Annotated in this window: 56 protein-coding genes (2 of these 56 running past the window's edge); 36 read left to right on the plus strand and 20 right to left on the minus strand. The window is 66.8% G+C overall.

Annotation, left to right across the window (positions count from 1 at the left end):
• On the minus strand, positions 1-263 hold the 5' end (the start) of the coding sequence (locus tag ACFWPH_RS15710) for a TetR/AcrR family transcriptional regulator (protein WP_378751470.1). It extends 415 nt beyond the left edge of the window; 263 of the gene's 678 nt are visible here — the first part of the coding sequence; the start codon lies at positions 261-263; its stop codon lies beyond the left edge, outside the window.
• 136 nt (positions 264-399) lie between these two features.
• On the opposite strand from ACFWPH_RS15710, the gene ACFWPH_RS15715 reads away from it, so the two are divergent.
• A complete protein-coding gene (locus ACFWPH_RS15715; protein WP_378751472.1) occupies positions 400-918 on the plus strand; it encodes a hypothetical protein in 519 nt (172 codons plus the stop codon).
• A gap of 56 nt (positions 919-974) precedes the next feature.
• On the opposite strand, the gene ACFWPH_RS15720 is transcribed toward ACFWPH_RS15715, so the two are convergent.
• Entirely contained in the window at positions 975-1844 is an 870-nt protein-coding gene (locus ACFWPH_RS15720; RefSeq protein ID WP_378751474.1) for a formate/nitrite transporter family protein, read from the minus strand.
• Between the two features lie 250 nt (positions 1845-2094).
• Here ACFWPH_RS15720 and cynS point away from each other — a divergent pair, with 250 nt between their 5' ends.
• The 3 genes from cynS to ACFWPH_RS15735 all read left to right on the plus strand — a co-directional run bounded on the left by cynS (position 2095) and on the right by ACFWPH_RS15735 (position 3419).
• Positions 2095-2544: a cyanase gene (gene cynS, locus ACFWPH_RS15725; protein WP_378751477.1), complete on the plus strand. Its 450-nt coding sequence runs from the start codon at positions 2095-2097 to the stop codon at positions 2542-2544.
• A 72-nt stretch (positions 2545-2616) separates the two neighbouring features.
• Positions 2617-2949: an ArsR/SmtB family transcription factor gene (locus tag ACFWPH_RS15730; RefSeq protein WP_378751479.1), complete on the plus strand. Its 333-nt coding sequence runs from the start codon at positions 2617-2619 to the stop codon at positions 2947-2949.
• On the plus strand, positions 2946-3419 hold the full coding sequence (locus ACFWPH_RS15735; RefSeq protein ID WP_280414291.1) for an SRPBCC family protein: 474 nt from the start codon (positions 2946-2948) through the stop codon (positions 3417-3419). Before ACFWPH_RS15730 ends, ACFWPH_RS15735 begins: the two co-directional genes overlap by 4 nt.
• Positions 3420-3506: 87 nt before the next feature.
• On the opposite strand, the gene ACFWPH_RS15740 is transcribed toward ACFWPH_RS15735, so the two are convergent.
• The gene (locus ACFWPH_RS15740) at positions 3507-4517 is read right to left on the minus strand and encodes an aldo/keto reductase (RefSeq protein ID WP_378751481.1); all 1011 of its coding nucleotides are present in this window, start codon (positions 4515-4517) and stop codon (positions 3507-3509) included.
• Positions 4518-4618: 101 nt separating this feature from the next.
• Between ACFWPH_RS15740 and ACFWPH_RS15745 the strand changes: the two genes are divergently transcribed.
• Complete coding sequence (locus ACFWPH_RS15745; RefSeq protein WP_378751483.1) at positions 4619-5533, plus strand: helix-turn-helix transcriptional regulator; 915 nt, start codon at positions 4619-4621, stop codon at positions 5531-5533.
• On the opposite strand, the gene ACFWPH_RS15750 is transcribed toward ACFWPH_RS15745, so the two are convergent.
• The 4 genes from ACFWPH_RS15750 to ACFWPH_RS15765 all read right to left on the minus strand — a co-directional run bounded on the left by ACFWPH_RS15750 (position 5494) and on the right by ACFWPH_RS15765 (position 8376).
• Positions 5494-6510, minus strand: a complete 1017-nt coding sequence (locus ACFWPH_RS15750; RefSeq protein WP_378751485.1) for an aldo/keto reductase — start codon at positions 6508-6510, stop codon at positions 5494-5496. The two genes, ACFWPH_RS15745 and ACFWPH_RS15750, sit on opposite strands and share 40 nt — an antisense overlap.
• 14 nt (positions 6511-6524) lie before the next feature.
• Positions 6525-6965: a MerR family transcriptional regulator gene (locus ACFWPH_RS15755; RefSeq protein ID WP_378751487.1), complete on the minus strand. Its 441-nt coding sequence runs from the start codon at positions 6963-6965 to the stop codon at positions 6525-6527.
• Between the two features lie 129 nt (positions 6966-7094).
• Positions 7095-8075, minus strand: a complete 981-nt coding sequence (locus ACFWPH_RS15760) for a pirin family protein (RefSeq protein ID WP_378751490.1) — start codon at positions 8073-8075, stop codon at positions 7095-7097.
• Positions 8068-8376 (minus strand): GNAT family N-acetyltransferase, encoded by a 309-nt coding sequence (locus ACFWPH_RS15765; RefSeq protein WP_280414296.1) that lies wholly within the window; start codon positions 8374-8376, stop codon positions 8068-8070. The genes ACFWPH_RS15760 and ACFWPH_RS15765 overlap by 8 nt, the downstream gene beginning before the upstream one ends.
• Positions 8377-8539: 163 nt before the next feature.
• Between ACFWPH_RS15765 and ACFWPH_RS15770 the strand changes: the two genes are divergently transcribed.
• Positions 8540-8740 carry a hypothetical protein gene (locus tag ACFWPH_RS15770; RefSeq protein WP_378751492.1) on the plus strand — a complete coding sequence of 67 codons (201 nt, stop codon included), beginning with the start codon at positions 8540-8542 and terminating at the stop codon, positions 8738-8740.
• A 14-nt stretch (positions 8741-8754) separates the two neighbouring features.
• Here ACFWPH_RS15770 and ACFWPH_RS15775 read toward each other — a convergent pair whose 3' ends face one another.
• Positions 8755-9246, minus strand: a complete 492-nt coding sequence (locus ACFWPH_RS15775) for a SixA phosphatase family protein (protein ID WP_378751494.1) — start codon at positions 9244-9246, stop codon at positions 8755-8757.
• Positions 9247-9420: 174 nt separating this feature from the next.
• On the opposite strand from ACFWPH_RS15775, the gene ACFWPH_RS15780 reads away from it, so the two are divergent.
• Positions 9421-11097, plus strand: a complete 1677-nt coding sequence (locus ACFWPH_RS15780) for a 4Fe-4S binding protein (protein ID WP_378751496.1) — start codon at positions 9421-9423, stop codon at positions 11095-11097.
• A 451-nt stretch (positions 11098-11548) separates the two neighbouring features.
• Here ACFWPH_RS15780 and ACFWPH_RS15785 read toward each other — a convergent pair whose 3' ends face one another.
• The gene (locus tag ACFWPH_RS15785) at positions 11549-12316 is read right to left on the minus strand and encodes an acyl-[acyl-carrier-protein] thioesterase (RefSeq protein WP_378751498.1); all 768 of its coding nucleotides are present in this window, start codon (positions 12314-12316) and stop codon (positions 11549-11551) included.
• Between the two features lie 308 nt (positions 12317-12624).
• Here ACFWPH_RS15785 and ACFWPH_RS15790 point away from each other — a divergent pair, with 308 nt between their 5' ends.
• The 10 genes from ACFWPH_RS15790 to ACFWPH_RS15835 all read left to right on the plus strand — a co-directional run bounded on the left by ACFWPH_RS15790 (position 12625) and on the right by ACFWPH_RS15835 (position 22490).
• Complete coding sequence (locus ACFWPH_RS15790; protein ID WP_378751500.1) at positions 12625-13599, plus strand: NADPH:quinone oxidoreductase family protein; 975 nt, start codon at positions 12625-12627, stop codon at positions 13597-13599.
• Positions 13600-13678: 79 nt separating this feature from the next.
• Entirely contained in the window at positions 13679-14209 is a 531-nt protein-coding gene (locus ACFWPH_RS15795) for a DUF3558 domain-containing protein (RefSeq protein WP_378751502.1), read from the plus strand.
• Positions 14210-14213: 4 nt separating this feature from the next.
• Complete coding sequence (locus tag ACFWPH_RS15800) at positions 14214-14774, plus strand: DUF3558 domain-containing protein (RefSeq protein ID WP_378751504.1); 561 nt, start codon at positions 14214-14216, stop codon at positions 14772-14774.
• 262 nt (positions 14775-15036) lie between these two features.
• Complete coding sequence (gene rpsL / locus ACFWPH_RS15805; protein WP_014353064.1) at positions 15037-15411, plus strand: 30S ribosomal protein S12; 375 nt, start codon at positions 15037-15039, stop codon at positions 15409-15411.
• Position 15412: 1 nt separating this feature from the next.
• Entirely contained in the window at positions 15413-15883 is a 471-nt protein-coding gene (gene rpsG, locus ACFWPH_RS15810) for a 30S ribosomal protein S7 (RefSeq protein ID WP_062978101.1), read from the plus strand.
• Between the two features lie 129 nt (positions 15884-16012).
• Entirely contained in the window at positions 16013-18115 is a 2103-nt protein-coding gene (fusA, locus tag ACFWPH_RS15815; RefSeq protein ID WP_378751506.1) for an elongation factor G, read from the plus strand.
• A gap of 136 nt (positions 18116-18251) precedes the next feature.
• On the plus strand, positions 18252-19442 hold the full coding sequence (gene tuf, locus ACFWPH_RS15820; RefSeq protein ID WP_378751508.1) for an elongation factor Tu: 1191 nt from the start codon (positions 18252-18254) through the stop codon (positions 19440-19442).
• Positions 19443-19614: 172 nt separating this feature from the next.
• Entirely contained in the window at positions 19615-20115 is a 501-nt protein-coding gene (locus tag ACFWPH_RS15825) for an LppP/LprE family lipoprotein (RefSeq protein ID WP_378751510.1), read from the plus strand.
• Between the two features lie 79 nt (positions 20116-20194).
• On the plus strand, positions 20195-20992 hold the full coding sequence (locus ACFWPH_RS15830; protein WP_378751512.1) for a glycerophosphodiester phosphodiesterase: 798 nt from the start codon (positions 20195-20197) through the stop codon (positions 20990-20992).
• 409 nt (positions 20993-21401) lie between these two features.
• Entirely contained in the window at positions 21402-22490 is a 1089-nt protein-coding gene (locus tag ACFWPH_RS15835; protein ID WP_378751514.1) for a hypothetical protein, read from the plus strand.
• A 41-nt stretch (positions 22491-22531) separates the two neighbouring features.
• Here ACFWPH_RS15835 and ACFWPH_RS15840 read toward each other — a convergent pair whose 3' ends face one another.
• Positions 22532-23887, minus strand: coding sequence for an MFS transporter (locus ACFWPH_RS15840; RefSeq protein ID WP_378751516.1), 1356 nt, complete (start codon positions 23885-23887; stop codon positions 22532-22534).
• 54 nt (positions 23888-23941) lie between these two features.
• Between ACFWPH_RS15840 and ACFWPH_RS15845 the strand changes: the two genes are divergently transcribed.
• Positions 23942-24937 (plus strand): GlxA family transcriptional regulator, encoded by a 996-nt coding sequence (locus ACFWPH_RS15845; protein WP_378751518.1) that lies wholly within the window; start codon positions 23942-23944, stop codon positions 24935-24937.
• A 200-nt stretch (positions 24938-25137) separates the two neighbouring features.
• Here the strand turns inward: ACFWPH_RS15845 and ACFWPH_RS15850 are convergent, their stop codons facing one another.
• On the minus strand, positions 25138-26394 hold the full coding sequence (locus ACFWPH_RS15850; protein WP_378751520.1) for an FAD-dependent oxidoreductase: 1257 nt from the start codon (positions 26392-26394) through the stop codon (positions 25138-25140).
• A gap of 68 nt (positions 26395-26462) precedes the next feature.
• Here ACFWPH_RS15850 and ACFWPH_RS15855 point away from each other — a divergent pair, with 68 nt between their 5' ends.
• A complete protein-coding gene (locus tag ACFWPH_RS15855) occupies positions 26463-27530 on the plus strand; it encodes a helix-turn-helix transcriptional regulator (RefSeq protein ID WP_378751522.1) in 1068 nt (355 codons plus the stop codon).
• A 132-nt stretch (positions 27531-27662) separates the two neighbouring features.
• Here the strand turns inward: ACFWPH_RS15855 and ACFWPH_RS15860 are convergent, their stop codons facing one another.
• Together ACFWPH_RS15860 and ACFWPH_RS15865 are read right to left on the minus strand one after the other, a co-directional pair.
• The gene (locus ACFWPH_RS15860) at positions 27663-29792 is read right to left on the minus strand and encodes a hypothetical protein (protein WP_378751524.1); all 2130 of its coding nucleotides are present in this window, start codon (positions 29790-29792) and stop codon (positions 27663-27665) included.
• Positions 29793-30347: 555 nt separating this feature from the next.
• Positions 30348-30704 carry an SPW repeat protein gene (locus ACFWPH_RS15865; RefSeq protein WP_062978123.1) on the minus strand — a complete coding sequence of 119 codons (357 nt, stop codon included), beginning with the start codon at positions 30702-30704 and terminating at the stop codon, positions 30348-30350.
• 221 nt (positions 30705-30925) lie between these two features.
• Between ACFWPH_RS15865 and ACFWPH_RS15870 the strand changes: the two genes are divergently transcribed.
• Together ACFWPH_RS15870 and ACFWPH_RS15875 are read left to right on the plus strand one after the other, a co-directional pair.
• On the plus strand, positions 30926-32125 hold the full coding sequence (locus ACFWPH_RS15870; RefSeq protein ID WP_378751527.1) for an NAD(P)/FAD-dependent oxidoreductase: 1200 nt from the start codon (positions 30926-30928) through the stop codon (positions 32123-32125).
• A gap of 10 nt (positions 32126-32135) precedes the next feature.
• Positions 32136-32894 carry a glutamate racemase gene (locus ACFWPH_RS15875; RefSeq protein WP_378751528.1) on the plus strand — a complete coding sequence of 253 codons (759 nt, stop codon included), beginning with the start codon at positions 32136-32138 and terminating at the stop codon, positions 32892-32894.
• Positions 32895-33212: 318 nt separating this feature from the next.
• Here the strand turns inward: ACFWPH_RS15875 and ACFWPH_RS15880 are convergent, their stop codons facing one another.
• Entirely contained in the window at positions 33213-34268 is a 1056-nt protein-coding gene (locus ACFWPH_RS15880; RefSeq protein WP_378751529.1) for a 2Fe-2S iron-sulfur cluster-binding protein, read from the minus strand.
• A gap of 67 nt (positions 34269-34335) precedes the next feature.
• Positions 34336-34986, minus strand: coding sequence for a mycofactocin system transcriptional regulator MftR2 (gene mftR2, locus ACFWPH_RS15885; RefSeq protein ID WP_231508756.1), 651 nt, complete (start codon positions 34984-34986; stop codon positions 34336-34338).
• Between the two features lie 275 nt (positions 34987-35261).
• Here mftR2 and mftA point away from each other — a divergent pair, with 275 nt between their 5' ends.
• The 4 genes from mftA to mftG all read left to right on the plus strand — a co-directional run bounded on the left by mftA (position 35262) and on the right by mftG (position 40002).
• A complete protein-coding gene (mftA, locus tag ACFWPH_RS15890) occupies positions 35262-35411 on the plus strand; it encodes a mycofactocin precursor MftA (protein WP_063916007.1) in 150 nt (49 codons plus the stop codon).
• Positions 35412-35422: 11 nt separating this feature from the next.
• On the plus strand, positions 35423-36928 hold the full coding sequence (gene mftC, locus ACFWPH_RS15895; protein WP_378751777.1) for a mycofactocin radical SAM maturase: 1506 nt from the start codon (positions 35423-35425) through the stop codon (positions 36926-36928).
• Positions 36929-37123: 195 nt separating this feature from the next.
• Positions 37124-38524 (plus strand): mycofactocin biosynthesis glycosyltransferase MftF, encoded by a 1401-nt coding sequence (gene mftF / locus ACFWPH_RS15900; RefSeq protein ID WP_378751532.1) that lies wholly within the window; start codon positions 37124-37126, stop codon positions 38522-38524.
• Entirely contained in the window at positions 38473-40002 is a 1530-nt protein-coding gene (mftG, locus tag ACFWPH_RS15905; RefSeq protein ID WP_378751534.1) for a mycofactocin system GMC family oxidoreductase MftG, read from the plus strand. Before mftF ends, mftG begins: the two co-directional genes overlap by 52 nt.
• A 596-nt stretch (positions 40003-40598) precedes the next feature.
• Here the strand turns inward: mftG and ACFWPH_RS15910 are convergent.
• From ACFWPH_RS15910 to ACFWPH_RS15925, 4 genes are all read right to left on the minus strand, one after another.
• Positions 40599-41441 carry a carbohydrate ABC transporter permease gene (locus ACFWPH_RS15910; RefSeq protein WP_378751536.1) on the minus strand — a complete coding sequence of 281 codons (843 nt, stop codon included), beginning with the start codon at positions 41439-41441 and terminating at the stop codon, positions 40599-40601.
• Positions 41441-42394 (minus strand): carbohydrate ABC transporter permease, encoded by a 954-nt coding sequence (locus ACFWPH_RS15915; RefSeq protein ID WP_378751538.1) that lies wholly within the window; start codon positions 42392-42394, stop codon positions 41441-41443. The genes ACFWPH_RS15910 and ACFWPH_RS15915 overlap by 1 nt, the downstream gene beginning before the upstream one ends.
• Positions 42391-43713, minus strand: coding sequence for an ABC transporter substrate-binding protein (locus ACFWPH_RS15920; RefSeq protein WP_378751540.1), 1323 nt, complete (start codon positions 43711-43713; stop codon positions 42391-42393). The genes ACFWPH_RS15915 and ACFWPH_RS15920 overlap by 4 nt, the downstream gene beginning before the upstream one ends.
• Positions 43714-44146: 433 nt before the next feature.
• Entirely contained in the window at positions 44147-45079 is a 933-nt protein-coding gene (locus ACFWPH_RS15925; protein ID WP_378751542.1) for an oxygenase MpaB family protein, read from the minus strand.
• 275 nt (positions 45080-45354) lie between these two features.
• Between ACFWPH_RS15925 and ACFWPH_RS15930 the strand changes: the two genes are divergently transcribed.
• Genes ACFWPH_RS15930 through ACFWPH_RS15980 form a run of 11 tightly spaced genes read left to right on the plus strand, consistent with a single transcriptional unit; the run spans position 45355 to position 55309 of the window.
• Positions 45355-45579 carry a hypothetical protein gene (locus ACFWPH_RS15930; protein ID WP_062978138.1) on the plus strand — a complete coding sequence of 75 codons (225 nt, stop codon included), beginning with the start codon at positions 45355-45357 and terminating at the stop codon, positions 45577-45579.
• Positions 45579-45794, plus strand: a complete 216-nt coding sequence (locus ACFWPH_RS15935) for a hypothetical protein (protein ID WP_378751545.1) — start codon at positions 45579-45581, stop codon at positions 45792-45794. The genes ACFWPH_RS15930 and ACFWPH_RS15935 overlap by 1 nt, the downstream gene beginning before the upstream one ends.
• Positions 45788-46648: an MlaE family ABC transporter permease gene (locus ACFWPH_RS15940; RefSeq protein WP_378751547.1), complete on the plus strand. Its 861-nt coding sequence runs from the start codon at positions 45788-45790 to the stop codon at positions 46646-46648. The genes ACFWPH_RS15935 and ACFWPH_RS15940 overlap by 7 nt, the downstream gene beginning before the upstream one ends.
• A 1-nt stretch (position 46649) precedes the next feature.
• Positions 46650-47513, plus strand: coding sequence for an ABC transporter permease (locus ACFWPH_RS15945; protein WP_378751549.1), 864 nt, complete (start codon positions 46650-46652; stop codon positions 47511-47513).
• A gap of 7 nt (positions 47514-47520) precedes the next feature.
• Positions 47521-48987, plus strand: a complete 1467-nt coding sequence (locus ACFWPH_RS15950) for an MCE family protein (RefSeq protein WP_378751551.1) — start codon at positions 47521-47523, stop codon at positions 48985-48987.
• A complete protein-coding gene (locus ACFWPH_RS15955; protein ID WP_378751553.1) occupies positions 48987-50009 on the plus strand; it encodes an MCE family protein in 1023 nt (340 codons plus the stop codon). Before ACFWPH_RS15950 ends, ACFWPH_RS15955 begins: the two co-directional genes overlap by 1 nt.
• Complete coding sequence (locus ACFWPH_RS15960) at positions 50009-51019, plus strand: MCE family protein (protein WP_378751555.1); 1011 nt, start codon at positions 50009-50011, stop codon at positions 51017-51019. Before ACFWPH_RS15955 ends, ACFWPH_RS15960 begins: the two co-directional genes overlap by 1 nt.
• Positions 51016-52116: an MCE family protein gene (locus ACFWPH_RS15965; RefSeq protein ID WP_378751557.1), complete on the plus strand. Its 1101-nt coding sequence runs from the start codon at positions 51016-51018 to the stop codon at positions 52114-52116. The genes ACFWPH_RS15960 and ACFWPH_RS15965 overlap by 4 nt, the downstream gene beginning before the upstream one ends.
• A gap of 29 nt (positions 52117-52145) precedes the next feature.
• Positions 52146-53231, plus strand: a complete 1086-nt coding sequence (locus ACFWPH_RS15970) for an MCE family protein (protein WP_378751779.1) — start codon at positions 52146-52148, stop codon at positions 53229-53231.
• Complete coding sequence (locus ACFWPH_RS15975) at positions 53228-54409, plus strand: MCE family protein (protein ID WP_378751559.1); 1182 nt, start codon at positions 53228-53230, stop codon at positions 54407-54409. The genes ACFWPH_RS15970 and ACFWPH_RS15975 overlap by 4 nt, the downstream gene beginning before the upstream one ends.
• 12 nt (positions 54410-54421) lie before the next feature.
• Complete coding sequence (locus tag ACFWPH_RS15980; protein WP_378751561.1) at positions 54422-55309, plus strand: hypothetical protein; 888 nt, start codon at positions 54422-54424, stop codon at positions 55307-55309.
• Between the two features lie 24 nt (positions 55310-55333).
• Here ACFWPH_RS15980 and ACFWPH_RS15985 read toward each other — a convergent pair whose 3' ends face one another.
• On the minus strand, positions 55334-56213 hold the 3' portion of the coding sequence (locus ACFWPH_RS15985; RefSeq protein ID WP_378751563.1) for a TetR/AcrR family transcriptional regulator. Its footprint extends 425 nt past the window's final position; 880 of the gene's 1305 nt are visible here — the last part of the coding sequence; the start codon falls outside the window, past its right edge; its stop codon occupies positions 55334-55336.

Here is a 56213-nt window from a genome sequence, read left to right on the forward strand (position 1 = left end):
TCGTACATGCCGATGGCCATGGCTTCCGCTGCCGTGCGCCAGCCCATGGTGTCGAGGTCAGGCAGGGTTATTTCGGCCCAGACCTCGTCGGCGGCGAGGCGGACCAGGTTGTCCTTGTTCTGGACGTGCCAGTACATCGCGGTGGGAGCGGCATCGAGTCGTTTGCCCAGGCTCCGCATATTGAGTCCGTCGAGGCCTTCCTCGTCGAGGAGTTGGATGGCGGTGCCGACGATCTGTTCGCGGGTGAGGGTATCGCGGGGCATAAAACGACTCTAACGGGCTGTCGACCCTTCTTGCACAAAGTTCAAGAGATCTATTGCACTTAGTTCAAGTGGCGCGATACGTTACTTTTACTTAGTTCAAGTCGGCGCCGCTTGCGCCGCTGGAAGGGAACCGGCCATGAACGTCCTCATCGCCACACTGGCCGCGGCCGTCGCCGCAGCGTTCGTCAGCATGCCGTTGGTCCGGCACCGGTACGGTGCGACGGCCATGGCCTGCGCGCAGAACGAACTGGCACGCCAAGGTGTGCGCACCACGGCGTTGCGTGAAAACGGTATGCGCTTCGACGCCAGCGGGCACGAATCGGCCGCGCCGATCGGCATCGCCGCCGTACTGCTCACCGTCGCCGGCCTGAACCTCGCCGGAGTGTCGTGGTCGGCGCCGCTGAACACGGGCGTATTCGCTCTGGTGCTGCTCGGCAATGCGGTCATCGTCTACAGCAACCTCACTGCGGTGGACTCGGTGCGCGCGGCTTTCCGCCGCAAGAACGATCCAGAGCTGATGCGAGTCGATGTCGCGGCGCTGTTGACCGCGGCCGAGGCGGGCTTCCCGGTGTGGACCTGGACTCTGCAGAGGATCCGGAACGTGGTGGTTTTCGGTGCCGCCGCGGCGGCCCTCGCGGTTGTATTCCTGGCCTGACCGGTCACGACGGTCAGCTCGCCCCGCTCCGCACCCGGAGCGGGGCGAGGTCCGAGTCAGGCCCGGGCGGCGCTCTCCGCCGGCGCCTCATCGGCTTCTGGGACCGATTCGGTCGCCGGGCGAGGCCGGGGGGTGGCGGTGCGGGCGTGGGTTGCGTAGAGCGTCAGGCCGACGAAAGCCAGGCCGCCCACCAGATTACCGATCACCGTGGGGATTTCGTTCCACATCAGGTAGTCGCCGACCGAGAAATCGCCGCCCAGCAGGAGGCCGGAGGGGAACAGAAACATATTGACGATCGAATGCTCGAATCCCATATAGAAGAACAGCATGATCGGCATCCACATGGCGATCACTTTGCCGGATACCGAGGTCGACATCATTGCCGCGACGACGCCGGTCGAAACCATCCAATTGCACAGTACGCCGCGGATGAAAAGGGTGAGCATGCCGGACGCGCCGTGGTCGGCGTAACCGACGGTGCGGGATTCGCCGATTTCGCCGAGCCGCTGCCCGACCTCGTTCGGATCCATCGAAAAACCCATGGTCACGATGATCGCCATCATGACGGCGACGGTGAATGCGCCGGCGAAATTGCCGACGAAGACGAGGGCCCAGTTGCGTAGTACCGCACGCCAGTTCACCCCGGGCCGCTTGTCCAGCCAGGCCAGCGGGACGAGCGTGAATACGCCGGTCAGCAGATCGAAACCCAGCAGGTAGAGCAGGCAGAAGCCGACCGGGAACAGGACCGCGCCGAGGAGCGCATTGCCCGTCTGCACCGTGATGGTGACCGCGAACGCGGCGGCGAGCGCCAGAATCGCACCCGCCATGAAGGCCCGGATCACCGTATCGCGCGTGGACATGAATGCTTTCGATTCACCGGCGTCGATCATTGCGCCGACGAATTCCGCCGGTTTGAGGTACGACATGACACGTCCTTCGCTTGTAGTGCTCGTGGACGAAGTGTGCGATGTCCGGATTTCCGGGTCGTATCGAGCCGGACGCACCCGTGTAACCGGGTGCTCATGGCCGCCATTTCCCTTGGCGTATCTGTGTTGTCGAGATTTTCCGGAAGCGAATGTATCGGTGAGGTAAACAGTGTGATACCCGTGCGGTCGGATATGCCCGGCGGTGGCAGGCTTTCGATATTTCCGGTGATTCCGATATCAGGAGGTCTTTATGGATCCGATCATGAGCAAGAGCGCAGCCGCTGAACTCGTTGTCGCGGCACGTATTCGGCGCGGGCTGACCTGGGTTGCCATCGCCGAGGCACTCGGCGCTCCGCTGGTCTGGACGACGGCCGCGTTGCTCGGACAGCATCCGATGACGGCGGAGCAGGCGCGCCAAGTATGCGATCTGCTGGGATTGGACGATGCGGTGGCGGAGAGTCTGAGCCGGCAACCCGCCCGCGGCGCGGACCCGGCGCTGATGAGCGACCCGACGATCTACCGATTCGTCGAGGCGATCTCCGTATACGGTCCCGCGCTCAAGGAGTTGATCCACGAGGAGTTCGGGGACGGGATCATGAGTGCGATCAACTTCAAGGTCGACTTCGCGCGCCGGCCGGATCCGGATGGTGACCGTGTCGTCATCACCTTCGACGGCAAGTTCCTCGACTATCGCTGGTGACGGTCGGGGGCTACAAATCTTTTTCGCGGCGTCTTGTTGACACAGCTGCGCCGGGCGCTAATACTGAACTAGATGGTTCAGTATGAGTTTTTGGACGCCTCCTTCGGGGCGCTCGCGGATCCCACCAGACGGGGCATTCTCGAGCGCCTCGGCCGCGGCCCCGCCACCGTCAGCGAACTGGCCGACGACTTCTCGATGACCCTCACCGGTATCAAGAAGCACATCCGGTTGCTCGAGGATGCGGGGATGGTGGTCACCGAGAAAAAGGGGCGGGTCCGGTACTGCCGGATCGGTCCCGATGTATTCGAACGGGAGGTGGCCTGGATGCAGGGCTACCGGCAGATGCTGGAAGCGCGTATGGACCGTCTCGGCGAATTCCTGCAACGAACGGAGCACGAACAATGAGCACTGCCACCGAAGAAGCCGTCGTCACCACCCCCGCGGACCGTGAGATCCGGGTCGAACGGGTTTTCAACGCCTCGCGCGAACGAGTGTGGGCCGCCTACAGCCGGATCGAACAGTTGGCCCAGTGGTGGGGACGCGGTAATCAGCTCGATATCGAGCGCTGGGAGTTCCGGGTGGGTGGGCACTGGCGATTCGTCGAACGCGCCGACGGCGAGTCCCACGGATTCGAGGGCCGGTTCCGGGAGATCGTGCCCCAGGAGCGGATCGTGCAGTCCTTCGAATGGGACGGTATGCCCGCGCATATCACCATCGACGCGGCGACGTTCGAGGATCTCGGCGACGGGCGTACGCGGGTGGTCACCGTCAGCCAATTCCACACCCCGCAGGAGCGGGACGGGATGCTGCAATCGGGTATGGCCGAAGGGCTCAACGCCAGCTACCGGGCCCTGGACGCCCTCCTGGCGAAGTAACCAGCGGGCGCCTGCGTCCTCGGCACCGGAGCCGAGGACGCGTGGCACGCCGGCCGCTGGTTCACCGTCCGGGCCGGAGTCAGCGGCTCATCGCTCGCTGTCCAGCGTCCCCATCAGCGGCTCCGGGTAGCGGCTGCCGACCACCGCGGCGGCCGGTACGGCCTCGGCGATCGTGGCCTGTTCGGCCGGGGTCAGCGATATCGCCGCGGCACCGATCGACTCCGCCCACCGCCGCGCGCTGCGCGTGCCTATCAGGGGGACGATATCGTCGCCGCGGCCGAGTACCCAGGCGATGGCGAGTTGCGCGGTGGTGACACCTCGCTCCTGGGCCAGGCCCGCCAGTGTGTCGACGAGTTTCAGGTTGGCGTCGAGGTTCTCGCCCTGGAAGCGCGGTATGCCGGCCCGGGAATCCGAGAGGGCGGCACCGTCCCGGCCGCGCAGCGCATCGCTGAGCAGGCCGCGGCTGAGCACACCGTAGGCCGTGATCCCGATCCCGAGTTCGCGGCAGGTGGGCACGATTTCGGCCTCGATACCGCGGGAGAACAGCGAATACTCGATCTGCAGGTCGGCGATCGGGTGGACGGCGGCGGCCCGGCGCAAGGTTTCGGCGCCCACCTCGGACAGTCCGATATGCCGGACGTAACCGGCGTCGATCATCTCGGCGATGGCACCGATGGTGTCCTCGATCGGCACCGCGGGATCCAGCCGTGCCGGGCGGTAGATATCGATATGGTCCACGCCGAGCCGGCGCAGGCTGTAGCTCAGGAAGTTCTTCACCGCCGCCGGCCGGGTGTCCATACCCTGCCAGCTGAATCCCGGGCCCATCAGTGCACCGAATTTCACGCTGAGGGTGACTTCTTCGCGCGGCCGGTCGGCGATCGCCCGCCCGACCAGCATCTCGTTGTGACCGCTCCCGTAGAAATCGCCGGTATCGATGAGCCCGGCGTCGGAATCCAGGGCGGCGTGGATGGCCGCCACCGATTCCGCTTCGTCGGCGGGCCCGTACACGCCCGACAGGCCCATGGCGCCGAATCCGATCCGGCCGACCGTGGGGCCGGTACGGCCCAGCCGTGAGGTCCGCATCTGTGTGTTCGTCATGGGTTCCACTGTGGTGTCCCGTTTGCACTCTCGGCAGAGACGCTTTATCGGGGGAGCGGCGATCCCTGGCTGCGGGCGCCGCGGTGCGCGACAGTGGAGGTATGGAACGCAGCGAACTCGCCGACTTCCTTCGCCGGCGTCGCGAACAGCTGACGCCCGCGGAGGTCGGGCTACCGCCCGGTTCGCGCCGGCGGACGCCGGGGTTGCGGCGCGACGAGGTGGCGTTGCTCGCCGGGATCTCCACCGACTATTACACCCGGCTGGAGCAGGCGCGCGGTCCGCGGCCGTCCACGCAGGTCCTGGCCGCGCTCACCCGGGCCTTGCGCTACACCAGTGACGAACGCGACCACGTCTACTTTCTGTGCGATCACTCTCCGCCCGGTGGCAGCGGCCCGGACAAACACGTGGGACCGGGAATGATGCACGTCCTGGCGAAACTGGACGACACACCGGCAGCCGTGATCACCGATCTCGGCGAAACCCTGGTGCAGAACCGGATGCACACCCTGCTGATCGGTGACCAGACGGCCTTGCCCGGCCGGCACCGTTTCTTCGCCTGGCGGTGGTTCACCGATCCGGCGGCCCGCGAATTCTGCCCGCCCGACGACGTGGACCGGATATCGCGCCGGCAGGTGGCCGATCTGCGCGCCACCGCGGCGCGCCGCGCGAAAGACCCCGATGTGCTGGATTACGTGGGCGCGCTGCGTGCGGCCAGCGCCGAATTCGAAAAGCTCTGGAACGAGCATCTGGTGAGCGTGCGGCTTTCCGATGTGAAAAGCATCGTGCATCCGGAACTCGGGGAAATCGCCTTCGACTGTGAAACCCTGCTCACCACCAGCGCCACCCAGCGACTACTGATCTACCGGCCGCGGCCGGGTACCGATGCCGCGGAGAAGCTGGAACTGCTGCGCGTTATCGGTACCCAACGCTTGGATGGCTCGGAGACGGCGCCTTCTGGGCGTCCCGCGACAGTGTCCTACTCGCGGCCCGCCGAGGTGAAGGACATATCCGCATAGCGCGGTCCGGCGACCTGTCCGGCGATCGGTTCCAGCCGGGTCAGTTCGGCGGCGGTCAGCGCGACCGTGGCCGCTGCGGCATTCTCTGTCAGCCGGGTCCGGCGGCGGGTGCCCGGAATCGGCACGATCGGTAGCCCATGCTCTTGGGCCCGGGAATGCACCCAGGCCAGGGCGACCTGTGCGGGCGTGAGTTCCCGTTCCTCGGCGATCTCGTATACGGGTGCCAGCAGGCCCGCGTTGTGCGTCGCGTTGGTACCGGTGAAACGTGGCATATGCCGCCGGAAGTCGGTGTCGTTCAGTTCGCCGGCTTGTGCGAAGGATCCGGTGAGGAATCCCCGGCCGAGCGGTGAGTACGGAACGAAGGTGACGCCGAGCTCGGCTGCCGCGGGTACCGCGGTACGTTCGACATCCCGGGAGAACAGTGACCATTCCGATTGCACCGCGGTGATCGGGTGGACCGCGTGGGCGGCGCGCAGTTCTTCCCCGGTGACTTCGGAAAGCCCGAGCGCGCGTACTTTGCCCTGCTGGACGAGTTCGGCCATCACGCCGACGGTCTCCTCGATGGGTACTTCGGGATCGCGCCGGTGCATGTAGTAGAGGTCGATGGTGTCGATCCCCAGCCGGCGCAGGCTGGCGTCCACGGCGGCGCGGATGTATTCCGGTGAGTTGTCGATGCCGCGGTAGTGCAGGTCGTCCGGTTTACGGGTGATGGCGAACTTGGTGGCCAGTACGACCTGTTCCCGGTTGGCGCGGACGAAATCGCCGATGAATTCTTCGTTGTCGCCGGAACCGTAGATATCGGCGGTATCGAACAGGGTGATGCCGAGTTCGAGCGCCCGGTCCAGGGTCGCGCGGGCTTCGGCGCGGTCGGTGGGGCCGTAGAACTCGCTCATACCCATACAGCCCAGGCCCTGGATACCGACCCGGATCCCTTCGGGGCCCATCGGGGTGCTCGGCAGTGTTGCGGTGGTGGTCATTCGTGGAAATCCCTTCACGATGCGGCGTTGTCGGGGGACCGGGCGGGGGTGGAGGCGGTGTGCTCCTCGTAGAGCGCGATCTTGTAATCCAGGACCGCCACGGTCTGCTGGAGTTCGGCGATACGGTCGAGAGCCTCGGCGCGGGTGGCGCGGAACATGGCGAGCCGTTCCGGGATGGTGTTCTCCCCGGCCCGGACCAGCTGCGCGTAGCGGATCATGTCCGCGACCGACATACCGGTGGTGCGCAGCCGGGTGATCAGCGTGAGCCATTCCAGGTCACGATCGCTGAACCGGCGTCTACCGGTGTGGTCGCGACCGATATGGGAGAGCAGGCCGATGCGCTCGTACCAGCGCAGGGTGTCCTGGCTCAGCCCGCAGTGCCGGGCGGCGGCGCCGATCGTATGCCGGGGGATATCCCCGCCGGGCTCGCTGCCGGTCGGTGCGGAAAGACTCACGGAATTCACCTTCGTCCGGAAAAATAGTGCGCCACAGCCCTTTCCGTGGGGCGAGCCGCGTCCTCTCGTCGAACAGCGATAACGCTAGCCACCTGGAGTGGACTCCAGGCAAGCGGCGCGAAGAGATTTTCAGCCGCGTGGGCGGCGGCCGCGGGGTTTCAACTGCCCACCGGGTAGCGGCGGTGCGGGGATCCGCTGCTCGGGCGGATGACCGGCGATATCACCGAAACGGGCGGTATTGCGCTGCTCCCAGTCGGTGCGTGCCGCGGCGATCTCCGTATGCTCGCGGGCGACGAAATTCCACCACATCACCAGTTCCTCGGCCAGCGGCTCGCCGCCGATCAGCGCGAACCGGCCACCGCCGGCGCTGGACAACTCCAGATCGGCACGGCCGGTGCCCAGGTACAGCAGCGGGCCCGGGGCCATCTCGACACCGGCCGCGGTCACTTCGCCCTCGACCACTAGGACCGCGTGTTCGTACGCCGGGTTCGTCTGCAGCGGGGTCGTAGTGGCGGGATCGATCTCGATATCCGCGCCGACCAGCGGCGTGTAGATCATCGCCGGCGAGGTGACCCCGGCCAGCGTTCCCAGCAGTACGGTCGCGCGCAGACCCGGAACGTCGTGCACCGGCAGATCGCGGTGCTGTTCGAAATGCGGTGCGATATCGCGGTGCGCGTCGGGCAGTGCGATCCACAGTTGCAGTCCGCGTCCGGCCGGGGCATCCGGCACGGTGTACTCCGAATGGGCGATCCCGCGGCCGGAGGTCATCAGGTTCAGCTGGCCCGGTTCGATCAGCACATCCGAATGCACCGAATCGCGATGCCGGATCCTGCCCTCCAGCGGCCAGGTGACCGTCTGCAGGCCGATATGCGGATGCGGGTCGATATCCGGCGGCAGATCCGTGGTGGTCACCGTCGGCGCGCCGAAATAGTCGAGGAAGCACCAGGCCCCGACGGTCGGCAGATCGCGCTGCGGGAGGGTGCGTTCGACATATGTGCCACGCACCCCGCCCAGCGGCACTTCCCGGGCCGGATAGAGCTCCGTCACCGGACCCGGGCCGCTCGCCGGCACGCACAGCGTTTCGGCGGGATGCGGGTCGAGATCACTCACCGTCTACGCCGACCACATGCGCGGCATACTCGGGATGGCGCTCCAGATAGCTTCGGATGAACGGGCATTCGGGACGGATCCGGTGCCCGCGGTCGACGGTATCGCGGATCGCGAACGCGGCCAGTTTGCTGCCGAGCCCCTTGCCTTCGAATGCCGAATCGACCTCGGTATGGGTGAAAACGGTTTCCGTGCCGCGATCGGTGTACTCGGCGAAACCGGCGAGACCGCCGCCGTAGAACACCTCATAGCGGTCTTTGTCCGCGTTGCGGACGACCGTGCTCTCCTCGGTTGTTCCGGTCATTACCGCACTTCCTCTCGGTCTGCGACTACCGGCTCCCGGCGGCGCGGCCGCCGACGGACCCCGAGGGCCAGCGTACTCAGCCCACTGAACCGTGGCACGAGCCGGACGGAACCGAATTCCGCGGCTGCCAGCACCTCCGGTTCCGTGCACGTAACCTGGGATTATGGCTAAGGAAATCGACCGGGTCCGGGCGCGTTCAGCCTGGGCCACGGTCAAAGAGAGCCCGGTGATCACCGCCATTGCGGTGGCGCCGGTCGTGGTGGTATTCGGACTGGTCTGGTGGCTGATCGGCGGCTGGGCGGCATTCCTGCTGCTGGTGCTGCTGGGCGCCGGGGCCGTCTTCGGCGGCAAACTCCTGCGCTGAGCAGCCGCGATGGCTCAGCGGGGGATATGGAAGGCGGCCAGATCGCCCGTACCCGGCGCTATCCGGTCCCAGGGCAGGTCGAAGCGCAGTACGGCCAGGGCCGAGGTGGGAAATTTACGGCTGATCCGCAGTGCGTCGTCGGTATCGTGGTCGGCCGCCAGATCCCACGCGGTCCACGGCATACCCGGTGCATGCCCGATCACCAGTAGAGTGGACAGTGCCGGATCGGTCAGCTGGACGAGTTCGATCAGCTGGTCGGTTTCTGCCCCGTAGATCCCGGCATCGAATTCCACCGGCGCGGTGATCGCGGTCGCGGTGAGGGTTTCCCGGGTACGGGTCGCGGTCGAGCAGCGGACCGCCGAAATGGGTGGCTGACTGGCGCGAAGCCAGTCCCCGGCCAATGCGGCTTCGCGTCGGCCGCGCGGTGCGAGCGGGCGTTCGTGGTCGTCGATTCCGGGCGGGTACGCCGACTTCCCGTGCCGCATCAAGATCAGAGTCCGGGTCATGCGACCACCGTAAGCACCCTCCGTGCGGAGAGGGCCAACACACTCGAGGCAAACTGAAAGCGGCGTCACAATGGAGGTGGGCCGGTGATCCCGGTCCGCACCGATTGTCCCGCCCTGCCCACCGTGACCCGGAAGGCACCAGCCCGCACATAAGTCTCGAGGATCTGCACAAATATGGCCTACGTAATCACGCAGCGTTGTTGTAACGATGCCAGCTGCGTTTCCGAGTGCCCGGTCGACTGCATCCGCCCGACTCCGGACCAGCCGGAATTCGCCACGACCGAAATGCTCTACATCGACCCCGACACCTGCATCGACTGCGGCGCCTGTGTCGACGCGTGCCCGGTGGAGGCCATCTTCTCCGAGGACGATCTCACCGCGTCGCTGGCCCGCTACCGGGATATCAATGCCGCCTGGTTCGAGCGGCACCCCCTGGAATCCAATCTGGATCCGATCGCCACGCCCGTGCGTCCGCCCAAGGAACTCGGGACGTTGCGGGTCGCGATCGTCGGTGCCGGCCCGGCGGCCGCTTATGCCGCCGACGAACTGCTCCGCCGCTGCGATGTCCAGGTGGAGATGTTCGACCGCCTGCCTACGCCGTGGGGTCTGGTCCGCGCCGGGGTGGCCCCGGACCATCCCGGTACCAAGACGGTGGCCGGGATGTTCGAATCGGCGTTCCGCCGCGACACCCTGCAGTACTACCTGAACGTCGAGGTCGGCGAGCACATCAGTCACGAGGAACTGCTGGCCCACCATCACGCCGTTCTCTACGCGGTGGGTGCCTCCTCCGATCGGCGGATGGGTGTCCCGGGTGAGGAGCTGCCCGGCAGCCATTCGGCCACCGAATTCGTGGCCTGGTACAACGGCCACCCCGACTACGCCGACCGCACCTTCGACCTGTCCGGGGAACGGGCGATCATCGTCGGAAACGGCAATGTCGCGCTCGATGTGGCGCGCGTGCTCACCGTGCACCCCGACGAACTCGCCAAGACCGATATCGCCGACCACGCCCTCGCCGCGCTGCGCACCAGCAATATCCGCGAAGTGGTGGTGCTGGGCCGGCGCGGACCGTTGCAGGCCGCCTACACCTCGCCGGAATTCCTGGCGCTCGCGCACCTGTCCGGGGTCGATGTGGTCATCGATCCGGCCGATCTGAAACTCGACCCCGCCTCGCAGGCGGTGCTCGACGATCCCGACGTCGAGCCGTCGCTGCGGTTGAAGTACACGCTGGCCGAGGAATATGCCGGGAAGCCGCCCACCGAGGGCAACAAGCGGATCGTGTTCAAATACCTGGCCTCGCCCACCGCCGTACTCGGAACCGACCATGTGGAAGGGCTCGAGTACGCGCACAACGAGCTGGTCGACGTGGACGGTGTGCTCAATGCCCGCGCCACCGACAGGACCGGCAGCTATGACGCCTCCCTCGTGCTGCGCTCGATCGGCTACCGCGGTGAACCCGTGCCGGACCTGCCGTTCGACGAGAAGCGTGCCGTGGTGCCCAACGAGCACGGCCGGGTGACCGGCCCCGACGGCACCCCGCTGAGCGGCGTGTACGTCAGCGGCTGGATCAAGCGCGGTCCCCGCGGCGTCATCGGTTCGAACCGCATCGACTCCGAGGAAACGGTCGAGGTCCTCATCGCGGACTTCATGTCCGGCAAACTGGCCGCGCCCACCGGCGACCGCGACGCCCTGCGCGCCCTGGTGCAGCAACGTCAGCCGGATATGGTGGATCGCGTCGGTTGGAAGGCCATCGATCAGGCCGAACGCGGTGCCGGGAAGGAAGCGGGCCGCCCCCGGGTCAAGTTCACCACCCACACCGACCTCCTCCAGGCCGCCAAAGGCAGCGAGTGAATCCGGTGTGACCGGCCAGTGGATCGAGTGATTCCTGAGCGCCGTGCCGCGGGCCCCGGTACTCGCCGTATCCGGGGTCCGCGCACAACCTGTTCGCCGCCCCTCGGGGCCCGGTCGCAGGCCTGTGTGTTCGGGGCTGGTCACCGTGTCCGGTGAGCCCCGGCCGCCCTACGCCGAGGCACTGGAAAATCGACCCAGTGCGGCTAACGTACGCACCCTGAGGCAACGGCCATCGCCCCCGGTCGTCCGATTTTCCACGAGACTGTCGAAGTCCCACCCCGCGGACCCCGACGCAACCAGCGGCGGCGCCGAGTCCAACGAGGCCCTGCAAGGTTTTGGCCCGCGTGGTCGTTCAGCACTCGATGCAATGCGGCGCAGCCGCGAGCATCGAGTGCTGAACGACCACGCAAAGGGGGGCCAAAACCCCGCGCCGACGGAGTCGGCGCCAAAATTACAGCCCCGCGATGCGGACGATGGTGGTGGTTATTCCGTCGACCACGAACCACAGACGCAGGGTGGGGCGGGCGTGGCGGTCGCCGGGTTCGTACCGGCTGCGGACGCTGATGTGCTGGCGGGCCAGTACCGGAGCGACGTATTCGATCACCGCTCGGTGCGGCCCGCTGGCCAGTTTCGGATAGTCCACGAGGTATTGCTCGACCGCCTGCCAATAGCAGGCGTTGTTCACGTGGTTGTACTGGTCGATATCGGTGGCGCGCAGCGGGAACGGCAGATCGGTATCGGATTCCGCGGGAGCGGGTTCGGTGAGCCAGGGCCGCCAGCGCAGCCGCTGTTCATTGGTGGTCTGCGCCAGATACGCCAACCCCGCATCACTGATCCGGGCCGGCATATTGTTGGCCTCGTTGATCTTGATCCAGAAACCCTCGGTCTCGATCAGGCCACCGCGGTCGCTGGTTACCCGCACCCGCATATTCGACCAGCGGGTGGACATACTCGAACACCAGCGCAGCAGATGCACGGTATCGGGCCACCGGACCGGCCGGATCACATCGATCACCGTGCGCCGGATTATCCAGTTGGGGTCGGTCTGCTCCAGGATGGATTGCTGGAGGTGTTCCCAGGCGATGTCCTGGAGGTAGCGGGCGATACCGTCGAGACGCACGCGGTTGTACGGGTCCACGTCACCGGCTCGCACCGGCCACGCCGAAACGAACCCCATGCCCTCCTGGGGAAGCGGGGCGAGTGGCTGATCGAGTGACACTTGCGCTCCTCGCGCGGCGGGTCGCGCCGCGGTACTTCTGCTGGTTCCTGAGCAAGACTTTACGGTGCTGTGTCTATGGCGCCGCCTGCGGCGTCGCGGGTTCGGGGCCCCCGGGGGTCTCGAATCTTCCCTCCTCCGCTCCTCCGCTTCGCTCCCCCGCTCCGTCAGTCCAGATCCGAGACGGGCCCCGAACCAACTGCTATGGACTTCCCGCTGTTGTGACCGATAGTTTGGGGTTGATCGGTGGATTGGTACATATCATCATGTGCGTCTCATGGCGCCGGGTGAACGAACGAAAGGGTCGGCATATGCGCGCAGCTCAGGTCAGCAAACTCGAGGGGCCCGAAGCGATCGAGATCGTCGACATACCGGAACCGGAACCGCTGCCCGGCGGCGTCGTCATCGACGTGCACGCGGCCGGGGTCGCGTTCCCGGACGTGCTGATGACCCGCGGGCTGTATCAGATGAAGCCCGAGATGCCGTTCGTCGTCGGCGGTGAGGTCGCGGGCGTGGTCCGCGAAGCCCCGGAAGGTGCGCAAGTGAAACCGGGCGACCGGGTCTGCGCCCTGACCATGCTCGGAAACGCCATGGCCGAGGTGACCACCACCGCCGCCGAGATGGTTTTCAAGCTCCCGGACAACATCTCCTTCGAGGAGGGCGCCGGAATTCTGTTCAACGATATGACCGTGCACTTCTGCCTGCGTAACCGCGGCCGGCTCGCCGAAGGTGAAACCGTGCTCGTGCACGGAGCCGCCGGCGGGATCGGTACCTCGACACTGCGGATGGCGGCCGCGCTGGGCGCCGGACGGGTGATCGCGGTGGTCAGCACCGAGGCGAAAGCCGAAATCGCGCGCGCCCAGGGCGCCACCGATGTGGTGCTCACCGACGGCTGGCTCGATCGGGTCAAAGAACTCACCGGCAACCGCGGTGTCGATATCGTCCTCGACCCGGTGGGCGGCGACCGCTTCACCGACAGCATCCGCTCGCTGGCGCGCGGCGGCCGGCTGCTGGTGGTGGGCTTCACCGGCGGCGATATCCCCACGGTCAAAGTGAATCGCCTGCTGCTCAAGAACGTCGAGGTCGTCGGCGCCGGCTGGGGCGAATGGATGCTGTCGCATCCCGGCTACCTGACCGAGCAGTGGGCCGAGGTGGGACCGCTGTTCGAGGCAGGCAAGATCGCGCCCCCGCAGCCGGTGCTGTTCCCGCTGGAGCAGGCGGCGCAGGCCGTGGGCTCGCTGGAAAACCGTGCTGCCACTGGCAAGGTCGTGGTCACGCTGCGCTGAGCAGGCAAGAGGCGGCGCAGGATCCACGGGCGACCTGCGCCGCCTTCGGGACCGCGGTTTCGTCGGTATTGTTCACACCATGCGGATCAGGTCGGCGATAGTCCTCGGATTGACCGCGGCGTTTGCTCTGACGGGGTGCGGTTCCGGCGCCGGCTCCGAAGAAGCCGACGGTCCGCGGGGGCCCGCTCCCAAGGTGGCCGCGCTGGGTCCGTTCGTGGGGGAATGCGGACACGTCACCGACGACGAGGTCCGCGATATCGGGGGGCTCGGCCAGATCACGCAGTCGTTCAAGAACGCGGTCGGCTGTAACTGGCAGTCCGGTGGACTGAGCGGTGCGTCGATAACATTCGCGTCGTATCGAGGCAGTCCGCTGGAGCGGGAAAAGGCCTGGGTCACCACGCACGGCCGGCCACCGGAGCCGATCACCGTCGGCGGACGACCCGGTTTCGCGGCGCTGGACACCGATAGCCGTATCTGCGATCTGGCGGTGCAGCTCGACGACGATTTCTTCGAATGGTCGACCGCGCTGGGCAGCTTCAGCGATATCGGTGGCAATCCGTGTGATCGCAGCCGCGCGCTCGCCGAACTGACCATCGAGCGGCTGGAGTGAGACGATGACCTTCCGTGAACGAGCCGGCCGTGGCCGGGTCCGCACGCTGGCCGCGTCGGCGGCGATACTCGTGGCCGCCGTCTTCGGCGCCGGCTGCGGTAGCACGGTGGACGGTACGGCCCTACCGGTCGGCGGTGGCGAAACCGTCGATACCGCACAGATCGACAAACTGCTCCGCGAATGCGATGTGGTCACCGACCAGCAGATCATCGACGCGCTCGGCGGTAACACCTACATCCGGGATTCGTTCTTCGGTGCGGTGTGTATGTGGGATATCGGCGGCGGCTCCGGGATGCTCACGCTGAACTGGTACGAGAACGGATCGTTGCGCAATGAGCAGGCGACCAACGACAAACTCGGCTACACCAGTACGAAGACCACGGTGCAGGGCACGATCGCCCTGGAGATCCGCCGGCCGAACGATCCCAACTCCTGCGGTATGACGGCCAGTGCGGCCGACTCGGGAGTTATCGGCTGGTGGGTGAATTCGTCGCCGGGCGTCACCGGCGACCCCTGCGCCGCCGCGAAGAAACTCCTCGAACTCACCCTCAACATCGCCCGATGAGGAGTACAGTTCGCACCCTGTTTTGACCGTGTCATCTGCGTCCGAGTACAGTGGACGGCTGTGCCCGGAAGGATACGGGCAAGTTCGAGCGCAGACGTAGGCCAGCGAGAGCGGCTGACGATTCCAGCGTGCCTGTAATTCGGGCCCTGAACTGTGCGCGACACGCCCGACCTCGGGACGCGAGAAACGTGGTTGGACGTGCGGGTGAAAGCTCGATGAACAGACCTGACACCGCCAGAACCGATTAAAGGAAAGCCGGTCTATGCCAACCATCAACCAGCTGGTCCGCAAGGGTCGTCGCGACAAGGTCGCGAAGACCAAGACCGCGGCCCTCAAGGGGAGCCCGCAGCGTCGTGGCGTGTGCACCCGCGTGTACACCACCACCCCGAAGAAGCCGAACTCCGCGCTCCGCAAGGTCGCGCGTGTTCGCCTGACCAGCGCGGTCGAGGTCACGGCCTACATCCCCGGCGAAGGCCACAACCTGCAGGAGCACTCGATGGTGCTCGTCCGCGGCGGTCGTGTGAAGGACCTTCCCGGTGTGCGCTACAAGATCATTCGCGGTTCGCTGGACACCCAGGGTGTGAAGAACCGTAAGCAGGCCCGCAGCCGTTACGGCGCCAAGAAGGAGAAGAGCTGATATGCCGCGCAAGGGCCCCGCTCCCAAGCGTCCGCTGATCAACGATCCGGTCTACGGGTCGCCCCTGGTCACGCAGCTGGTCAACAAGATCCTGCTCGACGGTAAGAAGTCCACCGCCGAGCGCATCGTCTACGGCGCGATGGAACAGGCGCGCGAGAAGACGGGCACCGATCCGGTTGTCACCCTGAAGCGCGCGCTGGACAACGTCAAGCCGTCGCTCGAGGTCAAGCCCCGCCGCGTCGGTGGCGCCACCTACCAGGTGCCGGTCGAGGTTCGCCCCGGCCGCGCCAACACCCTGGCCCTGCGCTGGCTGGTGAACTTCTCCCGGGCCCGCCGTGAGAAGACCATGGTCGAGCGCCTGGCCAACGAACTGCTCGATGCCAGCAATGGTCTGGGAGCCTCCGTGAAACGTCGCGAGGACACCCACAAGATGGCCGAGTCCAACCGGGCCTTCGCGCACTACCGCTGGTGATGTCTGTCCGGCCCCACGCTGCGGGCTCGGGAGGCGTACGGAAGCTCGGCTTCCGGCTTTGACAACAGATGACGGCCGCTACAGGTCGTCGGCGAGAATCCCAACTAGCTACGAGCGGGGAAGATTTCCGTGGCACAGGACGTGCTCACCGACCTGAACAAGGTCCGCAACATCGGCATCATGGCCCACATCGATGCGGGCAAGACCACCACTACCGAACGCATCCTCTTCTACACCGGTGTGAACTACAAGATCGGCGAAACCCATGACGGGGCGTCGACCACCGACTGGATGGAGCAGGAGCAGGAGCGCGGTATCACCATCACCTCCGCGGCGGTGACCTGCTTCTGGAACCAGAACCAGATCAACATCATCGACACCCCCGGGCACGTCGACTTCACCGTCGAGGTGGAGCGCAGCCTGCGCGTGCTCGATGGCGCCGTCGCCGTCTTCGACGGCAAGGAAGGCGTGGAACCGCAGTCCGAGCAGGTGTGGCGTCAGGCCGACAAGTACGACGTGCCGCGGATCTGCTTCGTCAACAAGATGGACAAGCTCGGTGCGGATTTCTACTTCACCGTGCAGACCATCAAGGACCGCCTCGGCGCCAAGCCGCTGGTCATCCAGCTGCCGATCGGTGCGGAGGACACCTTCGAGGGTGTCGTCGACCTGGTCGAGATGAAGGCCAAGGTCTGGACCGGCGAAACCAAGCTGGGCGAGAAGTACGAACTCCAGGACATCCCGGCGGATCTGGTCGAGAAGGCCGAACAGTACCGGCAGGAACTGCTGGAGACCGTCGCGGAATCCGATGAGGAGCTGCTGGAGAAGTTCTTCGGCGGTGAAGAGCTCACGATCGACGAGATCAAGGGCGCCATCCGCAAGATGACCGTCAACTCCGAGCTCTACCCGGTGCTGTGCGGTTCGGCGTTCAAGAACAAGGGCGTGCAGCCCATGCTCGACGCCGTGATCGACTACCTGCCCTCGCCGCTGGACGTCGAGTCGGTACAGGGGCATGCCCCCAACAAGGAGGACGAGGTCCTCACCCGTAAGCCGAGTGCCGACGAGCCGTTCGCCGCGCTGGCGTTCAAGATCGCCGTGCACCCGTTCTTCGGCAAGCTGACCTACGTCCGCGTCTACTCGGGCAAGGTCGACTCCGGCGCCCAGGTCATCAACGCGACCAAGGGCAAGAAGGAGCGTCTGGGCAAGCTGTTCCAGATGCACTCCAACAAGGAGAACCCGGTTCCCTCGGTCAGCGCCGGCCATATCTACGCGGTCATCGGCCTGAAGGACACCACCACCGGTGACACCCTGTGCGATCCGAACAACCAGGTCGTCCTGGAGTCCATGACCTTCCCGGACCCGGTCATCGAGGTCTCCATCGAGCCCAAGACCAAGTCCGACCAGGAGAAGCTGGGCACCGCGATCCAGAAGCTCGCCGAAGAGGATCCCACCTTCACGGTGAAGCTGGACGACGAGACCGGCCAGACCGTTATCGGCGGTATGGGCGAGCTGCACCTCGACATCCTGGTCGACCGGATGAAGCGCGAATTCAAGGTCGAGGCGAACGTCGGCAAGCCGCAGGTCGCCTACCGCGAGACCATCACCAAGAAGGTCGAGAAGCTCGAATTCACCCACAAGAAGCAGACGGGTGGCTCGGGTCAGTTCGCGAAGGTGATCATCGCCCTGGAGCCGTTCGTCGGCGAGGACGGTGCGCACTACGAATTCGAGAACAAGGTCACCGGCGGCCGCGTGCCGAGGGAATACATTCCTTCGGTCGACGCGGGTGCGCAGGACGCCATGCAGTACGGTGTGCTCGCCGGTTACCCGCTGGTCAACCTGAAGGTGACCCTGCTCGACGGTGCATACCACGACGTCGACTCCTCGGAGATGGCGTTCAAGATCGCCGGCTCGCAGGCCCTCAAGGAAGCGGCCCGCAAGGCCGGTCCGGTGATCCTCGAACCGCTGATGGCGGTCGAGGTCACCACGCCCGAGGACTACATGGGCGATGTGATCGGCGACCTGAACTCCCGCCGTGGCCAGATCCAGGCCATGGAGGAACGCAGTGGTGCCCGTGTCGTCAAGGCGCTGGTTCCGCTCTCGGAGATGTTCGGCTACATCGGTGACCTGCGGTCGAAGACCCAGGGCCGGGCGAACTACTCCATGGTGTTCGATTCGTACGCGGAGGTTCCGGCCAACGTGTCGAAGGAGATCATCGCCAAGGCGACCGGCGAGTAAGTACCCCTCCGGGGCGGGTAGCTCGCCCGCCCCGGATCTCCCGGGAGTTTGTACAACCGTTAGTTCCCCGCGTACGTGGGGATGACCCCCGCACTGCTGCAACTGCAAGCACCAACAAGTCCAGGAGGACCACACAGTGGCGAAGGCGAAGTTCGAGCGGACAAAGCCGCACGTCAACATCGGCACCATCGGTCACGTCGACCACGGCAAGACCACGCTGACCGCAGCGATCACCAAGGTGCTGGCGGACAAGTACCCGGACCTCAACGAGAGCTTTGCGTTCGACATGATCGACAAGGCGCCTGAGGAGAAGGCCCGCGGTATCACGATCAACATCTCGCATGTCGAGTACCAGACCGAGAAGCGTCACTACGCGCACGTCGACGCCCCCGGTCACGCCGACTACATCAAGAACATGATCACCGGTGCGGCCCAGATGGACGGCGCCATCCTCGTGGTCGCCGCCACCGACGGCCCGATGCCGCAGACCCGTGAGCACGTGCTGCTCGCCCGTCAGGTCGGCGTGCCCTACATCCTGGTCGCGCTGAACAAGTCGGACATGGTCGACGACGAGGAAATCCTCGAGCTCGTCGAGATGGAGGTCCGCGAACTGCTGGCCTCGCAGGAGTTCGACGAGGACGCGCCCGTCGTGCGCGTTTCCGGCCTGAAGGCGCTGGAGGGCGACGAGAAGTGGGCCGAGTCCATCGTCGAGCTGATGAGCGCTGTCGACGAGTCCATCCCGGACCCGGTGCGTGAGACCGACAAGCCGTTCCTGATGCCGATCGAGGACGTCTTCACCATCACCGGTCGTGGCACCGTCGTCACCGGTCGTGTGGAGCGCGGTGTGGTCAACCTCAACGAAGAGGTCGAGATCGTCGGCATCAAGCCGGAGAAGACCAAGACCACCATCACCGGTATCGAAATGTTCCGCAAGATGCTGGACACCGCTCAGGCCGGTGACAACGCGGGTCTGCTGATCCGTGGCATCAAGCGCGAGGACGTGGAGCGCGGCCAGGTCGTCATCAAGCCGGGCACCACCACCCCGCACACCGAGTTCGAGGGCCAGGCCTACATCCTGTCCAAGGACGAGGGCGGACGCCACACCCCGTTCTTCAACAACTACCGTCCGCAGTTCTACTTCCGTACCACGGACGTGACGGGCGTTGTGACCCTGCCCGAGGGCACCGAAATGGTTATGCCCGGCGACAACACCGAAATGTCGGTCGTGCTGATCCAGCCGGTCGCCATGGACGAGGGTCTGCGTTTCGCGATCCGTGAAGGTGGCCGTACCGTCGGCGCCGGTCGGGTCACGAAGATCCTGAAGTGATTCGCTGAATCGCTGGATACGGCGTCGCTCCGAAAGGAGCGGCGCCGTTTTTCGTTTCACGGAACAAGGCAGGTATGAGCGCTCACCGAAAGCCGGTGCCTGCGCGCCCCGATAACACTCGAACTTCTCAGCCGATATCACGGGTATCCGACGTCGAACGAAGGAGCTCGGTTTGATACGTAGAGCTGCCGCTGCCCTGTCACTCGCCTTCGCCGCCACGGCGGTCGGCGCCGGCACCATCGGCGCCACGCCGGAGAACCCCACAACACCCGAATCGTGCCCCGCTGTTCCGGCCGACCGGGTCGACGATGCCGTCGGCCGGCTACCACAAGCTTTCCCGGATGTGCCCTGGCACGTGACGGGCAGTGGTTCGTCCGTCGGCTGCGCCTTGAACTGGGTGCAGGTCGATCCGGAGGGAGCGACCGGGAGTTCGCCCAGACATATCCTGCTCTTCGACCACTTCAAGTACGGGAGCACAGCTACCCAGGATCCCGAGGCATTCGTCACCGTCGCCGGTAGTGACGCTCCGGGGCAGATCACCGTCACATTCCGGTGGCTGAACCCCGGCGACCCCAATGCGAATCCCACCGGCCGGGCCGACGTGCGGTACCAGCTCTTCCCACAGGCACCGCCCGGGCCGATCGATCCGATTCCGCCCGAGGTGACCGGCTGACAAGCTACCGGCTGGGCAGCTCGCCTCATTCGGGCCACAGCTCTCGGTAGAACCGTGCTGCAGGTGTCAGACTCGGCGGGTGGCTACATCAACCGGAGTAACCGTTGTCGCGCACCGAGGGCTCGCGCCCGGGTTCCCGGAGAACACACTGGCTGCCTTTCGTGGCGCGATCGGGCTCGGTGTCGATGCGATCGAGATCGACCTCCGGGTCACAGCTGACGGGCATCTCGTCGTGATGCACGACGATACGGTGGATCGGACCACCAACGGTCACGGCCGAGTCGCGGACCTGATGTTATCCGAGGTCCGATCCCTCGACGCCGGTTCCTCCGCTGGTTCGGCCTTCCGTACAGAACGGGTACCGACTTACCGCGAAGTGCTGGAGACCGTCCAAGGGCATCGGATACAGCTACTGCTCGACATCAAAGACTGCCCAGTCGAAGCCAAGGAATCAATAGTTGAGCTGACCGATCATTTCGATGCCTCGCATCGGGTGATCCTCGGCCCGCGTACGGTCACCGACCTGCACGAATTCAAACAGCTGGATCCACGCCTGCGCACGTTGGCCCTCGTGCCCGGACGAACCGACCTCCCGCCGGACCCGTCGGATATCGCGGCGTTCATCGACGCCGGCGCAGAGATCGTCCGTCTCTGGCCGGTCTGGCTGCTTACCGATCACAATGCCGGCGCCCAGCTCATCGACGGCGTTACCACGCGCGGTGTGCCGGTATGGACCTGCGCAGACACCCTTTACGGTGACATCAGCGCCGACACCCCGGAGAACGATCTCCGGCGACTTGTCGACATCGGCGTGACAGGCATCCTCACCAACCTGCCGGGACTGCTGATGGACATGGTCGGACAGGAGCGACAGTGACGCCGTCTGCGATGGTTACGGGCCGTTCGTTGCGGCTCGCGTTGGAGGGATCCGACGTACCACCGTTCGATGACGATTACGCCTTCGAGATCGCGGCGGCGCTCGCCATGGTGTCGGATTGCGCTGACTTCGGCGGATCGACCGGGAGCGGTGAAGAAGGGCGTCCTGCCGTAGTGCACGGGTGGTGTTGCCGGGAGTCGGCCGGGTCGACAGAATCCGTTGGGAGCGGCTAATGTCCGGTTCGTCCTGGTACTTCCGGTGCCTGTCCGGAACCGGCTTCGCCGAGTAGGTCCGGTCGGTGATGCGCCGGACAGTGGGATACGCCGTTTTACGGCGGGCGGCGTAACCGGGCAGGGCCCAGACGGTTCGAGCGGCGGCGGCTGGGTCCGAAGAAGGCAGGACGAGATAGATGACGAATCCGCAGTATCCGGGTGCCGGTGACCAGCCCGGTGGCTTTCCGCCGCAGCCTCCCGGGGGACCCGCGCAACCGTTCGGTGGGCATCCGCAGCCTGGTATGCACGGGCCGGGACAGAATCCGTATCCGCCGGGGCCGCAGCAGTATCCGCCGCAGGGGATGCAGCCCGGGTACGGGCCGCCACCATACCCGCCGCAGCCCGGGGGACCGTACGCACCGCAGCCCGGCGGGCCGTACCCACCGCAGCCGGGCAAGAGCCGCGGGACCGTGGTGATGGTGACGCTCGTTGTGGTCGTGCTGGTCGTCGGGCTCGGCGTCGGTGGGTATTTCCTGCTGTCCGGGGGCGACGGGGCCGGGGATCCGCGCGCTGTTGCCCAGCAATTCGTGGACGGTGACGGCGAGAACAAGGAGCTGATCTGCGCGTCGGATCTCGCGAAGATCGAGGAAGCCGGAGCGTCCGCGGCCCGGCCTACCGAACCCATCACAATGCCGGACGGTGCGGCCGCGACGAGTGAGCTGGTCGATGTCGATGTACCCGAGGGGAGCGATAAGGGGACCTTCACCGTCAAGACGGACGTGACTGTCGGTACGCAGAGTCACAGCCAGACCGTGGAGTACGACCTCGTCGTAGAGGACGGTGACTGGAAGGTCTGCGGCATTCTGGAGGCGGCGGAGCCCGGCAGCATCGACTCCGAGGCACCTGGGAGTAGTGATTCCGGGAAACCGGGTAGCAGCGACTCCGACAGCAACAGCACCGGCGGCGACTCCGGCGACCCACGTGCTGCCGCTCAGCAATTCGTGGACAGCGACGGTGTGGACAAGGCTGTTATCTGCGCAGCAGATGTCAGGACGCTCGAACTGGCCGAAAAGGGGGGATCTCCGCCGCTCGCGCTACCGGAGACCGAATACTCCACGCTGGAGATCACGGAAGTCGAAGTACCGGCGGGCGGCGATCGTGGGACCTTCACCCTCGAACTGAAGGCGAAAGGCGTCTCGACACCCATCAGAACCGTCCACTACGACCTCGTCGAAGAAGGCGGCGAGTGGAAAGTCTGTGGCGTCCTGATGGCATGGATCAGTTGACCCAGGTCCTGTAACAGGCTGGGGTGCTGTGGCGGTACCGGTCAGTCGAGTGCGGTAGCGCCGCCACCTGTGGCAGCGCGACCTTCCCGAACGCGTGCTTCGCCGTCTCCCGGCGCCTTCGCCGCCGGGAAGTTCCGCTCCGGCAGCCGGATGGCGGCGCACATGAGCGCGGCCACGACGCACAGTCCGGCGGCCACATGGAAGGCGAGGTCGTAGGAGCCGTCGGTGTCGCGGACGTAGCCCGCACCGAATGCGGCGACCGCGGCGCCGAGTTGGTGGGCGGCGAAGACCCAGCCGAACACGATCGGGGTCGAATCGGCGAACCAACGGCGGCAGATGGCGATCGTCGGTGGGACGGTGGTGACCCAGTCGAGGCCATAGAAGATGATGAACACCCACATGCTGGGTTCGGCGTGGGGGGAGAGCAGCGCGGGGAGGGCGAGCAGGGATACGCCGCGGCCGAGGTAGTAGATCACCAGCAGGATGCGGGCGTCCACGCGGTCGGTGAGCCAGCCGGAGAACACCGTTCCGAGGACATCGAAGATGCCGACCGTTGCCAGCAGGGAGGCGGCGACGGTTGTCGGCATACCGTGGTCGTGCGCCGCGGGAACGAAATGGGTGCCGATCAGGCCGTTCGTGGTCATACCGCAGATCGCGAAACTTCCGGCGAGCAGCCAGAATGCGCGCACGCGCATGCCTTGGAGCAGTCCGCTCGCGGCTGCGCCGAAGGTGCCGTTGGGTAGCGCTTCGCCGGTGGTGTCCGTGGAACCGCCGTAGGCCGTGGTCCCGATATCGCTGGGCCGGTTGCGGATGAACAGCAGCACCAGCGGGATCACCGCGAGGGCCGCGAAGGTGACGATGAGTGAGGCCCAGCGCCAGCCGAATCGGTCGGTTACGCCGGCGACCACGGGCAGGAAGACGAGCTGGCCGGTCGCGCTCGCCGCGGTGAGCACGCCGGTGACCAGTCCGCGCCGGGCGACGAACCAGCGGGTCGCGACGGTGGCGACGAAACCCATGGAGAGGGAGCCGGTTCCGAGGCCGACGAGTACGCCCCACAGCAGGATCAGCTGCCAGGAGGCGGTCATGAACAGGCCCAGGCCGGTTCCGGTCGCGATCAGCACGAGCGCTCCGGCGAGAACCGGGCGAACCCCGAACCGGTCCATGAGCGCGGCGGCGAACGGCGCGGTGACACCGAACAGCACCATGTTCACCGAGATGGCGGCGCCGACGGTCGCATGCGACCAGCCGAATTCGGTGTGGAGCGGGTTCATGAAAACGCTGGGGACCGCGCGGAATCCCGCGGCACCCAGGATGGCCACGAAACTCACGCCGGCGACGATCCAGGCGTAGTGCAGTCGCGAGGTGCGGGTCGCGACGATAGAACTCTCTGTCCTCACGATGATCCAGCATTCGGGACCGGCAGTTCCGGAGCCAGTGGCAGAATCGACAATATGCGTGAAAATCATGCCAATGGCGGCGCTGTGCCGGAACGGCATGTGGTGGCCGTACTGCTCCTGGAACCGGTGGTCGGATTCGACGCGACCATCCCGCCGCTGGTCTTCGGCCAGGCCACCGACGAGGCGGGTAACCCGCTCTACGAGGTGGTGACCTGCGCGCTACGGCCGGGCTCCGTCCGGACCACCTCCGGCTATTCGATCGTCGCCGAGGCGGGCGCCGATGCGCTCGCTGCCGCCGATACGGTCATCGTGCCGGGCACGAAATATCCGCCGGCGCGTCTCGACGGAGAAAACACTGCCGAGGTGGCCGCCGCGCTGGAAACGGTGCCCGCCGGTGCGCGGATCGTATCCATCTGCACGGGAGCCTTCGTTCTCGCCGCGGCGGGCCTGTTCGACGGGCATCGAGCCACCACCCACTGGCGGTACGCGGACGATTTCCGGCGGCTGTTCCCCGCGGTCGAACTCGACGAAACCGTGCTGTTCGTGGACGAAGACGGCCTGCTGAGCTCGGCGGGACTGGCCGCCGGTATCGACCTCTGCCTGTATCTCATCCGGCGCGATCACGGCGCTGTCGTTGCCAATCGTGTGGCGCGGTACTGCGTGGTGCCACCCTGGCGAGAAGGGGGTCAGGCGCAGTTCATCGAACACCATGTTCCCGACCACGATGAGCGCAGTACCGCGACCACCCGCGCCTGGGCGCTGGATCACCTGGGCGAAGCGCTCAGTGTGGCGGTGCTGGCCGCACATGCGCGCATGAGTTCGCGTACCTTCAGCCGCCGGTTCCGGGCGGAGACGGGACTTTCGCCCGGCGCCTGGTTGCGTGATCGCCGGATCGACCGGGCACGTGAACTGCTCGAATCCGCGGACCTTCCGATCGAGGCCGTGGCCGAACTGTCGGGGCTGGGCACGCCGGACAATCTGCGCCATCACATGCGGCGTGGGCTGGGGATGTCGCCGTCCGCCTACCGGAAGACCTTCGCCGGCTCATGACGCGGCCGTGCGGGCACGTACCCGGACCCTCGCGGTCGGCGCGGGCGCGGCCCGCAGCGGGCCGGGGGAACAACCGAATCGGTCGTGCAGCCGTTGATCCGGGCGATCCGCCGCCGTGCCGCCTCGAATGTTGCTGCTGATCGCTCTTCTGGCGCCACTCCTGATCAGCGGCTCCGGAAACTCCGCGCTGGTCGTTTTTCTCATAGGGAAGCCAAGCGTCTGCGCCCGAGTAGTTGGGCGGTGGCCAGGACCGCGGCGGTGGCGGTGGTGGCGCCTGCGCCGAGCGGCGAACCGGTGGCGCGCATCAAACGCACGGTGCGCATGGCCGCGACCAGTACTTCGCTGCCGCGCACCCGCATATCCGCCTCGAACCGGCTCACCGCAACGGGCAGGGTGACCGTGCCGGCCGCGACCGCGCGCAGGCCGGTGACCAGGCTCGCGGCATCCCGGATGGCAGCCCCGGCGCCCATACCCGCGGTGGGTGGGGTTGCGTGGACCGCGTCACCGAGCGCGGTGACCGCGCCGGCCGGCCACGGGGCGAGTTCCTCGGCCCGGGTCGATGCGGCATTGAAGCGGAAGGCCGCGATACTGCCGGGGGCGGCGCGTTCGACGACCTCGAGTGCGGACCGCCGCCAGCCTTCGCGATCGAACGCAGTGAGCAGCGCGGACCGCAACTCGGTACCTTGTAGCGCGCGCAGCGCATCGGTTGCGGGGGATTCTGCGAACATGGCGCCCCAGATGTAGGTGGGGCCGGTCGTGATCGCCTCCCTGGGGCGGGGCGTATCCAGGACGGCGTTGCCGGCCGGGTCGAGGAAGCCGATGTACAGGGCCGTGGTGTGTGGCCCGAGCACCATGCTCGAACGCGATCCGAGCCGGTGGCGCTCGGTGACGCCGAGGTCGCCGGCGGTGGTGCGGCCGGAGAAGCCGATGATTCCGGTCGGATGGTTGGTCGGACGGCCCGCCAATCGGCGCGCGACCAGCGAGTGGGCGCCGTCCGCGCCGACCAGCAGATCACCCGGCACCGTGGACCCGTCGGCGAACACTGCCTGCGGTGCGCCGGTGGCCGTGCGGGCGATATCGGTGACCGGCGAGCCCAGGTGCAGATCGGCGCCGACCCCGTCGGCCAGAATCGTTCGCAGGGTGATGCGGTCGATATCGACGCCCGGATTGTCGTCGAGCCGCGGCCCGTGACCCAGCAGCCGGCCGTGCCGGTCCCAGAAGGCGTCGCGGGCCCGTAACCGCAACGCCGAGGACGCCCCCAGCAGCCGTTCGAAGATCTCCGGTGCCACCAGCTCCTGGAGCGCCGCCTGTGCCCGGCCGTCGAGTGTGATGTGGTAGCCGCCGGTCTGCGTGATATCGAGATCGCGATCGAAAACCGAGACCTCGAAGTCGTGCCGGCGCAGCCCGGCGGCCAATGCCAGGCCGCCGATTCCGCCTCCGACGATGATGATGCGCACTATCGGTCTCCTGGACTCGTGGTGAATTACTTCCGGGAACCGACAGTGCCATCGGTAGTGGACACCGAATGTCCACTACCTTGGAGCCGGTGGCCGAAACTTCCCGGCGCGCACTGCGCCTGCTGTCGCTGCTCACCGCCCGGCGCAGCTGGTCGCTGAGTGACCTCGCCGCCCGATTGGAGGTGAGTGAGCGAACCGTCCGGCGGGATGTCGACACGCTGCGCCGACTCGGCTATCCCGTGGTGTCGCTGCGCGGACCGGCCGGCGGTTACCGGCTCGGAGCGGGGCATACGCTGCCGCCACTGCTGTTCGACAGCGATCAGGCGCTGGCCGTCGCGGTGGCACTGCAAACCGCGCCGCACACCGTGTCGGGTCTCGGCGAGGACGCCGCGCGGGCCCTGGACGCGCTCGAACAGGTCATGCCCACCAGGTTGCGTGCGGCGGTGGAAGCGCTGCGGCTCACCAGGTTGCAGAACTACTGGGAGTTCCCGGCGCCACCCATCGAGGCGGTGGCGTTACAGGTCGCGGGCAGTGCCGTGCGGAGCCACGAAGTGCTTCTCGCCGAAACCCTCGGCCCCGACGGCGCCCGCCCGGTTCCCGGTACGGCCGGATTCGCGCCGGCCCGGCGCATCGAACCCCATCATCTGGTGGTCTGGGCCGGGCGGTGGTACCTGGTCGGGTTCGATCATGCCGACGATGCCTGGCGCGTGCACCGGCTGGACCGTCTCCATCTGCACACGCCCACGGGAATCCGGTTCACCCCGCGCGAACTGCCCGGCGGCGATGTCGCCCACCTGGTCATGACCAGCTACGACCGCGGCGATACCCCCGCCGCATGGGAGTGCACCGGAAGCGCCCGGCTCGATCTACCGGCCGAGACGGTCGCGCGCTGGGCGCCCGGCGGATCGGTTGTCGAGCATCTCGATCCCGGCCACTGCCGCCTCACCGTCGGCGCGTGGTCGTGGGCCGGGATCGCCGGATTGCTCGCCACCTTCGATACCGACCTCACCGATGTGCAACCCGCGGAACTGGTAGCCGCGTGCCGCCGGCTCGCGCGAAGATTCCGGGCTGCCGCGGCCTCACCGGCCGGCAGTCGATGGGCAGGCGTATCGGCCGAACCGGATACGCCCAGGTAGTCGCCGATCGGCGGCCCGCCGGAACCGGCGCCGGTGGGCTGAGGCCCGCAACCTGGCCGACGCAGCGATGCGTCCGCAGCCGCCACCCGGTCGGCGTGTCCGGTCCGCACCACCAGTTTGTACAGCGCCGGTTCAGGATTCGCGGGCTGCCTGCAGGAGCGCGTTGGCGAACTTCACCATCTGGGCCGGCCCGCCGTACCAGGCGGTCACCGCCGATAGCACTGCCGAGCGAGCTTCCCGGGCAGCGCGGGCGACCTCGTCCGCCGAAACCTCGCCGGCTTCGGCCTGCCCGGCGAGTACTTCGAGATCATCGCTTGCCGTGAGCAAACGCATGATGAGGTGGATATCGATATCCGCGCCTTCCTCGCTGCGGCTGTGCCGGGATGTGGTGTCGGCCGGTACGGAACCGCGCTCGGGTTCGGCGGGCGCAGGGTCGGTGAGTTCGGCCGCGATCGGCTCCGGCCGGTCGGCGGAGGGGAGCGGCGTTGCTTCCGCGGCCTCGCGGGCGCGGCGGGAGCGGCGTGTTTCCAGCGGTGGGCGCGATTCGTCGCCGCCGGTCAACGCTTCCGGCGTGGTGCGGGATTCGTCGGGCACCAGACTCAGTGGTGCGGAACTGCCGCGGCGTGCAGCGGGCAGCGGATCGGCCGCTGCTTCGGCGGTATCGGGTTCGGGTGGGGTACTCGCCTCCGAATGGCGAGAACCGGGGCCGTCCTGTTCGGATTCCAGAATCCGGGAGAGGATTTCGGAGACCGGGGCCGCGGCGGAATCCTCGTCGGGCTCGGTGGTGTGCACCGGTTCGGGATCGAGCAGACGGTCAAGTATGGGAGTGCTGTCCGACGGTGGCGCGAGCCGCGGGGGTGCTTCGTTTTCCAGCGGGGAATCGCTGCCCTGGTCGCCGGAGTCGGTATCGCCGACCGGCTCTGTGGTGCGGAATCCGAGGGAATCCGGTTCCGGTCCCGCGGGGCGATCGCTGTCCGGTTTGTACCGGGACGCGGAGCGCGGCATCCGGCGTGGGGCCGGAAGATCTCCGGCCGCGCCGGTTTCCGGGAACTCGAGCTTCGGAGCTGGTCGCGGCAATTCCGCGGCGGCTGTGTCAATGGCAGGTGCCTCGCCGTTACCCGGAGCGGGTGCGTCCTCGATATCGGAGGGCGCGTGCCGGGCCGCGGATCGGGGCAGGCGGCGGGCCGGGAGCGCGGGCGCGGCGGAGTCGTCCTCCGTGGTGCTCGCGGGGGCGGGAGCCTGACCGCGCGGAGAACGCGTGGGCAGGGCAGAAAGGGCCGGTGCGGGGGATTCGGCGGAATCTGCTGTGGCGGCAGGGAGCTCATAGAGGTCGCCGGAACGGGCGCCGGGTTCCTCGGGGCGGTACTGGTCTTCGAACGGATTGAACTGTTCGGCGTCGGATTCGGCCGGTTCGGTCAGCGCCGATTTGCGGCGTCGGCCACCACTTTCGAGGGCCTGCGGTACCGGTTCGTCGCCGATCGAGCTGAGCCAGCTGGGCAGCGAACCGGTATCGGCGGACGAGCCACCGAAGGAATCGGTATCGGTGGGTGCCGGGCGATAGGACCCGGGGTCCCCGGGCGGCGGCAACGGCTTTCCCGAAGCGCCTTCCTCGTTCTGCTCGGCGGTGGGCAGTTGTGTGGTCGCCGCGCCCGACAACTGGGCCGGGCCACCGGACGGTACGGTCAGCTCGTCGGGGTGCTGCATATCGGGCTGGTAGGGCGCGGACATCGGGATCCGCGGTGACGACGACAGCGCGGGCGCCGGATCACCGGGCTGGGAAATACGCGGCAGCGCCGCGGAATCGGCCTGGCCGGGCGCCTGATGCGACCCGCCGGCCGGCGTGGAGCGGGTGGGCAAGGCCGTGGTTTCGGGAGTGTCGTCCGGTATATACGGGGGACCGTCGGCCGGTGGTGTGGTGAAACGGGAATTCGGCTCGGGCTCCAAGGGGCTCATCGTCTGGACACCCGGCGAATCGCCGATGACACCCGAGGTGTTCCAGGCGGCGAACGGGTCGAGAGCCGCTGAACCGCCGGTGTTCTGCGGGTTCTGGTGCGGGGTGGACGGTGGTGCGGGGGTCCACGTGTAACCACGGTCCGGAACGGACTCGGGCCGGTTCGTGGCGCCGTTCGACCCCTCCGCCGCATCGAATCCATTGGATCCGAAGCCGGCGAAGCCCCTCGACTCGGAGTTGCGCTGCCCGCGCCCGTACTCCTCCGGGCGGGCGCGGCGTTCGTCTCCGAGGCTGGCATTTTCGGCATCCATGCGCTCATTCTTACCCACCCGGGTGGGCTTCGTTCTAGTGCGCGAAGCCCCTCATCTCCCCGCGAAGCGCCCGGGGTGACGAGGATTACACCGGCGTCGTGCCCGCGGCCACCGCTGTTGCGGTCCGCCTGTTTTCCGGACATGCCGTGTTGACGTGCTCCGACGGCGAGAAGTCCCGGCACCGGTGAGGATCGGCTCGGTGAGGAGGCGGGTCGGACGTCAATCATCGTGCCCGCGGGGTTTTCCCTCGGGTGTCGATGGCGCAAATGCGCCTAGTCGGTGCCCCTGGACACGACACGCGGTGTCCGATCGGGGAAGTTCAGTGGATTTTTACAAACGGCTGGTGCGTTGCGCCGGATTGCCTGCGCGATATGCGCCGACCGCGCGAATCCCTCGGCGGAATCGTCGGATCGAGGATGGTGCCGGCGAGGCTCTCGGCTCGCCGGGGTGCATACCGGGAATGGCACAACAGCGAGTCTCCGGCCGGCCGAGCGCCCGGAACCGCAATCGCCTACCCGCCGGCACTGCCGGCGGGTAGACCGGTACGGCGCGGGATCAGTGGTGCGGGGCCGCTCGGTGCATTCGTCCCGCCACGGCCGGCAGTGCCGCGACCGCGAGTACCACGGTGACGAGCCCGACGATCCACGACGTCCATGCGGCGCCGTTGTATGCGGTGTAGTCCATGACCCAGGGTGCGAGGAACAGCAGCGCGCCGAACAGGCCCATGGCGTAATCCGTGGCCGCCATGGACGGCCGGTACATCTGGGCGAGCCCGGTCAGCGCGATGAGCACTCCGAGCACGATCATCGTCCAGACGGCCCGATCATTGGTGGCGACCCAGATCGGCGACAGGGCGGTGAAGGCTCCGAGTACGACGGCCAGGAAATCCTGGGTCCGGCTTTCGGTGAACATAATGGCCTCCTGAAAGTGGATACAGGTCCGTTGACAGGGCCTGACCTCGGTATAGCTGCCCCAGGGTGGCCGGTCGATATCGCAATGGACACGATTACGCGGCGAAACGATGCGGAAGGTGTCGCTGGCCTCCACCGGGCCGTCCAAGTTAGGGTGGGCTACACAATTTTCTAGAACCTGTTTCAGGCGCGGCGCGAGCGGGCCGCGGGAGGGAGTTCGGTATGTCCGCGCCGATCGTGATAGCCGGTGCCGGCCTGGCCGGGCTGCGCACCGCCGAGGAACTGCGCCGCGCCGGGTACACCGGGAAACTGGTGGTCCTCGGGGACGAGGCGCATGCGCCCTACGACCGCCCGCCGCTGTCCAAACAGTTCGTGCGCGGTGAAATCGACGCGACCCCGCTGCGCCCCGAGGAGTTCTACGGCGAGAAGGATATCGATCTCCGCCTGAAAACCCCGGCTGTCGGTGTGGACACCGCCGCCAAGAAGGTGCGGCTGGCCGACGGTTCGGCCGTGGAATACGAGCACCTCGTGATCGCCACCGGGCTGACACCGCGCCGGTTGCCCGGCACCGACGAGGTCGTCGGCGTCCACGTGCTGCGCAGCCACGACGATGCCCTCGCCATCCGGGCGGGCGCGCGCGCCGCCGAGCACGCGCTGATCATCGGTGCCGGATTCATCGGCTGCGAACTCGCCGCCAGCCTGCGCGCGGAGGGGCTGTCCGTGGTGTTGGTGGAGCCGCAGCCTGCCCCGCTGGCCGGTGTGCTCGGCGCGGAAGTCGGCGAACTGGTGGCCCGGCTGCACCGTGCCGAAGGCGTCGATCTGCGCTGCGGTATCGGTGTCGACACCCTGCTGGCGGACCCGGACGGCCGGGTTCGCGGTGCCCGGCTCGCCGACGGTTCGGAAGTGCCGGCGCAACTGGTGGTCGCCGGGATCGGATCCCGGCCGGTCACCGACTGGCTGGCCGATTCCGGAATCGAGCTGGCCGAACCCACGGCCGGTGGCGGGGTGTTCGCCGACGAGACCGGGCGCACCAGCGTGCCCGGAGTCTGGGCGGTGGGCGATGTCGCGGCCTGGCGCACCCCGACCGGGGAGCATCGGCGGATCGAACACTGGACCAACGCGGGCGAACAGGCCAAACTGCTGACCTGCGCGCTGCTGGGCGTCGAACCACCGAGCACGCCGCAGGTGCCGTACTTCTGGAGCGACCAGTACGACCTCAAGATCCAGGCGCTGGGCACCCCGCGTGCCTCCGACGAGATCCGCATCCTCGCCGACGACGGCCGCAAGTTCCTCGCCTACTACATCCGCGAAGGCCGGCTGGCCGGTGTGGTGGGCGCCGGTATGACCGGCCGGGTGATGAAGATGCGTGCCGCGATCGCCGCGGCCGCCCCGGTGGAGGACCTGCTCGACGCCACTCAATAACCTGTTCGGTGTGATCGTCGCGCTCATCGATTCGGGTTTCGGGCTGCTGCCCACCGCGGCGTGGCTGCGCAAGCTGCGCCCCGATGTGGATCTTCTGCTCCAGCTGGACCCCGACGGCGCGCCGTGGGGTCCGAAACCGCAGGCGTGGGTTGTCGACCGGGTGGTTTCGGCCGCCCGTAGCGCGCGGGAGCTGGGCGCGGAAGTGGTCGTGCTGCCGTGCAATACCGCCAGTGTGACCGCGCTCGAGCACGTCCGCGCGGATCTGGGCCCGCAGGTTCCGGTGGTGGGCACCGTACCGGCGATCAAGCCGGCGGCCGCGGTATGCCGCTCGGTCGCGGTCTGGGCGACCGCGGCGACCACCGCAAGCCCTTACCAGGCCGACCTGATCGCCCGCTTCGGCGGCGACGCGACGGTTACGGGGGTCGCCTGCCACGGCTTGGCGGAGGCCGTGGACCGCGGCGATATGACCGCGATCCGCGCCTCGGTCGCCGATGCCGCCGCCCGCACCCCCGCCGGCGTCGAGGGCGTCGTACTCGGCTGCACCCACTACCCATTGGTGGTGGACACGATCGTCGCCGCACTCCCCGAGGGCGTCCGGCTGTTCGACAGCGCGCAGGCCGTCGCCGCGCAAACCGTCCGCCGGATGGACGAGCTGGGCAACCCGGGCAGCGGAAACGGCACCGTAAGCGTCTACCTCAGCGGCCGCCCGGGCAAGCTACCCCCCGGCGCCACCGCCTACGAACCCGGCCGCCTCCTCGGCGCGAGCTAGCAGCATCACCTGCGACCCCTGGATCCGGGCGCGAGCCCACCGCGCTCAGGCGACCGGCGAGTGCAAGCAGGTAGGCCGAGTGCGCCGAGCCAAGCACGGCCCGCGCGGAGCGAACCACCGTGTCGAGTGCACCCCGCGGCCGCCCGCCCTGTACCGAACCTCATTCGATGGTCCACTTCCCCGGGTGGGGCCCGCCCGGTTCTGGAGCGACGGAGCGGGGGAGCGAAGCGGAGGAGCGGAGGAGTGAAGAACCGGGCCTATAAGGGCCCCACCCTCGAGCCGCGGAGCGGCTCCAAAATTACAGAGCGCTTCCAAATCTCAGAACTGGATGCGCAGCCGATCCGTAACCGGCCGCGCCTGGCAGCCGAGGATATAACCGGCCTCGATGTCCTCGGGATCCAGAATCTCGGCGTTCTCCATTTCGACCTTGCCCTCCAGCACCGTGCAGGCGCAGGATCCGCATTCGCCTTCCTGGCAGGAATACGGCACATCGAGACCCTTGTCGAGCATGATGTCGACCAGGGTTTGTTTCCGCGGCCAGCTGAGGTTGTGCATCTCGCCGTCCAGTTCGACTTCGACGGTGGCCGCGTCGGCGGCTTCCTCCGCGGAGATCTCGACGGGTGCGCTGTCGGCGAAGGGGTCGCCGGCGAGGGAGTTGAAGATTTCGGCGTGGGTGCGGTTACGCGGGACGCCGAGTTGGCCGAGGGCGTCGTGGACGCCGTCCATGAACGGTTTCGGTCCGCACATGAAGGCCGCATGCGAGGTGAAGGGCCGGAACAGTTCGGCCAGGGCGGTGACGGTCGGCAGGCCCTGCAGCGTTTCCAGCCAGTGCAGTACGACCAGCCGCTGCGGGTTCTTCTCCGCCAGTTCGCGTAGTTCGGTGGCGAAGATGACCGATTCGGGGTCGCGGTTGGCGTAGAACAGCACGATCCGGCCGGTGCCGCGGTCGAGGGCGGATTTGAGGATCGACATCACCGGGGTGATTCCGCTGCCGGCGGCGCAGAGCAGCAGGTCGTCGTCGAGGTCCTTGGGGGTGAATACGCCCGACGGCGGCAGCACTTCCAGTTCGTCGCCCGGTTTGATGTTGTCGCAGAGCCAGTTGGAGCCGTATCCGTCCTTGGTCCGCTTCACCGTGACCTTCGGCAGGTCGTCGGTGAAGGGGGAGCTGGCCAGTGAATAGCATCGCGCCACCGATCCGGTGCGGTCGCTGGGGATGCGCAGGGTGAGGAACTGGCCGGGCTGGTAGGCGAACTTTTCCCGGGCCTGCTCCGGTACCTCGAAGACCAGCGAGCTCGCGTCGGTGGTTTCCGCGATGACCTGGGCGACCCGGAGTACTACGGATCGTGAGCCATGGGGCACTTCGACGGTGGTCATCTCGTCCTCTCGACACCTGGTAGCCGACGGCATCCAGCCTACGGCAAAACTAGAACGTGTTTCAATTTTAGCCTATGCCGGCTGCCTGTTGTCGAGTGAGCTGGCCCTCGAGTCCGGCGACCAGCACGCCGACCCCGAAATCGTAGGAGTATTTGCCGCGCAGATCGGGCAGGTATTCCATTGCGCGGGCAACTCGCTCCGGCATCACCACATCGGGTGGGGTGTCGAGATTGCGCGGATTCACCCTGCGGCGGCCGAACAGGTAGGTGTGGATGGTCGCGTAACCGGCCAGGACATTGCGGTCCTCGAAACCGGCCTCGTAGAGGATCTCCATGATCGCCGCGATCAGGTCGAGCTGTTTCCCCAGCATCTGCTCGATGAGAATGTCGCCCAGTCCGGGGTGGCGGCGCAGGCGTTCGTCGATCTGGGCGAGGAGATCGATCAGCCGGTCCTGCCAGGTCCCCGATTCGGGCGGGGGTTTGCGGACCCCGGCGAGCGCGGCCGTGGCGACCAGGTCGAGTAGTTCGCGCTTATCGGCCACGTAGTAGTAGGGGGCCATGGGGGAGACGCCGAGTTCGCGCGAGAGCCGCCGCATGGATAGTTTCTCCACCCCGTCGGCGCGCACGACCCGGAGTGCCGCCTCGACGATCTCCGTCTCCGAGAGGGTACTTCCGTTACCGCCCCCGCCCCCGCTGGTCTGCATTCGCACGACTCCCATTGCCACCTCTACATGCTGGGCGGCATGCGCCCGTCACGTTCTGTTCAGCTGCTTTTGCCCCCGCAGTCTAGAGGTCGCGTTCCGGCGTGAGCGTCCACATTACTCGAAAACTCTTTCTTTTTGTCAGTGCATGACGTTATGGTGTGACTGCGGTCGCATCCGGCGGCCGCAGCGCCGGCACTGTGCCACGGCCCACCGGCGGTATCCGACGCGGTACCGCGGGACGCGTCGTGGCAGCCCCTGGCCGGCGCAGGCGCCAATCAGTGGAGGTAGCCATGGCGGACAACCGTTCCTTCGGACCGGCAGAAACCGATCACCGCGGACCGATCGGCACAGTCGAGAACCAGGCGAGCGAGGACGCTCCCATCGTCGAGGAGACCCTTATCGAAGAGGTGTCCATCGACGGTATGTGCGGCGTCTACTGATCGGGCCGGAGATGCTCGATCTGGAAACCCGCTGGCAGTTACATCCCCGCGTGGCATTGCGCCCGGAACCCTTCGGTGCGCTGTTGTACCACTTCGGGACTCGTAAACTGTCGTTCCTGAAGAATCCGCGGATCGTCGAGATCGTGCGCTCCCTGCCCGGGCACACCTCGGCCCGCGCGGCCATCCGTGCCGCCGGTATCGGGGACTCCGCCGCCGATCCGTATGTGCAGGCACTGGCGAATCTGGCCGAATCGGACATGATCCAGCAGGCACCGGAAACGGCAGCGCTCCCCGAGACCGCGCCGTTCGCCGGTGTCGGTCCCGCCGATCCGGCGGTCCGGCTGGTGGATCGGTTCGAATCCGGGCTGGCGGCGCCGATCTGCCTGACCTGGGAACTCACCTACGCATGCAACCTTTCGTGCGTGCACTGCCTGTCCTCCTCGGGCCGGCGCGATCCCAACGAACTCAGCACCGAGCAGTGCAAGGCGCTGATCGACGAGTTCCAGCGGATGCAGGTGTTCTACGTGAACATCGGCGGTGGTGAGCCCACCGTGCGCCCGGATTTCTGGGAACTGGTGGACTACGCGACCTCGCATCAGGTGGGCGTGAAGTTCTCCACGAACGGTGTGCGGATCACCCCGGAGGTCGCGCAGCGCCTGGCTGCGAGCGACTATGTGGACGTCCAGATCTCGCTGGACGGTGCCGATGCCGAGGTGAACGACGCGGTACGCGGGCCGGGATCCTACGATACGGCGATCCGGGCGCTGGAGAATCTGGCGAACGCCGGATTCAAGGACGCGAAGTTGTCCGTGGTGGCCACCCGGCACAATATCGACCAGCTCGATCAGTTCAAGGAGATCGCCGATCGTTACGGCGCCACCCTGCGGCTCACCCGGCTCCGGCCGTCGGGTCGCGGTGCGGACGTCTGGGACGAGCTGCATCCGCTGCCGGAACAGCAGCGGACTCTCTACGACTGGCTGGTCCGCAACGGCGACGGTGTGCTCACCGGCGATTCCTTCTTCCACCTCTCCGCATACGGTGAGGCCCTGCCGGGGCTGAACATGTGCGGGGCCGGCCGGGTGGTGTGCCTGGTGGATCCGCTCGGCGACGTCTACGCCTGCCCGTTCGCGATCCACGAACGGTTCCATGCCGGAAACGTCGTCACCGACGGTGGTTTCGCCACGGTATGGCAGGAATCGGAGCTGTTCAACGAGTTGCGGGAACCCAGCGGCGGGGGTGCGTGCACCAAATGCGCGCATTACGACTCCTGCCGCGGCGGCTGTATGGCGGCGAAGTTCTTCACCGGACTGCCCGCCGACGGACCGGACCCGGAATGCGTTCAGGGTTACGGGGAAGCGGCGCTGGCCGATACCGGACGGATCATCCCGCGTCCGGCGGTCGACCATTCGCGCAAGACCACCCCGCGCCGGTCGCGTTCGGGTGGACCCGTGCCGCTGACGTTGCTGCCCCCGGCGAAACGTCCGGCTCGGGCCTGTGACGAGAGTCCGCTCGTGTGAGAATTATTGGATGACACCCGCCCCGAGCGACGATAGCCGGATCGTTGCCCGGGGCGGTTCCTTATGTCCGCGCTACCGTTCCGGTGACCTATCTCATGACTGTGTCCACCGTTGTTCGGCAAATTTCTCCCGAACGAAACACTTTTTCCCGGACTGCTGATGTCTCGTAACGAATCGGCAGTTACCATCCGTGGAATGCGCCATGATCGCCTGCCCGACGGATTCGGGGTGCGGATCGACCCACGGGTACGCGCATACTCGGGGGGACGCATCCTTATCGGTGGCTCACCCGCTCGTTTGCTGCGCCTCGCTCCCGAGGCCGCGGAGATGATCGGCGACGGCTACCTGGAAGTGAACGGCCCGCAATCGGCGGTGGTTGCCAGACGGCTACTGGATTCCGGTGTCGCCAATCCCCGGCCGCGGCTGCTGCCGAAACCGGAGGACGTCACCGTCATCGTCCCGCTGCACAACAACCCCGACGGTCTGCAGCGGCTCCTGGGGACCCTGAGTGGTCGCACGGTGATCGTGGTCGACGACGGTTCCGACGAACCGGTCCAGGTGCCCGACGAACACGGCCGCCGGTGCCAGGTGAAGGTGCTGCGCCACGAACAGCGGCGCGGTCCGGCGGCCGCACGCAATACCGGCCTGCGCGCCGCGTCCACCCAGTTCGTGGCCTTCCTGGATTCCGATGTGGTGCCGCGCAGCGGCTGGCTCGAGGTGATGCTGGGGCATTTCAGCGATCCGCAGGTGGCGCTGGTCGCCCCGCGGATCGTCGCACTGGACCCGGAATCCACCACGCTGGCCCGCTACGAACACACCCGCTCATCGCTGGACCTGGGCCGGCGGGAATCGGCCGTGCAGTCCGGCGGTGTGGTCTCCTATGTTCCCAGTGCGGCACTGCTCGTGCGCCGTACGGTTCTCGAAGCCGAGGGCGGCTTCGACGAAAGTATGCAGGTGGCCGAGGATGTCGACCTGTGCTGGCGGTTGGAACGCGCGGGCTGGCGGCTGCGCTACGAACCCGCCGCGCATGTGGCACACGACCATCGGGTCTCGTTCCGCGAATGGTTTCGCCGCAAACTGTTCTACGGCACCGGCGCCGCGCCGCTGAGCCGGCGGCACGCCGGGAAGGTTTCGCCGCTGCAGATACCCAAGTGGACCGCGCTGTCCGCGATCTTCCTGGCGACCCGGAACCGCTGGGGAGTCCTGGCCGCGGTATTCACCCTGCTGGTGCCGTTGCGCCGGCTGCGGATCGCGTTCGCGGGTGTGGACAACCCGACCGGGGTCGCGGCGATCTATGTGGCCCGCGGTTTCTTCGCCGGGTTGTGGCGGCTGTCTTCGGCGATGTTCCGCCACTATTGGCCGATAACCCTCGCCGCGATGGTGTTCTCGCGCCGGGTCCGCCAGACCGCGCTGACCCTGGCGCTCGCCGAGGGGGCAGTCGACTGGTACACCCACCGTGAGCCGGGCGGGCTGGACCCGCTGCGCTATATCGCGTTCCGGCGGATCGACGATATCGGGTACGGCACCGGGCTATGGCTGGGTGCGTGGCGGGCCGGCAGCCCGGCCGCCTTGAGACCTACCGCCCCACCCCGGTAGCGGGGCCGGGCACCATGGTGGACACGCTGATCATCGGTGGCGGAAGCGCCGGTTCGGTGCTGGCCGCGCGGCTCAGCGAGGACCCGGGGCATACCGTGCGGCTCGTGGAAGCCGGTAGCCCGCGCCGTTCGGCGGCGGATTTCCCGCCCGAACTCACCGACAGTGCCGCGCTGCCGGTGGGCGGCGACGCGCCGTGGCTGTGGCGGTATCCCGTGGCGTTCACTCCGGAACTGCCGGGGCAGATCGTGCGCGGTCGCGGGATCGGCGGTTCGGGTGCGGTGAACGGCTGCTATTTCATCCGGGCCGCGGCGCGCGATTTCGCGGCCTGGAGCCGGGAGGCGGGCACGCTCGCCTGGGATTTCGAGGAAGTGCTGCCGTTCTTCCGGTCGCTCGAGAACGACGAGGACTACGGCGACCACGCCGGGCACAGCCGGACGGGGCCCGTGCCGGTCCGGCGGATCGCCCGGCCGAGCCGGCTGGCCCAGGAATTCGCCGCTACCTGCCTGGATCTCGGTTTCGGCGAGGTACCGGACTGGAATTCGATGCCCGGCGGACCGGATACGGGCGTGGGGCCGGTGCCCTGCACGATCGGCCCGCCGGATTCTTCGGGACGGCACCGGCGCATCGGTCCCGCCCACTCCTATCTGCTGCCCGCGCTGTCGCGTCCGAACCTGATCGTGCGGGGCGATACCCTGGCGACTCGCCTGCGGTTCGCGGGAAACCGGGTCGTCGGTGCGGATTGCCTGGTCGAGGGGAGACCCGAGACGATCCACGCCGATCGGGTCGTGCTGTGTGCCGGCGCGATCGAATCCGCCGCCCTGCTCCTGCGTTCCGGTATCGGTCCCGCCGATCAGCTCGCCGAGCTGGGGATTCCGGTGGTCGTCTCGGCGCCGGTCGGCCAGTGGACGGTCGACCACCCCGAAATCGGAATCGAATACCGGCATCCGGCTCCCGCGGGGGGTGCGGTCCCGCTGGAATACGTGCTGGGATTCGACGATATCGAGATCCGTCCCTACACGGTCGCCTTCGCTCCCGGGGTGCACCGGATGGGTGTCACCCTGATGCGGCCGACCAGCTCGGGCCGCCTCCGGTTGACCGGTTCCGATCCGTTCACGCCACCGCTGATCGAACAGGGATATCTCGCGACGGCCGCCGACCGCTCGCGTCTGCGGGCCGCGGTGGGACTGGCCGGTAAAATCCTGGACGTGATGTCGGCGCACTGGTCCGGTGGGACGGACGAGGGCGCGATCTCCGATCATTGGCTGACCGAACGCCTCGGAAGCTCTCAGCATCTGGCGGGTACCTGCCGGATGGGCCGGTCCGACGATCCCCGGGCGGTGGTCGACGAGCGGTGCCGGGTGCACGGTGTGGAGGGGTTGTCCGTGGTCGATCTGTCCGTGGTGCCGGTATCTCTGAGCCGGGGTCCGCAGGCGACGGTGGTGCTGCTCGCCGAACGTGCCACGGCGCATCTGCGCTGAGCCCGTCCCGGAAACAATGGCGCACTGGAGGTCCCGGATGTACTCCGCGCTATTCGATACATGCACCGGCTACTGTCGCGCTAACGGCCGACCGGACGGGCCGTAGGCAGCGGGCAACGAGGCAGCTCCGCCGGGTGGCGCGACCGGGTCCGCTACGGTACCTTCCTCCGGTGCGGTACGCCGGTCGGGTGCCTCGCCGCCCGGAGCGCCTGTTCCGTCGCGGCACGAAATCCCGGCTGCGGACCGCCCGCCCGCGGGTGCGGCCACCGGCTTTCGCCGCACTTCGACAGCCTGCGCCGGGGCTACCGGTCTGGTAGGTGAGCTGTATCGGTCGGGGATACAGCTCACCGGGTGGGCCGGGCGAAATACCAAGTGGCGCCGTGCAATATTGCGTCTCCATTTTCGACACCCCGGCCCGATCTCCCCGGTTGTGCCCCGCCGAGCAAGTACTCTGGTCCCTCGGGAGGCCCGGCGCGGCAACGCGATCCGGCCCCCGGGAATCCGCACCCGGCGCCGAACACCGGGGAAGGTACGGCGCCGGTGCGGAAGGTCCCAGCGAACTTCCCGCGACCCCCGTTGTCCTGCGACGATCCGGTCTATCGACCGCCGAGTCCGGACAGGGTGATACCGCGGACGAACGCTTTCTGCGCGAGCAGGTAGACCAGCAGCAGCGGGAACAGGATGAGTATCGACGCGGCCATCAGCACCGGCCAGTTCGACACGTACTGACCCTGCATCCACACCAATCCGAGGGTGACCGTGGAGATGTCCTCGCGCTGAATCATCACCAGCGGCCACAGGAAATCGTTCCAGACGTTCACCCAGGTGAGTACCGCCAGCACCATGACCGCCGGTTTGGCATTGGGCAGCAGCACCTGCCAGTAGATCTGCCACGGGGAACAGCCGTCGAGTACCGCGGCCTCTTCGAGTTCGGTGGGCAGTGTCCGGAAGAACTGCCGCATCAGATAGGTACCGAAGGCATTACCGAACAGGCCCGGCACGATCAGTGCCCAGGGGGTATCCGCCCAGCCCAGGGTCCGGATGAGCAGGAACTGCGGGACAACGGTCACCGTGAGCGGGACCATGAGTGTCGCGAGATAGGCCACGAAAAGGACGTCCCGGCCGCGGAAGCGCAACCGGGCGAACGCGTACCCGGCCAGTGAACAGAAGAAGACCTGTCCGGCGGTGATACATCCTGCGTACACGATGGTGTTGAGAAACATCCGGCCGAACGGCATCAGCTCGAAAACCGCTCCGTAGTTGGACCACTGCGGATCCCGGGGGAGCAACGCCGGCGTGGTGACCTCGGACTGTTTCTTCAGCGAACCCGACAGCGCCCACAGGATCGGCAGCAGCGCGCACCAGGCCATCGCGATGAGGGCCAGGTAGAGCGCCACCGCCCGGCCGAAAGCGCGGGTCGGCCGCCACCGTGCCGGCATCACGCGTCCGTGGCGTTCTTGCGCGAGAACCATACGTGCGCGCCGGTCAGGGCCAGCAGCACCACGAAGATCAGCCAGGCAATGGCGGAGGCATAGCCGGCGTCACCGAACGCGAACGCGTTCTGGAAGATCATGATGCCGAAGACGTAGGTGCCGGTCTCGGGGCCGCCGTGGCCGCCGGTGAGTACATAGATCTGGTCGAAGGCCTGTACCGCGTTGATGATCGAGACCACCAGGACGAACGACAGCGCCCCCCGGATCATGGGCACGGTGATGGATACGAACCGCCGGACCGCGCCCGCGCCGTCGATTCTCGCCGCCTCGTAGAGATCGTCCGGCACGCCCTGCATCGCGGCCAGCAGGACAACCGTCGCGAACGGCACACTCTTCCAGGTGGTGACCAGGCAGACCGAGACCATCGCCCACCACGGGTCCACCAACCAGGGCACCGGCCCGATCCCGGCCCAGCCGAGCATCGTATTGAGCAACCCGTTGTTGGTATCGAAGACGAAACGCCAGATCACCGCCATCACCACACTCGACACCGCCAGTGGCAGGAACATGACGGCCCGGAAGAAGGTGATCCCCTTGATCCGCCGGTTCAGTGCCGCGGCGACGACGAGGCTTATCGCCACGGTCGGTAGCAGGGTGCCGAGGGTGAACACGATCGTGTTGCGCAGGGCGATGGCGAACAGCGGGTCGGCGGTGAGCAGCCGGCGGAAGTTCGCGAGCCCGGTGAACCGGATCGGGCCGAACAGATCCCACTCCTGGAAGCTCAGGTAGAGCGAGAAACCGAGGGGGAACAGCAGGAATACCAGCACAGCCAGCAGGTTCGGGGCGATGAACAGCCGTGCCGCCCGGGCCCGGCGCACGGCCAGTTCCGGGGTCCGCCGTACCGGGGCGGGTTCGGGCGTGGGTGGTTTCGAGCGGATTGTCTTCTCGGTGGCGGTCATTGGTTGCGCAGCACCTCATCGGCTTCGGGAGCGAGTCGGTTCTTCAGCGATACAGCGGGTCTGGTGCCGCGGAGCACGGGCCCCAGATAGCGATCCATCAGGGCATCGATCCGCGCCCACGCCGCGGTGACCGGAAGCGGTGCGGAACGCGCCGGTCCCTCGACGAGAATGTCCAGGTTTTCGATATCCCGATGGGCTTCGGCGAACCCGCGCGACCGCACCGCGGATTTCCCGGCCGGTACGAACAGCCCGGACTCGGCCACCAGTGCTTGCCCGGCCGGACCGGCCGCGAACTTCAAGAACTCCCAGGCCTGCTCTTTCCGCGGACTGTCGGCGGATATGGCCAGACCCGTGGTTCCGATATTCGACCTCGCCCCACGACCAGCAGGACCCACCGGTAGTGCGGTGATATCGAAATCCAGCTCCTCGGCGGCCGAAAAGGTCTGGTAGCGCCAGTGCCCGCCCAGCGCGAGCGCCGCCTTGCCCTGGGTGAACAGGTCCATGGTCGAGATCGACTGTTGATCCGCCGGAGTCGGCGCCACAGCGTGCTTGATGGCGAGGTCGGCGTAGAACTGGACGCCCTCGAGGAAGGCATCGTCCGCGAAGGCCGTGCGGTCCGGTACGGTCCGCGGGCTGGTCCATTCGGCGCCGTTGTTGATGGCGAACAACCCGGCCGAATAGTAGGGCACCCAGGTATCGGCGAAACCCCACTGCCCGGCCCGTCCCGACCGCTCACGTTCGGTGAGTGCGCGGCAGATATCCAGGAATTCGTCGAAACCCCAGGCATCGTCCCAGCGTCCGGGCGGGCGGAGTCCGGCGTCGTCGAACAGTTTCCGGTTGTAGAACAGGAAGTTCCCGGACCACTGCTCCGGCAATGCGTACTGCCCGCCTTTGAAGCGGAAGGTGTCGTACAGCGCTGTGACACTGTCGGCTTCCAGTTCGGCGGCGAACACCGGGTCGCGTTCGAGCATGGTGTTCAGGTCCAGCAGGACGCCCCGGTCGGCGAGACCCGCATAGGTCTGTTCCCACGCCATCAGCACGTCCGGGCATTTCCCGCCCGCGCAGAAAGTGAGCATCTGCTGCATGGGGTCGGGCCCGGAAAGCAGCGTCCGCACCCGGATCTCCGGATACCGGCGGGCGAACTCGTCGATCACCCGCTGCCGGCCGTCGGCCTCGTCGGGGTTGGCCTGGAAGAAGAATGTCAGCGCATCGTCATCGCCGGAGCACCCGGTGAGACCCGGAACCGCCAGCGAGGTCCCGATCCCGCCGGCGATACGCAGGAACTCGCGCCGGCCGACCGCCGGTCCATGCTCCTGCACGCCGCGTCACCTCGTTCCTGCGCCGCGCCCGCTCGCGCCGAATCGTCCGGATCGCAGATCCCGTGGATCTGGTACCGGCGGCCGGTTCACAGCGTCGGTACCAGCAGATTGTCCAATGCCGGACCGTGAATCGTCCCGAACGACTCACCCGGTCCTCGCCGCGGCCCGCGTCTCGCGTCGCCGGACTTCGGTCGCGAGGTCGCCCGGGGCCATGGAGCGCACGGTGATGTCGTGTTCGGCCGGGGCCGGCCTCTCGGCGGCGAGGTCGTGGCGGTCCGCATCTGGTGGGCCGGGCGGGCCGCGCGAGACGGGCCGACCATCCGCGAGCCGCTCGGTGGCGCAGCGAGCGCGGCCGAGAAAACCCGGTGACCACCACAGCCCGGTTACCGCAAAACCACGCGGCGGGGTGGTCGCGGCAGTGACCAGGGGTAATTCAGATGAGGTTCTTCTGTTTCCGGATCCGGCGGCGGACATCGGCCATGAGGGCGTGGCTGCCGCCGTGGCGGAGGAAGCGGGGGATGAAGCGGTTGACGAAACCGACGAAGAGGAAAAGGTTCTCGAAGCGCCGCTGATCGGCAGCGGTCCATTCGACCTGCATCTGTTCGCGGAAGTGGGGTGCGAGGAAGCCGATGGTGAGGAAGCGCAGCAGACCGCGGAACGGGATACGCAGGTACCAGTGAATCATCCGTAGGTTCAGCAGGTCGTCGAGGTAGGCGCGGACGAAATCGTCGAGGACCGCGTCTTTGCAGGCCTTGTTCCAGTATTCGTCGAACTCGGCGCGGGTGGCCGGCCACATATCCTCGGTGACCTGCAGGGTGGTGCCCAGCGAGGACGATGAGCGGTAGAAGGCCTCGTTCTGTTCCGGGTTCATTTTTCCGGACAGGAGCTGGTAGGTGTCCTCGAAACCGATGTAGAGGCAGGCCGCGACCCAGAGCTGGAGCTTGCGGTCGAAGGCGTTGTATTTCACCGGGGCGCCGGGGTCGGATCGTACCTGGCGGTGGGCGACGTTCACCGCCTCGCGGAAGGCTTTCTTCTCCGCGTCGTCGCCGAGGATGGCGACGGCCAGATATTGGGTGGTGGTGCGGGCACGTTTCCAGGGGCGTTTCATCAGCGACCCCGATTCCACCTTGCTTTCGGCGACGCCGTAGCCGACGCCGGGGTCGGCCATCTGCATGATCACGTTCGCGGCGGCGCCCGCGAACTGCCAGAAGTCGAGGGCGTCGGTGAGTTGCAGGGGGCGTTTGGTGAAGGGGCGATGGGTGGTGCTGATCCGGATCCGGGTCTGCTCGGTGGTCAGCGGCAACTGTTTCCCCGGCTGCCGGCTGTGCAGACTGTCGGGTTGCCAGGAGTGTGCTGCGGCGGTCATGAGTGTCCTTCCCCAGGGATCCGGTGTGGTCTAAGTTACTCCAGATTCTTCCCGCAGTCACTTGATATGAAGGAACAGCCGCTAACTTATGCGCATCTGGCCTGGTTGGTAAACATACCTAGAACAGGTATCAAGCCCTTATCGGCGACCAGGAATCTTTGTGAAAACCTTCCGCCATGGCGTGAATCGTGCGTAACATACCGCTCCAACCCGACCGTCTCAGACGTTCCCCGGTGGGGAGGGCGCGTAGCGGCCGGACAAGGAAGGAGCCCAGCATGCTCAAACGGCTGGATCGCATATTCAGCTATGAGATGAAGGTGTCGGAGTTCCTCGGCACCCTCATCATCCTCGGAATCCCCTACGGAATCATCGGAATCGTCTGGACGCTCACCCACACCTCGCATCTTCGCGAGATGCACGGTCTGGACGTGATCATCTCGTTCCTGGGCTCCATCGTGTGCTGGCCGGTGCTCACCTTCTCGAACGTGACGATGACCTGATGATGGCGCTGGTATGGCTCATCGACATCGTGGTGATCGTCGTCAAGATCCTCGGTGGGCGAACGAGAGTGAACCCGATACTGCGCTTCGGGTTGTGGCTCGCCCTGCTCTGTGTCTTCGCCGCCGGTCTTGCCGCGGTGGGCGCCGGGTTCGTGCTGCTGCAGCAATACCTCAGCGGTGACCTCGATACGACCGGACCGGAACTGCCATGGTGACCACCGGAAAGAACGAATCGGAGCAGCGCACCGACCTCGAACAAGCCCTCGACGATCTGAAGGGCCTCTGGCAGCGCCACCCCCAGCGCTCGCTGGAAACCCTCGGGCGTCAGGTCACGCTGGGCCGCGAGGCCGTGGTGGAGACGCTGAAATCCATCGCCGCCCGCCGATTCCCCTTCGCCGAGTTCGCGAAACAGTGCGGGTTCATGGCGAATGTATCGGCCGCGCCCACCATTTTCGTCGCCATGCCGATCGCGGTCGTGGTGTCCATCCAGATCGGTGCGCTGGTCAACCAGGTCGGCGCCACCACGTTCATCGGCGCGGTCGCGGGCCTGGGCATCATCCGCCAGGGCGCCCCACTGGTGACCTCGCTGATGATCGCGGGTGCGGTCGGTTCGGCCATCTGCGCCGACCTCGGTTCGCGCACCATCCGGGAAGAAATCGACGCGATGATGGTGATGGGGGTCAACCCCGTCCGGAGACTCGTGGCGCCACGGCTGGTGGCGGCCGTGGTGGTGAGCATGCTGCTGTGCGGGTTCATCGTGTTCGTCGGATTCGCGACCGCCTACATGTTCAACGTCTACGCCCAATCCGGTACGCCGGGTTCGTTCATCGGCTCGTTCGCCTCTTTCGCGGTGGCCAACGATATGGCGGTGGCGCTGGTCAAATCGGCGATCTTCGGGGTGCTGACCGCGATCATCGCCTGCGATATCGGCCTGCACGCCAAAGGCGGGCCCGGCGGGGTGGCGAATGCGGTGAACTCGGCGGTGGTGTCGTCGGCGCTGATGCTGTTCGCCACCAACATCATCATCACGCAGGTGTACAACACCGTCTTCCCGACGAAGGTGATCTGACGTGGGCACTCCCTATACACCGCCGGCGCTCAAACCGGTCCGGATGGTGGCCTCCGCGGCGGCGGTACCGGTGGACGCGAACCGGCGGCTGGGTCACCAGGGGATCACCTTCGTGCAAGCGCTGATCGCGATCCCGTTCGTGCTGAAGCACTATCGCAAGGAAGTGCTGCGGTTGACCGCCGATGTCGGGTGGGGCAACGGATCGCTGGTCGTGGGCGGCGGCACCGTCGGCGTGGTGATCATTCTGTGCGGTTTCGGCGGAATCACCGTGGGAATGGAGGCGTTCAGCGCACTGAACCTGCTGACCATGGGACCGCTCACGGGCGCGATATCCGGGTTCGCGACCACCCGTGAGTTAGCGCCGATTCTTGCCACACTCGCTTTCGCGATCCAGGCGGGCTGCCGGTTCACCGCGCAGCTGGGGTCCATGCGGATCGCCGAGGAGATCGACGCGCTGGAATCCATCGCCATCCGACCGCTGCCGTATCTGCTGACCACCCGGATGATCGCGGCGACCCTGACCATCATCCCGCTCTACAGCGTGGGGCTGGCGGTGGCGTACCTGGCCACGAAACTGTCGGTGCTGGTACTGGGTGGTACTTCCGCGGGCACCTACGACCACTACTTCTACCAGTTCCTACTCGGCCCGGACCTGTTCTTCTCACTGCTCAAGGTCGTCGTGTTCGTCCTGCTGGCCACGTTCATCCAGTGCTACTACGGCTTCTTCGCGACGGGCGGTCCCGAAGGGGTCGGGGTGGCGGCCGGGCAGGCGATCAAGATGGTGATCGTCGTGATGGTGTTCGCGAATCTGTTCTTGACACTGGCGATCTGGGGTATAGACCCCGGTTTCCGGATTTCGGGGTGAGGTGTCGATGATCATCGATCACAGCGGCCGGGGGCCGCGACCGTGGCATATGACCGTGGCGGGTCTGGTGATGCTGACCGTGCTGGCGGTGCTGCTGGGTCTGCTCGGGCTGCGATATACGGGGCGTTTCGAGGACCGTGTCCAGGTACGGGCGGTGCTCACCAGTACCGGAGACGGACTGCCGGAGCGCGCGGATGTGAAGTTCCGGGGCATGGTGGTCGGGGCGGTATCCGCCGTGGACGTGGTGGCCGCCGGGAAACGGCAGCGGGTGGCGATCGATCTGGATTCCCGGATCGCACCGACCATTCCGGACAATGTCACCGCGCGGGTGATCCCGAACAACCTGTTCGGGGTCACCGGTATCGAACTCGTGGACAACGGCATCACGCCGGGCCGCCTGACCGCCGGCGCCGAGATCGCCGAGGACACCAGCGAGGGCACGGTCCAATTGCAGACCACACTCACCGTGCTGCGTGACGTGCTGGACAAGATGCAGCCCGAAAAGCTGGGCCGGGTACTGGCCACCTTCTCCGAAGCGCTCGACCCAGGGGCACGCGCACCGGGCTCGACGATCGAACGGCTGGACACCTGGGTCACCGAGGTACGCACTATCGACGGCGTCGGGGAATTGCTGGGTGATCTGGGCCGCGCGACCACCGCACTGAGCGAATCGGCGCCGGAGCTGGTGGGTGTGCTCTCGGAATCGGTGACCACCGCGCGCACCGTCACCGAACGCCGGGAGAACCTCATCACCATGCTCGCCAACGCCAGTGGGGCGGTGGATTCGGTGAACAGCCTGTTCGCCCGGAACCCGGACGCGGCCAAGGAATTGGTGCCCGGACTCGACGGCCTGTTCGGGTCGCTGGCACAGGATCCGGAGGCGATCCCCACGTCGGTGGCCAACCTCAACGCGGCACTCGGGAAGCTGTCGGGTGCGTTCGGCTGGGGCGCGCAGCGGCAGATGCGCTGGAGTCTGGATGTGTCGTTCACGCCGTTCCAGCAGTACACGGCGAAGGACTGCCCCCGCTACGGGGAGATGGCCGGTCCGCGCTGCGGTGGTCCGTCCGTTCCGCAGGTCGCGCCGGTACAGCAGTACCCGCCGAGCCTGCTGCCCGGCTGGCTGCCGGGCGCGGGCCCGAAACCACAATTACCCGCGGCGCCCGCGCCGGTACAGATTCCCGCGCTACCGCAGATTCCGGGATTGCCGGCACTGCCCGGCTTGCCCGCTATTCCGGGAATCACCGTTCCCTTGTTCCCGGCGCCCGCGGGATCGCCTGCACCGCCCGCACAGCCTGCACCGCCGGGGCAGCCGGCGCCCGCGGCGGCGCCGGCTGGTCAGCCGATCGCCCAGTTGCGTGGGCACGCCGCCGTGGCCGCGCTGCTCGGCCGCCAACCCACCACATCCGAATTACTGCTGCTCACACCGGTGCTGGCGGGTGGCACGATCGATGTCTATTCCGAGGGGGCCGCCTGATGCGCCTGGCGCGGACAATAGCCGGTTTCAGTATTTTCGCGGTGATCGCGATCGTGCTGACCTACACCATCTGGTCCACGCTGCAGCGGTCGGTGCCGGGGGAGACCGAAACCTATTCGGCCACCTTCACCGATGTGATGGGGGTCCGCGTCGGTGACGATGTGCGAATGGCCGGCGTGCGGGTGGGCCGGGTCGATGCGATCGAATTCGAACCGGACTACAAGGCCCGGCTGGTGCTGCGGATCCAGGAACGGCAGCGGCTCACCGACACCACCAAGGCGCTTGTGCGGTACCAGAACCTGATCGGGCAGCGGTATATCGCGCTGCTGCCCGGCGAGGAGAGAGGTGCGGAAGTAGCGCCGGGCTCACATATCCCGGTAGAACGCACCGAACCTTCCTTCGATGTCTCGGCGCTGCTGTCCGGGTTCGAACCGCTGTTCAGCGTGCTGCAACCGGATCAGATCAATTCCCTGTCCGACACGCTGGTCCAGGCGTTGCAGGGCGACGGGGTCTCGCTGAGCGCCCTCATCACCCAGGCCGCGGAGCTGGCCACCACCTTCGGGGAGCGCGACGAGATCCTGGGCGCGGTGATCACCAACCTGAGCAGTGTGATCGCCGGGCTGGCCAACCGCAGCCAGGAACTGGAAACACTGATAACCCAGACCAGAGGCCTGATGGATGCGCTGTACGCCGAGGGCGAGACCCTGAAGGCATCGGTGGATACGGTGGCGCGTTCCACCGATTCGCTGACCAACCTGATCGGCACGGTCAAACCGGATATCGCGCTGGCGCAGGACGAGGCGACCACCGCGGTGGAACTACTGCTGCTCAACGGCGCCGCGCTGGACCAGGCGGCGATCGAACTGCCGACCGTCCTCAACGGCCTGGCCCGGTTCACCAGCTACGGCGCCTACGGCAACGCCTATATCTGCAACCTGGACGTTTCGCTGTGGGGTGTGCTGTTCCCGCCCGGACTGTTCTCCCAGATCGGCGGGGATTCGCAATCGGAGGTGTGCCGCTGATGGCGAGGTTACGAATACCTTTCGCGAAGAACCGCTTCCTGTGGCAGGGGCTGATCGCCGCGGCCGCGGTGGCACTGCTGCTCATCGGATCCAGTGTGATCTCGCAGATGCGGTTCACCGACAAAACCGTGGTCGCGGAATTCGCGCAGGCCGCGGGCATGCGGGCCGGCGCCACGGTGGATGTGTCGGGTATCGAGGTCGGCGAGGTGCGCGCGGTGCGGCTGGCCGGCGACAAGGTCGAGGTCGAGATGAAGATCAGCCGGGATATCCGGGTGGCCACCGATGCCCGGGCAGCGATCAAGATGTCCACCATTCTCGGCCGGCTGCATATCGAACTGATCCCGGGCGCGGGTGCGGAATCGCCGGACAACCGGATTTCGCTGGCCAATACGGCCGTTCCGTACAACCTGGCCAAAGTGATCCAGGACCCGACCTACAAATCGTCGTTCGAGCGAATCGAGCGGATCGACCCCGGCAAACTGCGGCAGGCCCTGGACGTGTTCTCCCAGCAGATGGGTGATTCGCCGGAACTCGCAGTGACCGCGCTGGATTCGATCGGCTCGCTGGCCGAGGTGATCAACGCCCGGCGCGACGAGGTCGACATGCTCCTCAAGAGCATGGACCAGGTATCGCAGCTGGTGGCCGATAACCAGAACAGTGTGCTCATGCTGCTCACCCGCGGTGAGGCGATCGGCAACGCGGTGGCCGTACGCCAGGACATGCTGCGCCGGCTGCTGGACAATGTCGCCGCGCTGTCGGGCCTGCTGCGGGATATGGGGCTGGAGAACAACGGCCAGCTCGGCCCGCTGATCCAGAACCTCGACACCATGACGCAGGGCCTGGAGAAGAACAAGGACAACCTGGACCGGCTGTACGAGATCATGCCGGTCACCCTGCGGCAGTTCAACAATGTGCTGGGCAACGGGCCCTACGCCGATGTGTGGGCGCCCTGGTTCCTACCGGACAACTGGCTGTGCTTCGCACAGGTCGTCGAGGGGTGTGGTAAATGAGGCTGCGGAGGATCGCGCGTGTGGTCGCGGCCGGAATCGCCGGACTCTGCGCGGCCGGCTGTGCGGTACTGCCCGACAGTATCGCCGGGCTGCCGGAACAATATCTGGGCGAACATATCCGGGTCAGCGCAGATTTCGAGAATGTGGCCGGTCTGTACGCCGGTAACGAGGTCGCGGTGCTCGGTGTTCCGGTGGGCCGGGTGGAAACCGTGACCCCGCGCGGTAGCTATGTCGAGGTCACCATGGCCCTCGACAAGGATGTCGAGGTACCGGCCGATGCGATGGCCGCGCTGATCTCCCCGCAGCTGATCACCAACCGGCACGTCGAACTCGCACCGGCCTACAGCGGTGACGGGCCCACACTCACCGACGGCGCACATATCCCCCTGGAACGCACCCGGGTGCCGGTGGAACTCGACCGGATCCTGGAGAACTTCGACCAGCTCGGCGCCGCGCTCAAAGGCGACAACGAGGTCGGACCGCTGGCCAGCCGGGTGCTGTTCCCGCTGCTCGAAGGCAACGGTGACCGGCTACGCGAAACGCTCGACGATCTGTCCGCCGCCTTCGAGGTGACCTTCGCCAACAAGGACCAGATCGCGAACACCATCATCAAACTGAACGAAATCACCCAGGTCGTCGCCCAGAACGACCAGACCGTCCGCGATTTCAGCGCCCGCCTCACCGAACTGGTGCAATTGATGGGCGAGCAGTCGCCTGGTCTGCACGCGGTGCTCGTGCAGTTGAACGATTTCGTCACCAACACCTCGACCCTGGTCGGGCAGAACCGCGATCAGCTCGCGGGTGCGCTGGAGCGGTTCGTCACCATCACCGGCCAGATGCGGGCCAACGCTCGCGGACTCACCGAACTGGTGGACGTGGGCCCGCTGTTCTTCGAAAACCTCGCCAACGGTGTGAGCCACGAACACCGAGCCTTCCGAGTGCACGCGCTGCTGGACAAATCACTGCTGGACAACGAGGTGCTGTCCACCTTCTGCGAACGGATCCAGCTGCGCGCCGACGGGTGCCGCACCGGCCGGGTCCAGGACTTCGGTCCCGATTTCGGGATCACCGCCGCGCTGCTGGGGTTGACGCAATGAGCGGAATACGGGTTGGACTCATCGCTCTGATGCTGACTGGGGTGCTCGCAGTTTCGGGGTGTGGGGCGGTGACGGTGCAGAATGTGCCGATGCCCGAGCCGGGTATCGGCGGCCCCGGGTATACCGTGCGAGCTCGTTTCGAAGACGCGCTGAACCTGCCCGACCGGGCGCACGTGAAGATCGGTGGCACCGATATCGGGGTGGTCACCGATATCTCCACCACCGATTTCGTGGCGGATGTGAATTTGCTGATTCGCGAGGATATCCGGCTGCCGCACGGGACCACCGCCGAACTGCGGCAGGCCACCCCGCTCGGTGATGTCTTCATCGCCATGACCCTCCCGCGGGAAGACCCCAACGCGGCTCTGCTCGGCGAAGGCGATGTCATCGATACCGACCACACCGGTGCCGGCGCCTCGGTGGAGGAGCTCATGGTGTCGGTATCGATGCTGCTCAACGGCGGTGGTTTGAATCAGGCGGCTCGGATCACGGCCGAAATGGATTCGATGTTCGCCGGGCGCGCACCGCAACTGGCGCATCTGATCACCGAAATGACCCAGGTGCTGAGCGCCCTGAACGCGCGGACCGCCGATATCGACAGTGTGCTGCACGGCGTGAACGTGCTCACCGGTGAACTGGCCGCGCGGAAACAGGAATTGGGACAGGCCGCGGACGCGTTCCCCGATCTGCTGGGGCTGGTCGCCGAAAACAACCGCGATATCACCGCCCTGATCGAGAAGATCTCGGTGACCATGTCGGCGCTGGGCGATTTCACCGATACGACCAGCCCCGAATTCATCAGCCTGTTCGACAGCATCCGCCGGCTCATGGGCGGATTCACGGCCATGGGCGACAACCTGCGGCAGACGCTGGACGGGTTGCACGCCCTGTATCCCTCGCTGGAACAATCCTTCGAAGGACCGACGCTCGCGGTCGCGGCGCGAGTCTCCTACCTGAGTATCGGTGCGCTCACCGATCCGACGAAGAGCCGGCTGCCCGACGGCACCGATGTGCCGGCCTTCATCGGCAGCCTCGCCCAGGTATTGCAGAAGATCCAGGGCCGGTTGACCAGCCCGCCGCAGCCCGCCCCGGCACCGCAGGAGGGCCCGCGATGAATATTCCGTTGTGGAACTGGCTGGTCCGGCATCGGATCAGGGTCGCGAATATCGGACTCGTGGTGGTGCTGATCGCCGGATGCGGATACCTCGGCGCGGAGGTGCTGCGTATCAACCTGCTGCCCAACAGCACCTACCGGGTGACTGTGGAACTCGCCGGGTCCGGTGGGCTGCTGGCCGACCACGATGTGAACTTCCGCGGCACCCGGGTGGGGCGGGTGGCCGATGTCCGGGTATCCGATACCGGGATCGAAGCGGTCGCCGAAATCGACTCCGGGGTGCAGATTCCGGTCGGCGGCACAGTGGTGGTCGGGCGGCTGTCCGCGGTGGGTGAGCAGTACCTGGACTTCCGGCCGGACTCCGATACCGGTCCCTACCTGCGCGACGGTGACCGGGTGGCGGTCGAGCGTACCCATATCCCGGTGACGGTGCATTCGCTGCTGTCGAATATGAGCGCCATGATCAGTGGCCTCAATCCCGACCGGCTCACAGTGATCGTGGACGAACTGGACAAAGCACTGGCCGGGGGACCGGACCGGTTGCGCAATATGATCTCCGGGATCAGCCGGGCGATGGCGGGACTGGAGAATCTGCTGCCGCAGACCCGGCAGCTCATCGAGAACCTCACGGTGATCGCGGAAACCACGCAATACGCGCAACCCGATCTCGGCACCCTCACGGGCTCGGCGAGCGCATTGTTCCAGCAGCTGACCGCCGCCGACCAGGAGGTGCGGCAACTCCTGGACCTGGCGCCCGGGCAACTCGCCACGCTCAGCGGTTTCATCGACGAAACCCAGGACCCGATCACCAATCTGGTCACCAATTTCGTCGCCATCACCCGTGCCGCGAAACTACGCCAACCCGCGATCGCGGCCCTGTTCCCGGCGCTACGGGCGGGGACTTCAGCGCTGAACGTGCCGGTACACGACGGGATGTTCCACACCCTGGTCGATATCTGGCCGCGCCCCACCTGCGAGTACAACACCATTCCACTGGCGCCCACCGAACCGGTCGCCGATACTCGGGTGCGCCTGTACAACTACTGCGTCACCAACGATCCGGCCCTGCAGGTGCGCGGTTCGGCCAATGCGCCGCGGCCGAATGTTCCCGACAACACCGCCGGCCCGCCGCCGGGAGTCACCGGTAACGAACTGTCCCGTCCCATCCCGGGTCGTTAGGAGAAGACGAGAATGACCGATAAGCCCGCCGAACCCGCCGCCGGAAAGCCGGACGACGAGACGAAACCGGCGTCCGGCGAATCACCCGCCGACATTGCGAGGGCGAGCGCAGCGGGGCCCGACCCCGCGGCGGGCGAATCGGCAGGAGCAGCAACGTCGTCGGCGAAAACGGAGGTAGAAGTGCCGGGTACCACCGACGGCGACGCGGCGCTGAGCGGCCCGGACTCGACGGGGGCGGACCTGTCGGAATCGACCGCCCGGGCACCGGAAAAGGGTTCGGAGCCGGGCGCTGGATCGGCTCCGGAACACGGTGAGGCCGTATCGATGAAGAAGCTGCTCGGCGGGCGGCGCATGAGCAGATCCGATGGTGCGCCGGAACGGGCCGGCTCGGGATCGCGGCCGCGGGTATTGCTCGGGGCGCTGGCTGTGGCGGTTCTGCTGTTGATCGGTGCGGTGGGGGTCGCTGGGTATCTGTACGTCGAAGAGCGGGACAAAGCCGAGGTGCTGGCCGCATACGACGAGGTCCGGCAGGCGGCGTGCCGGTACGCGCCGGTGCTGGCCAACTACGACGCGAAGAATCTGGAACCGTATTTCTCCGCCGTCCTCGACGGCGCCACCGGTGACTGGAAGAAGGAATTCGAGACCACCACCACCGAACTGCGCGAGGCGCTGGCGGCCGGTCGAGTCGTTTCGACGGCCGGGGATATCCAGTGCGCGGTGAAGACCGCGGACGCCGGCTCCGCGGAGGTCGTGGTGGTGATCGGGCAGACCATCACCAGTCTGGGTACCCAGGGGCAGCCCGCGCCGGGACAGCTGGCCATGGTGATGCGGATGCAGAAAACCGACGGCCGCTGGCTCGTCGATCAGATGACCTCACCGCTGGACAAGCCGCTACAGTAACCGGCACGGCCGCCCCGGCCGGGCTCAGCTTCCGGCGGGGTGGCCGTACAGGACGGTCTGCATGAGTAGCGTGACCCGCTCCTGGGAGGCGATGGGGACGGTGCCGAAGGACCGTCCGAGATCGACGACCAGGGCGAAGGCGGCGTGCACCAGGAACCGCGCCTGCGGACCGGACAGGTCGGGCCGGACCTGGCGTACCAGCCGGGCCCATTCGTCCACGCTGAGCCGCTGAACGTTGCGCAGCGCGGCGCGTTCCTCGGCGGGGACGTGCTGGAACTCGGTGTAGTACACGAAGGTGAGTTCCCGTTCGGCGAACGAACCGGCCACATACTGGTCGATCAGCGAATCCAGCGCCTCCTGCGGCCCGGCGGCGGATGCCACGGCGGGGCCGATGGCGCTCGATACCCGTTCGGCGGCGCGCCGGAACGCGGCGGTGAGCAGATCGCTCTTCCCGCGATAGAAGCGGTACACCGCCGACGCCGCGGAAAGCCCGGCGGCGGTGGCGATATCTTCCACACTCACATTCGGATAGCCGCGGGCATGGAACAGTTCCACGCCTTTACGCAGCAGCAATTCGTGTTTGAACGATTCCGGTATTTCCACCGGCGGTGTGGGCGCGATATCCGCCGGCGGCGGCAGGGTGACGTCGGCGAGGCCCGTGCAGATCGAAACCAGCAGGGTGACAAGCGGTTTGGTGGGCAGAGCCGCATGGTGATCGGCAATGCTCGTGATGGCCGACAGCAGTGAAATCGCCAGCACCTTGCGGTCGCCGTTGCGCAGACCGGGGGAGTACGCGGCGAGCCGGCTCTCCAGAGCGTCCAGCACCACCGCCTGCTGTTCGGCGCGGATCTCCCGATCCGCCGGCTCCAGATAGCGACCCTCCCAGCGCACCAGCGCGACACTG

The sequence above is a fragment of the Nocardia sp. NPDC058499 genome (assembly GCF_042719915.1).
Taxonomy (GTDB): Bacteria; Actinomycetota; Actinomycetes; order Mycobacteriales; family Mycobacteriaceae; genus Nocardia.

Coding starts and splice junctions, on each gene's coding strand:
- ACFWPH_RS15910 (WP_378751536.1), bottom strand. CDS start 41,441: ATGCCGGCACGGTGGCGGCCGACCCGCGCTTTCGGCCGGGCGGTGGCG.
- mftR2 (WP_231508756.1), bottom strand. CDS start 34,986: ATGGGAGTCGTGCGAATGCAGACCAGCGGGGGCGGGGGCGGTAACGGA.
- ACFWPH_RS15870 (WP_378751527.1), top strand. CDS start 30,926: ATGTCCGCGCCGATCGTGATAGCCGGTGCCGGCCTGGCCGGGCTGCGC.
- ACFWPH_RS15790 (WP_378751500.1), top strand. CDS start 12,625: ATGCGCGCAGCTCAGGTCAGCAAACTCGAGGGGCCCGAAGCGATCGAG.
- ACFWPH_RS15835 (WP_378751514.1), top strand. CDS start 21,402: ATGACGAATCCGCAGTATCCGGGTGCCGGTGACCAGCCCGGTGGCTTT.
- ACFWPH_RS15735 (WP_280414291.1), top strand. CDS start 2,946: ATGAGCACTGCCACCGAAGAAGCCGTCGTCACCACCCCCGCGGACCGT.
- ACFWPH_RS15980 (WP_378751561.1), top strand. CDS start 54,422: ATGACCGATAAGCCCGCCGAACCCGCCGCCGGAAAGCCGGACGACGAG.
- mftC (WP_378751777.1), top strand. CDS start 35,423: ATGCTCGATCTGGAAACCCGCTGGCAGTTACATCCCCGCGTGGCATTG.
- ACFWPH_RS15940 (WP_378751547.1), top strand. CDS start 45,788: ATGGTGACCACCGGAAAGAACGAATCGGAGCAGCGCACCGACCTCGAA.
- ACFWPH_RS15730 (WP_378751479.1), top strand. CDS start 2,617: ATGGTTCAGTATGAGTTTTTGGACGCCTCCTTCGGGGCGCTCGCGGAT.
- ACFWPH_RS15915 (WP_378751538.1), bottom strand. CDS start 42,394: ATGACCGCCACCGAGAAGACAATCCGCTCGAAACCACCCACGCCCGAA.
- ACFWPH_RS15970 (WP_378751779.1), top strand. CDS start 52,146: ATGCTGACTGGGGTGCTCGCAGTTTCGGGGTGTGGGGCGGTGACGGTG.
- ACFWPH_RS15800 (WP_378751504.1), top strand. CDS start 14,214: ATGACCTTCCGTGAACGAGCCGGCCGTGGCCGGGTCCGCACGCTGGCC.
- rpsG (WP_062978101.1), top strand. CDS start 15,413: ATGCCGCGCAAGGGCCCCGCTCCCAAGCGTCCGCTGATCAACGATCCG.
- ACFWPH_RS15740 (WP_378751481.1), bottom strand. CDS start 4,517: ATGACGAACACACAGATGCGGACCTCACGGCTGGGCCGTACCGGCCCC.
- ACFWPH_RS15935 (WP_378751545.1), top strand. CDS start 45,579: ATGATGGCGCTGGTATGGCTCATCGACATCGTGGTGATCGTCGTCAAG.
- ACFWPH_RS15925 (WP_378751542.1), bottom strand. CDS start 45,079: ATGACCGCCGCAGCACACTCCTGGCAACCCGACAGTCTGCACAGCCGG.
- ACFWPH_RS15965 (WP_378751557.1), top strand. CDS start 51,016: ATGAGGCTGCGGAGGATCGCGCGTGTGGTCGCGGCCGGAATCGCCGGA.
- ACFWPH_RS15855 (WP_378751522.1), top strand. CDS start 26,463: ATGTCCACTACCTTGGAGCCGGTGGCCGAAACTTCCCGGCGCGCACTG.
- ACFWPH_RS15865 (WP_062978123.1), bottom strand. CDS start 30,704: ATGTTCACCGAAAGCCGGACCCAGGATTTCCTGGCCGTCGTACTCGGA.
- ACFWPH_RS15880 (WP_378751529.1), bottom strand. CDS start 34,268: ATGACCACCGTCGAAGTGCCCCATGGCTCACGATCCGTAGTACTCCGG.
- ACFWPH_RS15720 (WP_378751474.1), bottom strand. CDS start 1,844: ATGTCGTACCTCAAACCGGCGGAATTCGTCGGCGCAATGATCGACGCC.
- ACFWPH_RS15745 (WP_378751483.1), top strand. CDS start 4,619: ATGGAACGCAGCGAACTCGCCGACTTCCTTCGCCGGCGTCGCGAACAG.
- ACFWPH_RS15780 (WP_378751496.1), top strand. CDS start 9,421: ATGGCCTACGTAATCACGCAGCGTTGTTGTAACGATGCCAGCTGCGTT.
- ACFWPH_RS15770 (WP_378751492.1), top strand. CDS start 8,540: ATGGCTAAGGAAATCGACCGGGTCCGGGCGCGTTCAGCCTGGGCCACG.
- ACFWPH_RS15715 (WP_378751472.1), top strand. CDS start 400: ATGAACGTCCTCATCGCCACACTGGCCGCGGCCGTCGCCGCAGCGTTC.
- ACFWPH_RS15955 (WP_378751553.1), top strand. CDS start 48,987: ATGCGCCTGGCGCGGACAATAGCCGGTTTCAGTATTTTCGCGGTGATC.
- cynS (WP_378751477.1), top strand. CDS start 2,095: ATGGATCCGATCATGAGCAAGAGCGCAGCCGCTGAACTCGTTGTCGCG.
- ACFWPH_RS15795 (WP_378751502.1), top strand. CDS start 13,679: ATGCGGATCAGGTCGGCGATAGTCCTCGGATTGACCGCGGCGTTTGCT.
- ACFWPH_RS15950 (WP_378751551.1), top strand. CDS start 47,521: ATGATCATCGATCACAGCGGCCGGGGGCCGCGACCGTGGCATATGACC.
- ACFWPH_RS15860 (WP_378751524.1), bottom strand. CDS start 29,792: ATGGATGCCGAAAATGCCAGCCTCGGAGACGAACGCCGCGCCCGCCCG.
- ACFWPH_RS15750 (WP_378751485.1), bottom strand. CDS start 6,510: ATGACCACCACCGCAACACTGCCGAGCACCCCGATGGGCCCCGAAGGG.
- ACFWPH_RS15975 (WP_378751559.1), top strand. CDS start 53,228: ATGAATATTCCGTTGTGGAACTGGCTGGTCCGGCATCGGATCAGGGTC.
- ACFWPH_RS15765 (WP_280414296.1), bottom strand. CDS start 8,376: ATGACCGGAACAACCGAGGAGAGCACGGTCGTCCGCAACGCGGACAAA.
- ACFWPH_RS15845 (WP_378751518.1), top strand. CDS start 23,942: ATGCGTGAAAATCATGCCAATGGCGGCGCTGTGCCGGAACGGCATGTG.
- ACFWPH_RS15960 (WP_378751555.1), top strand. CDS start 50,009: ATGGCGAGGTTACGAATACCTTTCGCGAAGAACCGCTTCCTGTGGCAG.
- mftA (WP_063916007.1), top strand. CDS start 35,262: ATGGCGGACAACCGTTCCTTCGGACCGGCAGAAACCGATCACCGCGGA.
- mftF (WP_378751532.1), top strand. CDS start 37,124: ATGCGCCATGATCGCCTGCCCGACGGATTCGGGGTGCGGATCGACCCA.
- ACFWPH_RS15930 (WP_062978138.1), top strand. CDS start 45,355: ATGCTCAAACGGCTGGATCGCATATTCAGCTATGAGATGAAGGTGTCG.
- ACFWPH_RS15775 (WP_378751494.1), bottom strand. CDS start 9,246: ATGACCCGGACTCTGATCTTGATGCGGCACGGGAAGTCGGCGTACCCG.
- rpsL (WP_014353064.1), top strand. CDS start 15,037: ATGCCAACCATCAACCAGCTGGTCCGCAAGGGTCGTCGCGACAAGGTC.